46 protein-coding genes are annotated in these 44,788 nt (G+C 45.7%); 40 read left to right on the top strand and 6 right to left on the bottom strand.

Annotated elements, in window-relative coordinates; all coding sequences use genetic code 11:
* Positions 1-125: 125 nt before the first annotated feature.
* From F0251_RS22290 to F0251_RS22275, 4 genes are all read right to left on the bottom strand, one after another.
* A complete protein-coding gene (locus F0251_RS22290; RefSeq protein ID WP_061033306.1) occupies positions 126-677 on the bottom strand; it encodes a porin family protein in 552 nt (183 codons plus the stop codon).
* A gap of 128 nt (positions 678-805) precedes the next feature.
* Positions 806-1,735, bottom strand: coding sequence for a LysR family transcriptional regulator (locus F0251_RS22285; RefSeq protein ID WP_061033305.1), 930 nt, complete (start codon positions 1,733-1,735; stop codon positions 806-808).
* 99 nt (positions 1,736-1,834) lie between these two features.
* Positions 1,835-2,578 (bottom strand): copper homeostasis protein CutC, encoded by a 744-nt coding sequence (locus tag F0251_RS22280; RefSeq protein WP_061033304.1) that lies wholly within the window; start codon positions 2,576-2,578, stop codon positions 1,835-1,837.
* Between the two features lie 315 nt (positions 2,579-2,893).
* Complete coding sequence (locus tag F0251_RS22275; protein ID WP_004740353.1) at positions 2,894-3,502, bottom strand: peroxiredoxin C; 609 nt, start codon at positions 3,500-3,502, stop codon at positions 2,894-2,896.
* 210 nt (positions 3,503-3,712) lie between these two features.
* Between F0251_RS22275 and F0251_RS22270 the strand changes: the two genes are divergently transcribed.
* Entirely contained in the window at positions 3,713-4,618 is a 906-nt protein-coding gene (locus F0251_RS22270) for a hydrogen peroxide-inducible genes activator (protein WP_017632986.1), read from the top strand.
* Between the two features lie 79 nt (positions 4,619-4,697).
* Here F0251_RS22270 and F0251_RS22265 read toward each other — a convergent pair whose 3' ends face one another.
* Complete coding sequence (locus F0251_RS22265; protein ID WP_004740350.1) at positions 4,698-5,144, bottom strand: CBS domain-containing protein; 447 nt, start codon at positions 5,142-5,144, stop codon at positions 4,698-4,700.
* Between the two features lie 258 nt (positions 5,145-5,402).
* Here F0251_RS22265 and queA point away from each other — a divergent pair, with 258 nt between their 5' ends.
* The 5 genes from queA to secF all read left to right on the top strand — a co-directional run bounded on the left by queA (position 5,403) and on the right by secF (position 11,053).
* Positions 5,403-6,455, top strand: coding sequence for a tRNA preQ1(34) S-adenosylmethionine ribosyltransferase-isomerase QueA (gene queA / locus F0251_RS22260; RefSeq protein WP_105059076.1), 1,053 nt, complete (start codon positions 5,403-5,405; stop codon positions 6,453-6,455).
* A 181-nt stretch (positions 6,456-6,636) separates the two neighbouring features.
* Complete coding sequence (gene tgt, locus F0251_RS22255) at positions 6,637-7,773, top strand: tRNA guanosine(34) transglycosylase Tgt (RefSeq protein ID WP_004740348.1); 1,137 nt, start codon at positions 6,637-6,639, stop codon at positions 7,771-7,773.
* Between the two features lie 111 nt (positions 7,774-7,884).
* Complete coding sequence (gene yajC / locus F0251_RS22250) at positions 7,885-8,214, top strand: preprotein translocase subunit YajC (protein WP_008224112.1); 330 nt, start codon at positions 7,885-7,887, stop codon at positions 8,212-8,214.
* A gap of 20 nt (positions 8,215-8,234) precedes the next feature.
* Complete coding sequence (secD, locus tag F0251_RS22245; RefSeq protein ID WP_004740346.1) at positions 8,235-10,091, top strand: protein translocase subunit SecD; 1,857 nt, start codon at positions 8,235-8,237, stop codon at positions 10,089-10,091.
* A 14-nt stretch (positions 10,092-10,105) separates the two neighbouring features.
* On the top strand, positions 10,106-11,053 hold the full coding sequence (gene secF / locus F0251_RS22240) for a protein translocase subunit SecF (protein ID WP_008222741.1): 948 nt from the start codon (positions 10,106-10,108) through the stop codon (positions 11,051-11,053).
* A gap of 292 nt (positions 11,054-11,345) precedes the next feature.
* Here secF and suhB read toward each other — a convergent pair whose 3' ends face one another.
* Entirely contained in the window at positions 11,346-12,149 is an 804-nt protein-coding gene (suhB, locus tag F0251_RS22235; protein WP_171731845.1) for an inositol-1-monophosphatase, read from the bottom strand.
* Positions 12,150-12,330: 181 nt separating this feature from the next.
* Between suhB and trmJ the strand changes: the two genes are divergently transcribed.
* From trmJ to ureG, 34 genes are all read left to right on the top strand, one after another.
* Positions 12,331-13,059, top strand: a complete 729-nt coding sequence (gene trmJ, locus F0251_RS22230) for a tRNA (cytosine(32)/uridine(32)-2'-O)-methyltransferase TrmJ (RefSeq protein WP_061033301.1) — start codon at positions 12,331-12,333, stop codon at positions 13,057-13,059.
* A gap of 117 nt (positions 13,060-13,176) precedes the next feature.
* Complete coding sequence (iscR, locus tag F0251_RS22225; RefSeq protein ID WP_032498688.1) at positions 13,177-13,698, top strand: Fe-S cluster assembly transcriptional regulator IscR; 522 nt, start codon at positions 13,177-13,179, stop codon at positions 13,696-13,698.
* Positions 13,699-13,725: 27 nt separating this feature from the next.
* Positions 13,726-14,940 carry an IscS subfamily cysteine desulfurase gene (locus F0251_RS22220; RefSeq protein WP_008222744.1) on the top strand — a complete coding sequence of 405 codons (1,215 nt, stop codon included), beginning with the start codon at positions 13,726-13,728 and terminating at the stop codon, positions 14,938-14,940.
* A 33-nt stretch (positions 14,941-14,973) separates the two neighbouring features.
* Positions 14,974-15,351, top strand: coding sequence for a Fe-S cluster assembly scaffold IscU (gene iscU / locus F0251_RS22215; protein WP_004740340.1), 378 nt, complete (start codon positions 14,974-14,976; stop codon positions 15,349-15,351).
* A gap of 98 nt (positions 15,352-15,449) precedes the next feature.
* On the top strand, positions 15,450-15,773 hold the full coding sequence (gene iscA, locus F0251_RS22210) for an iron-sulfur cluster assembly protein IscA (RefSeq protein WP_105059077.1): 324 nt from the start codon (positions 15,450-15,452) through the stop codon (positions 15,771-15,773).
* A gap of 83 nt (positions 15,774-15,856) precedes the next feature.
* The gene (hscB, locus tag F0251_RS22205) at positions 15,857-16,372 is read left to right on the top strand and encodes a co-chaperone HscB (protein ID WP_008222752.1); all 516 of its coding nucleotides are present in this window, start codon (positions 15,857-15,859) and stop codon (positions 16,370-16,372) included.
* 22 nt (positions 16,373-16,394) lie between these two features.
* Entirely contained in the window at positions 16,395-18,245 is a 1,851-nt protein-coding gene (gene hscA / locus F0251_RS22200) for a Fe-S protein assembly chaperone HscA (protein WP_171731844.1), read from the top strand.
* A gap of 20 nt (positions 18,246-18,265) precedes the next feature.
* Entirely contained in the window at positions 18,266-18,604 is a 339-nt protein-coding gene (gene fdx, locus F0251_RS22195; RefSeq protein WP_004740336.1) for an ISC system 2Fe-2S type ferredoxin, read from the top strand.
* A 117-nt stretch (positions 18,605-18,721) separates the two neighbouring features.
* A complete protein-coding gene (gene iscX / locus F0251_RS22190) occupies positions 18,722-18,922 on the top strand; it encodes a Fe-S cluster assembly protein IscX (RefSeq protein ID WP_004740335.1) in 201 nt (66 codons plus the stop codon).
* A 206-nt stretch (positions 18,923-19,128) separates the two neighbouring features.
* Positions 19,129-20,424 carry an aminopeptidase PepB gene (gene pepB, locus F0251_RS22185; RefSeq protein WP_061033298.1) on the top strand — a complete coding sequence of 432 codons (1,296 nt, stop codon included), beginning with the start codon at positions 19,129-19,131 and terminating at the stop codon, positions 20,422-20,424.
* 103 nt (positions 20,425-20,527) lie between these two features.
* Positions 20,528-20,962 (top strand): nucleoside-diphosphate kinase, encoded by a 435-nt coding sequence (gene ndk / locus F0251_RS22180; RefSeq protein ID WP_008222758.1) that lies wholly within the window; start codon positions 20,528-20,530, stop codon positions 20,960-20,962.
* 441 nt (positions 20,963-21,403) lie between these two features.
* A complete protein-coding gene (locus F0251_RS22175; RefSeq protein ID WP_008222760.1) occupies positions 21,404-22,546 on the top strand; it encodes a bifunctional tRNA (adenosine(37)-C2)-methyltransferase TrmG/ribosomal RNA large subunit methyltransferase RlmN in 1,143 nt (380 codons plus the stop codon).
* 439 nt (positions 22,547-22,985) lie between these two features.
* Positions 22,986-23,939: a cytoskeleton protein RodZ gene (gene rodZ, locus F0251_RS22170; protein WP_019822115.1), complete on the top strand. Its 954-nt coding sequence runs from the start codon at positions 22,986-22,988 to the stop codon at positions 23,937-23,939.
* Between the two features lie 7 nt (positions 23,940-23,946).
* Positions 23,947-25,068, top strand: coding sequence for a flavodoxin-dependent (E)-4-hydroxy-3-methylbut-2-enyl-diphosphate synthase (ispG, locus tag F0251_RS22165; RefSeq protein WP_004740329.1), 1,122 nt, complete (start codon positions 23,947-23,949; stop codon positions 25,066-25,068).
* 70 nt (positions 25,069-25,138) lie between these two features.
* On the top strand, positions 25,139-26,407 hold the full coding sequence (hisS, locus tag F0251_RS22160; RefSeq protein ID WP_061033297.1) for a histidine--tRNA ligase: 1,269 nt from the start codon (positions 25,139-25,141) through the stop codon (positions 26,405-26,407).
* Positions 26,408-26,486: 79 nt separating this feature from the next.
* On the top strand, positions 26,487-27,101 hold the full coding sequence (locus tag F0251_RS22155) for a YfgM family protein (protein WP_171731843.1): 615 nt from the start codon (positions 26,487-26,489) through the stop codon (positions 27,099-27,101).
* A gap of 10 nt (positions 27,102-27,111) precedes the next feature.
* Entirely contained in the window at positions 27,112-28,272 is a 1,161-nt protein-coding gene (gene bamB, locus F0251_RS22150; protein WP_061033296.1) for an outer membrane protein assembly factor BamB, read from the top strand.
* A 158-nt stretch (positions 28,273-28,430) separates the two neighbouring features.
* Positions 28,431-29,912: a ribosome biogenesis GTPase Der gene (gene der, locus F0251_RS22145; RefSeq protein WP_004740325.1), complete on the top strand. Its 1,482-nt coding sequence runs from the start codon at positions 28,431-28,433 to the stop codon at positions 29,910-29,912.
* 132 nt (positions 29,913-30,044) lie between these two features.
* The gene (locus tag F0251_RS22140; protein WP_105059079.1) at positions 30,045-30,944 is read left to right on the top strand and encodes a metal-dependent hydrolase; all 900 of its coding nucleotides are present in this window, start codon (positions 30,045-30,047) and stop codon (positions 30,942-30,944) included.
* A gap of 289 nt (positions 30,945-31,233) precedes the next feature.
* A complete protein-coding gene (locus F0251_RS22135) occupies positions 31,234-32,235 on the top strand; it encodes a sensor domain-containing diguanylate cyclase (RefSeq protein WP_171731842.1) in 1,002 nt (333 codons plus the stop codon).
* 36 nt (positions 32,236-32,271) lie between these two features.
* Positions 32,272-32,499, top strand: a complete 228-nt coding sequence (locus F0251_RS22130) for a zinc ribbon domain-containing protein (protein ID WP_171731841.1) — start codon at positions 32,272-32,274, stop codon at positions 32,497-32,499.
* A 295-nt stretch (positions 32,500-32,794) separates the two neighbouring features.
* On the top strand, positions 32,795-34,081 hold the full coding sequence (gene urtA, locus F0251_RS22125) for an urea ABC transporter substrate-binding protein (RefSeq protein WP_105059082.1): 1,287 nt from the start codon (positions 32,795-32,797) through the stop codon (positions 34,079-34,081).
* A gap of 160 nt (positions 34,082-34,241) precedes the next feature.
* Positions 34,242-35,870, top strand: coding sequence for an urea ABC transporter permease subunit UrtB (gene urtB, locus F0251_RS22120; RefSeq protein ID WP_105059083.1), 1,629 nt, complete (start codon positions 34,242-34,244; stop codon positions 35,868-35,870).
* 10 nt (positions 35,871-35,880) lie between these two features.
* Positions 35,881-37,053: an urea ABC transporter permease subunit UrtC gene (urtC, locus tag F0251_RS22115; protein WP_105059084.1), complete on the top strand. Its 1,173-nt coding sequence runs from the start codon at positions 35,881-35,883 to the stop codon at positions 37,051-37,053.
* Positions 37,050-37,892, top strand: coding sequence for an urea ABC transporter ATP-binding protein UrtD (gene urtD / locus F0251_RS22110; protein WP_171731840.1), 843 nt, complete (start codon positions 37,050-37,052; stop codon positions 37,890-37,892). The genes urtC and urtD overlap by 4 nt, the downstream gene beginning before the upstream one ends.
* Position 37,893: 1 nt before the next feature.
* Positions 37,894-38,589 (top strand): urea ABC transporter ATP-binding subunit UrtE, encoded by a 696-nt coding sequence (gene urtE, locus F0251_RS22105; protein WP_008222775.1) that lies wholly within the window; start codon positions 37,894-37,896, stop codon positions 38,587-38,589.
* On the top strand, positions 38,586-39,533 hold the full coding sequence (locus F0251_RS22100) for an urease accessory protein UreD (protein WP_171731839.1): 948 nt from the start codon (positions 38,586-38,588) through the stop codon (positions 39,531-39,533). Before urtE ends, F0251_RS22100 begins: the two co-directional genes overlap by 4 nt.
* Before the next feature lie 133 nt (positions 39,534-39,666).
* A complete protein-coding gene (gene ureA, locus F0251_RS22095) occupies positions 39,667-39,969 on the top strand; it encodes an urease subunit gamma (protein ID WP_004735119.1) in 303 nt (100 codons plus the stop codon).
* An 11-nt stretch (positions 39,970-39,980) separates the two neighbouring features.
* On the top strand, positions 39,981-40,316 hold the full coding sequence (locus F0251_RS22090) for an urease subunit beta (RefSeq protein WP_116870064.1): 336 nt from the start codon (positions 39,981-39,983) through the stop codon (positions 40,314-40,316).
* Positions 40,317-40,357: 41 nt separating this feature from the next.
* On the top strand, positions 40,358-42,061 hold the full coding sequence (gene ureC, locus F0251_RS22085) for an urease subunit alpha (RefSeq protein ID WP_171731838.1): 1,704 nt from the start codon (positions 40,358-40,360) through the stop codon (positions 42,059-42,061).
* An 88-nt stretch (positions 42,062-42,149) separates the two neighbouring features.
* Positions 42,150-42,602 (top strand): urease accessory protein UreE, encoded by a 453-nt coding sequence (gene ureE / locus F0251_RS22080; protein ID WP_061033284.1) that lies wholly within the window; start codon positions 42,150-42,152, stop codon positions 42,600-42,602.
* Between the two features lie 66 nt (positions 42,603-42,668).
* Positions 42,669-43,253 carry a HupE/UreJ family protein gene (locus F0251_RS22075; protein WP_171731837.1) on the top strand — a complete coding sequence of 195 codons (585 nt, stop codon included), beginning with the start codon at positions 42,669-42,671 and terminating at the stop codon, positions 43,251-43,253.
* Between the two features lie 21 nt (positions 43,254-43,274).
* Complete coding sequence (locus tag F0251_RS22070) at positions 43,275-43,955, top strand: urease accessory protein UreF (protein WP_171731836.1); 681 nt, start codon at positions 43,275-43,277, stop codon at positions 43,953-43,955.
* A gap of 38 nt (positions 43,956-43,993) precedes the next feature.
* On the top strand, positions 43,994-44,632 hold the full coding sequence (ureG, locus tag F0251_RS22065) for an urease accessory protein UreG (protein ID WP_152468218.1): 639 nt from the start codon (positions 43,994-43,996) through the stop codon (positions 44,630-44,632).
* The last annotated feature ends 156 nt before the right edge of the window (positions 44,633-44,788 follow it).

The raw sequence follows: 44,788 nt of genomic DNA, 5'->3' as shown, positions 1-44,788 counted from the left end.
GCCATCTAAATATTGCTTAGCAATGATACATTTTAGCTCTCGGCTATATTTGGACATAAAAAGACCCCCAATAATTGGTGTCCAACTATTGGGGGTCAGTTCAGAGACGCTGGCTTTTTTATTGATTAGAAGCGGTAGCCGACAGTCCATGAGAATGTGTCGTAATCTACGTCATCGTAAGTCGCGAATTCAAAGCGCATATCAGTGTATAGGTGTTGTCCGAATTCAGCTCGGCCACCTAGGCCAACAACTAAGCTGGTATCGTTATATGATTCAGTCCACTTTCTATCTAAATAGCTAATAGAGTTATCTTCGCTTTGACGAGCTAGGCCTAGAACACCATAAGGTTTTAAAGAAAAACCATCTAAATCAAACTTATAACCTATGTCAGCATCAACTTGGAACTTGTAACCATCGATTTCAGCTTTGAAACCTTCAACGCTTTCATCGTCACTGTTAGTTGCGTAAGAAACGTTGATACCTACGATACGGTTAAATTCATAACCATATTCAAGCTTGATACCGTTACCCCAATCAACAGTATCGTCTGTTAGCCAGTCGGAAACTTGAGTTTTGCTGTAACCGAGACCAACACGGTGTTGGCTGTCAAAGTTGTTTGCAAAAACTGGAACAGAAAGTAGTGAAGCTGAAATTAGGGTAGTAAGTGCAATTTTCATATTAGTCTCTATTTAGGGTTAACTTAACTGCACGATCCTTCGTAGTTCAGTATCCGTTTTAATAGGGCTAATATTAAACAGTGTTTTATTTTTAGGCTAAGTAGTATTTTGTATAATTGTAATAAGTATTACTTATTAACATGTTCATTTAGTGCTTGCTGAACAACATCGCAGAGCCACATATGAAGAGGGTTATTACGATTCTTTATATGTATATGACTATACACTCCCACCGTTTTTAGTTCGCTCGCGATGTCTACATCAATGGCTCTCAGGTTGGGATAGTTGTGGATAGGAAAGAGGGTGGAATGTGGCATGTACATATCAGAATTAAGCAGAACATCTATAAGAGCTAATACCATTTCAGAACGGAATCCAACGCGATGAGGAATCGAGTGGGTTTCTAATATTCGTGAAGCTTGACTAAAGTTATCGTTCCAACCTGGTGATATTAGTGATGCAATCTCATAGCCTGCCAAATCTTGTGGGGTGACAATTGATTTTCTTATTGGATGATCTTTTCTTACAAATAGCTGCCCATCAATATCAATGAGCTTTTGAATATGAATTTCTTTTGAAACATCAGAGAGTTGATAAGCAACGCCTAAAAAGATTTTTTCTTTTTGTATGTCTTCAGCTGAGGATGTCGTCCAGCTCGTTAGCTCTAGCTCGCAGTTAGGTGCCTGTTGCTTGATGATTTTGTAAAGAGCCCCCGACAAACATGAAAGTACGACAGGGGAAAGCGCGATTTTTATTGAGTAGTCGATTTCTTTGGGGTCAAAGGTATTTGAAGAGTTAATCGCCGTTTTCAAACCATCTAAATGAGGTGTGATTTCATTTGCTAGCTGTTCGCTAAATGCTGTGGCTTGCAAACCTCCGTGGACTTTAACAAATAAGTCATCCGAAAAGTGATGACGCAGCTTCTGCAAAGCTTGACTAACAGCAGGCTGTGAAACAAAGAGTCGCTCCGCAGCCTTTCTGGTGTTTTTTTCTTGATAAACAATCAGGAATGTTCGTAACAGGTTTAAATCAAGAGAGCTGAATAAGTCTTTGGCCATATCTATCCATGAAAAATTTCTGCACTATTAAATCTAATATACGTCAGTCAGTTAGATTAGTCAGCGAGCTTCTCTAGATTTGTGTTAGCGACTGTTACCCTAAGCGATGAGAGAGGCTCTTACATCGGATATCTTACTCGCATCTGTCACGGGGATCTGATAATCATCAATATCATCACTGCCCATTTGAGCACTTGAGTTGTTTTCCATTAGGCTTGCTCTTGTCGATTTTCCAGAAAGATGAAGTGCAGGCACTTGAGTGGTGCTTTGAATCGTTTTGGCATTCGTTGCGTTGACGCCAGCCCCTGCCATTATATCGATTCTGCCATTGGCTTGTTTTACCATTGCTGACAACACATTGATGCCTTGCTCAGCATTAACAGCAAGCCCTGATGTCAGGATTCTTTCGCATCCAAGAGTGATGACCTGCTCTAATGCTGCTTGGAAGTCAGCGCTTTGATCGATGGCTCTATGAAAGGTAATCCCAAGCTTTAACGAGTGCGCTTTTTCAGCCAGTTGCTGCATTTTTGGCATATCAATACTTCCGTTTGGTGCTAACACACCAAGTACGACCCCATCCAATCCTGCACTTGCACAAGCTTCAATATCTTCAAGCATACAGATCATATCGTCATCATCGAATATGAAGTCACCCTGCCTTGGGCGTATCATCGCGTAGACCGGAACGGACGAAATTCTTGCCGCTTGCTTCATCATTCCGAAGCTCGGGGTTAACCCACCAAGTGCCAGTGAAGAGCAGAGCTCAATACGATTAGCTCCGCCTGCTAGGGCATTGTGTAGAGATTCTAGGTTATCGATACAAACTTCAATTTCGATGTTCATGATATTTTACTCGTTCAAATTGAGACTGTGGAAATCATAGCAATCTTGAGACGATTCTGAATAGGTAGCGATAGAGGAAAATAGAGGTAAAGTTTCGCTTTGCGGTTACCCCTATTCATAGTGGAGATGAGCAAGCAATAAACCATTGTTGAAGCAATAGATGCAAAAAGCCCGAAGCGTTAACTTCGGGCTTTGAATAAGACTTTACTTCTTAACTGATTGGCGATGCGCTTTGCGCTGTAGCTTATGCTTTATTTCTCTTTATAGAGAGTCATCCAACCATTCACCCGTGTTGAGTCGGGCTTAAGAATGTAATTACTTGCTTAGGTCGTCAGCGTGCTCAGATAGGAATGCTGCAACACCTTTTGGAGATGCGTCCATACCTGATTTACCTTCTTCCCATTGTGCAGGACAAACTTCACCGTTCTTCTCGTGGAAGTTTAGTGCGTCTACCATGCGTAGCATTTCGTCGATGTTACGACCTAGTGGAAGATCGTTAACTACTTGGTGACGTACAAGACCGTCAGCGTCGATTAGGAAAGAACCACGGAAAGCAACGCCTGCTTCTGGGTGCTCAACATCGTATGCTTTACAGATTTCGTGCTTAACGTCAGCAACTAGTGGGTATTTAACTTGACCGATACCGCCGTCAGCGATAGCAGTGTTACGCCATGCGTTGTGAGAGAATTGAGAATCGATAGAAACACCGATTACTTCAACGCCTTTAGCTTGGAAATCTTCTAGACGGTTGTCGAAAGCGATTAGCTCTGAAGGACAAACGAAAGTGAAGTCTAGTGGGTAGAAGAAAACAACCGCTTTCTTACCTTTAGTGAATTCTGCGAAGTTGAAGTTATCAACGATCTCACCGTTACCTAGAACAGCTGCTGCAGTAAAGTCAGGGGCTTGACGACCTACTAGTACCATTTTGGAATCTCCTAAAAAATTAGTTGGCCCAACACATCTTTGTTTGGGCTCCGTTTCTACGCGACAAACTATAGTACAATCGGTACTATAGAAAAAAGCGAATTAAATAGATTAAGTTCATCGAAAAAAGCGATAAGCTTATTCTTTGTCCTTTTCTTAGGTCTTAGGACCTTCGTGTAACTTATCCTACTCATATTACAAAGTAATTTCATGAATAAATGGCCAAGTCTTAAGCAACTTCACTATCTTGTTACTCTTCACGAAACACGCCACTTTAGCGACGCCGCTGATCGCTGTTTCGTCAGCCAATCAACTCTTAGTAAAGGTATCCAAAACCTAGAAGAGCTGATCGGTTGCCCTCTGTATGAGAAAAAAGATAAGAAGAGCCCACTTGTTTTTACTCAAGCGGGAGAGCTGGTGGTGAAGCACGGTCGAGAGTTATTGGCGAAAGGGCAAGATTTGGTTGAACTCGGAAACCTATGTAACGGCGATGCGATGCAAGGTCAGCTGCGAGTAGGGTGCATTCCTACCATTGCGCCATTTCTTTTGTGCGATTTGGTACAAGAAGCCAACCAGCGCTTTCCTCAGCTAAACTTACTGCTACGTGAAGACACGACAACGAACTTACTCGCGGCACTGCGCCATGGTGAGTTAGATGTATTGATTCTGGCTCTGCCTGTTGATATCGACAACATGGAGAGCAAAGTGGTTGGGCAAGATCCTTTTAGAATGGTGATCAGTCGTAATCAAGCGGATGGAATCCGTGTCCCTATTAAATATGACGACCTGCCAGACGAATCGGTATTCTTGTTGGAAAATGAACACTGCTTAACCGAACACGCAGTGTCAGCGTGTAAGTTAACTGATAAAGAGAAGATCAACCCATTCACAGCAACGAGTCTTCACACCTTGGTGCAGATGGTCGCGAACGGTTTAGGTACTACCTTTATCCCGCAGATGGCTATCGATCACGGTTTATTGGAAAACCAGAATCTCGTTGTGATCGATCCTCCAGGTCAGCAAGCCTACCGCGACATCGGCCTTGTGTGGCGACCAAGCTCATCACGTCGTGAAACCTTCCACCAATTAGCCGATGTGGTATCTGAGTTACTGTAAGAGATATCATTGGTCAGCGTATTTAATTTATATCTTTGAGCGGCTATTAAAGCCGCTCTTTGTTTTGCATACTCAACGGTTAATCCACTTCAGCTTCTTCTGGCTCTACTTCTTCTTGTAGTTCAAGCAAGTTGATCGCGATGGTGACGAAGTCACTGTCGGTGATGATGCCAACCAATTCGCCATGGCTGACCACTGGTAAGCAGCCCACTTTGTGTTTTTGCATGTAAATAGCAGACTCTTTTAACCCAGCTCGAGGCTCTACTGACATAACGTTTTTGTGCATAATGTCGTTGAGAGGAGTAGATAGAGTAAAAGATTGAGCTGGCGGAATGTTTTGTAGGCTTGATTCTTGGGCGGCGAGAACGTCTCGTTGGGTAACTACGCCCAATAGTTTTCTATCGGCATCGACGACTGGTATGTGGCGGATATCAAGCGCTTCCATGGTGTGCTTAGCATCGGCCAGTGAGTGTGAGCGCAATAAAGTATGAGGGTTGCGAGTCATCATATCTTCAACCTTGATCATACGAACCTCCTTATTATTTATTTGTTGTTATCACTATAGTTTTTTATCCAAAAAATAACTGAGAGCTGGCGCATTTTTGGGTGAGTTTTACACAACTATTTCATTTCACTGGAGAGCGGATTAAGTCGCATAATTTTACGCCTCTTTACAATAATCCATTGCTGTAAACCTTGCTATTGCAGCTCGTGTGCCTATACTAGCCCACTGCGAAATTTTTAGTCGCGTCTACTCATTCATCAACCAAACAAGACCAGAAAAATGCAAGTTTCAGATTTTCACTTTGACCTACCAGATGAACTCATTGCTCGCTACCCTCAAGAAGAGCGTACAGCAAGCCGTCTGCTTAAATTAGATGGCAATAACGGCAACCTAACTGATGGTTCGTTCAAGGACGTTTTAGACTTGGTTGAACCAGGCGATCTGGTTGTTTTCAATAACACGCGCGTTATCCCTGCTCGTGTATTTGGTCGCAAAGCTTCAGGCGGTAAGCTTGAGGTGTTGGTTGAGCGTATGCTGGATGAGAAAAGCATTCTGGCTCATGTTCGTTGTTCTAAATCACCAAAGCCAGGCACTAAGCTGTTCCTTGGTGAGAATGATGAGTACGAAGCAGAAATGGTCGCACGTCATGATGCGTTATTTGAAATCCATTTCACATCTGATCAAAGCGTTCTAGAGATTCTGAACAGTGTTGGTCACATGCCACTGCCTCCTTATATTGATCGTCCAGATGAAGACGCAGATAAAGAGCGTTACCAGACGGTCTATAATGAAAAGCCAGGTGCAGTAGCTGCACCCACAGCTGGTCTTCACTTTGACGACAAGCTAATGGCAGATATGAAAGCGAAAGGCGTTGAGTTTGCTTATGTAACACTGCACGTTGGTGCGGGCACATTCCAGCCAGTAAAAGTAGACAACATCAACGATCACCACATGCATGCAGAGTACGTTGAAGTACCGCAAGAAGTAGTGGATGCGGTTGCTGCGACCAAAGCACGCGGCGGGCGCATCATCGCAGTGGGTACAACATCGGTTCGTTCTCTAGAGAGCGCAGCACAAGATGCTCTGAAAAACGGTACTGAATTAGTGCCGTTCTTTGGTGATACAGAAATCTTTATCTTCCCTGGTTACAAATACCAGTTGGTGGATTGTCTTATCACTAACTTCCACCTACCTGAATCGACTCTGATCATGTTGGTGAGTGCGTTTGCAGGTTACGACAACGTGATGGCTGCATACGATCATGCAGTGAAGAGCGAATACCGCTTCTTCAGCTATGGTGATGCTATGTTCATCAACAAGAAAACCAGCTAATTTAAGCTGGTTATAAGCGATATAAATAAGAATTTACGGGTGCTAGCAGTAAGCTAGGAGTCGGGCAGGGTCTCTGTCTAATCTCTCGCAAGGAATACGCGACCGCTCCTCATAGAGTATTAAGGCTAACTTAAGCTCTGAATTAACAGTCAGATTGTTTCTCTGGCATATTGGAGGCTTCGTGAAATTAAAATACGAACTTAAAAAAACTAACGCTGGTGCACGTCGTGGTCAACTTCAGTTTGAACGCGGTACCGTTGAAACACCAGCATTCATGCCTGTAGGTACTTACGGTACTGTAAAAGGTATGACTCCTGAAGAAGTAAAAGACACAGGTGCTGAAATCCTACTAGGTAACACGTTCCACCTATGGCTACGTCCTGGTCAAGAAATCATGAAAATGCACGGTGACTTGCACGATTTCATGAACTGGCAAGGTCCTATCCTGACCGATTCAGGCGGCTTCCAAGTATTCAGCTTAGGTGCGATGCGTAAAATCACTGAAGAGGGTGTTCACTTCCGTAACCCTGTAAACGGTGACAAGATCTTCATGGACGCTGAAAAGTCGATGGAAATCCAAAAAGACCTAGGTTCAGACATCGTAATGATCTTCGATGAGTGTACGCCTTACCCTGCGACACACAAAGAAGCGAAAGACTCAATGGAGATGTCTCTTCGTTGGGCTGAGCGTTCTCGTAACCACTTCGACAAACTTGAAAACCCGAACTCACTATTCGGTATCGTTCAAGGTGGTGTGTACGAAGACCTACGTGATGTATCGGTTAAAGGCCTAACTGAAATTGGTTTCGACGGTTACGCAGTTGGCGGCCTAGCAGTAGGCGAACCAAAAGAAGACATGCACCGCATTCTTGAGCACACATGTCCTCAACTGCCTGAAGATAAGCCACGTTACCTAATGGGCGTAGGCAAACCTGAAGACCTAGTTGAAGGTGTTCGTCGTGGTATCGACATGTTTGACTGTGTAATGCCAACGCGAAATGCACGAAACGGCCACCTGTTTGTGACTGAAGGTGTGATCAAGATCCGTAATGCGAAGCATAAAACCGATACAACACCACTAGATTCAGAGTGTGACTGTTACACTTGTAAGAACTACAGCAAGTCGTACTTACACCACTTGGATCGTTGTAACGAAATCCTAGGTGCTCGACTGAACACGATTCATAACCTGCGTTTCTACCAACGAGTAATGTCTGACATTCGTCAGTCTATCGATGAAGACCGCTTTGAAGAGTTTGTTGCAGAGTTCTACGCAAGAATGGGGCGTGAAGTGCCACCACTAGGTAAAGAATCTTAGTATTTCTTTTTTGCGAGCCCTGTCTCTCTTCGGAGGGATGGGGCTTGAAAATAAAGGGATACGACCCAATTAGACAAACAATTACGAAAATATAAATAGAGGATGTTTTAAATGTTTATTTCTCAAGCTCACGCAGCAGCAGAAGGTGCACCAGCAGGCGGCGGTTTCGAAATGCTTATCATGCTAGGTATGTTCGCTGTGATCTTCTACTTCATGATCTACCGTCCACAAGCTAAGCGCGTTAAAGAGCACAAGAACCTAATGGCTTCTATGGGCAAAGGCGACGAAGTTCTAACTAGCGGTGGTCTGATCGGTAAAATCACTAAGATTGCAGAAGACAGCGACTATGTTGCTATCGAACTGAACGCAAACAACGAAGTAGTTATCAAGAAAGACTTCGTTACAGCAGTGCTACCAAAAGGTACTCTGAAATCTCTATAAACAGCTAGAGGATCCTCGCTGTGCTAAACCGTTATCCGTTATGGAAGTACCTGATGGTGGTGTTTACCATTGCCATCGCTGCGTTGTACGCACTTCCGAATATATACGGTGAAGATCCGGCAGTTCAAGTTACAGGGGCGCGTGGCGCCTCTGTAGATATGTCTACGCTGGATGCTGTCACCAATGCTCTTGAAGCAGAAAACCTTTCAACTAAATCCGTTGCTCTAGAAAACGGTTCCATTCTTGTTCGCTTTAACGACACAGACTCTCAAATTAGTGCCCGTGATGTTATCACTGAAGCATTAGACGAAGACGTTATCGTTGCATTAAACCTAGCGGCTTCAACACCGGATTGGCTTGAATCTATTGGTGCTGCACCAATGAAGCTTGGTCTTGACCTACGTGGTGGTGTTCACTTCTTAATGGAAGTGGATATGGACGCTGCAATGGAAAAGCTAGTTGGCCAACAAGAAGAAGCATTCCGTAGTGAACTTCGTGAAGAGAAGATCCGTTACCGTGCTATTCGTCCATCGGGTAAAGATGCGGTAGAAGTGATCTTACGTAATGAAGAGCAGCTTGCTGAAGCGAAATCGCTACTGCAATCTAAGCACCAAGATATGACATTCGTAGACTCTGACTCGAATGGTCGTTTTTCTTTGATTGCTAACTTCACTGAAGCTCGTCTTCAAGAAATCCGTAATTACGCGGTAGAGCAAAACATTACCATTCTACGTAATCGTGTGAACGAACTTGGTGTTGCTGAGCCTTTGGTTCAACGTCAAGGTGCTAGCCGTATCGTAGTAGAATTGCCAGGTGTTCAAGACACGGCTCGTGCTAAAGAAATCCTTGGTGCGACAGCAACGCTTGAATTCCGTGAAGTTGATAGCAGTGCTGACTTAGCCGCTGCAGCTTCTGGTCGTGCCCCAGCTGGTAGCGAAATTAAGCAAGACCGTGATGGTCGCCCTGTGGTACTTAAGAAGCGCGTTATCCTAGGTGGTTCTAGCATTACAGATGCAAGCTCAAGTGTTGATGAATATGGTCGTCCTCAAGTTAACATCTCGCTAGACAGCGAAGGTGGTAGCAAGATGTCTGCGTTCTCTCGTCAAAATATCGGTAAGCTAATGGCGACGGTATTTGCAGAGTACAAAGACAGCGGTCGTAAGACACCTGAAGGCAAAGTGATTCTTACTAAGCATGAAGAAGTGATCAACCAAGCGACGATTCAATCAGCGCTTGGCCGTAACTTCCGTATTACTGGTATCGACTCTACAGCTGAAGCTCATAACTTGGCACTTCTACTTCGTGCAGGTGCTCTGATTGCGCCTATCTCGATTGTTGAAGAACGTACGATTGGTCCATCTATGGGACAACAAAACATCGATATGGGTATCATGGCGATGGTTTGGGGTATGGCTGCAGTAATGCTATTTACGCTGCTTTACTACCGTAGCTTTGGTCTTATCGCGAACGTTGCGCTAATGGCGAACTTGGTACTGATTATTGGTGTGATGTCGATGATCCCAGGTGCAACCATGACGCTACCAGGTATTGCCGGTATCGTATTAACGGTCGGTATGGCGGTCGATGCGAACGTACTGATCTTTGAGCGTATACGTGAAGAACTTCGAGAGGGACGCAGTCCACAGCAAGCAATTCACCAAGGTTACGCGAACGCATTCAGCACAATCGCCGATGCGAACATCACAACTCTATTAACTGCAATCATTCTATTTGCGGTTGGTACTGGTGCGATTAAAGGCTTCGCGGTAACGCTGTCTATCGGTATCCTGACTTCTATGTTTACAGCTATTGTCGGCACACGTTGTATCGTGAACCTGATGTATGGCGGCAAACGCGTTAAGAAACTGTCGATCTAAGGCTAGGAATTAATATGTTTCAGATTCTAAAAGCAGACAAAATGATCGACTTTATGCGTTGGTCAAAGGTTGCCTTTGTTCTTTCTATCTTGATGATTGGTACGGCTATCTTCACCCTAACAACGAAATCGTTGAACTGGGGTCTAGACTTTACAGGCGGTACTCTGATTGAAGTTGGCTTTGAACAACCAGCACACCTTCCTGATATCCGTAGTGCACTTGAAGCTGAAGGCTTTGGTGATGCAACGGTACAGAACTTCGGTTCAGCTCGTGATGTAATGGTTCGTCTACGTCCTCGTGACGGCGTTGCAGGCGAGACGCTTGGTAACCAAATCCTTTCAGCTATCGAGAAAGGCACAGGTGAACAAGTTGAAATGCGTCGTATCGAGTTCGTTGGTCCTAACGTAGGTGATGAGCTAACAGAAGCGGGTGGCCTTGCTATCTTGGTTTCTCTTATCTGTATTTTGATCTACGTATCAGTGCGATTCGAGTGGCGTTTGGCGGCAGGTGCGGTACTTGCACTGGCGCACGACGTTATCATCACGCTGGGTGTATTCTCTCTGATGCAAATTGAGGTTGACCTTACCATCGTAGCAGCCTTGCTAACGGTAGTCGGTTACTCCCTCAACGATACCATTGTTGTATTCGACCGTATTCGTGAGAACTTCCGTAAGATGCGTAAAGGCGAAGCACCTGAAGTGCTGAACAGCTCAATCACACAAACGTTGAGCCGTACATTGATCACTTCTGGTACAACCTTGTTCGTAGTTATCGCACTGTTTGTTCAGGGCGGCGCAATGATTCACGGTTTCGCAACCGCACTTCTACTGGGTATTACGGTTGGTACTTACTCTTCTATCTACGTTGCATCTGCACTAGCTATGAAGTTGGGTATTACGCGTGAACACCTAATGCCACCACAAGTGGAAAAAGAAGGTGAAGAGTTTGACGAAATGCCATAAGCCTTGGCTTAATACGTTTCGCTAAACAGAAAAACCGCTAGGCAACTAGCGGTTTTTTTATGCCTGTATTTTGTAGTGAAACTCAAGAAAAATTACGGTCGAGGTGAGTTGCACTTAATGTCATAAGCGCTATTCTTCTCGCATCTCGCATCTCGCATCTCGCATCTCGCATCTCGCATCTCGCATCTCGCATCTCGCATCCCTGAATCACAGATACAAAAAAGCCCCGCGTGTGCGAGGCTTTGAATTTTTAGCTCTCTATTGAATAGAGACTATAAGCATAAGGCCTGAATTACTTCAGCATACCTTCGTTTGCGTTCTCACGAACGTGCTTAAGAATAGACTTAACACCACGTGCGCTTGAAGCAACAACGTTACCAGACTTCATGTAGTCAGTACCGCCAGCGAAATCAGTCAGGATTGCGCCTGCTTCACGTGCGATTAGATCACCTGCAGCCATATCCCATGGTTTTAGGTCTAGCTCTAGGTAACCGTCAACACGGCCAGCCGCTAGGTAACATAGGTCAAGTGCTGGAGAACCAGTACGACGGAAATCAGAACAGTCGATGAATAGACCAGAGATGATCTTCATGAAAGACTCAGAGTGTTGCTTAGCTTTGAATGGGAAACCAGTTGCTAGAACAGTACCTTGAAGGTCTTTAAGCTGAGTAACACGCATACGAGCGTTGTTTAGTTGAGCACCAGCGCCACGTTGAGCTGTGAATAGCTCGTTTAGCATTGGGTCGTAAACACAAGCAACTTCTGTACGACCGTTCATGCGAACAGCGATAGATACAGAGAAGTGAGGGAAACCTTTTACAAAGTTGTTGGTGCCATCTAGTGGGTCAACGATCCATTGTACGTCAGAGTCTTTACCTTCGATTAGGCCTTTCTCTTCAGAAATAATGCTGTGCTCTGGGTAAGATGCTTTGATTGTCTCAATGATCATGTACTCAGCTTCTTGAGCAATGTTAGTAACGTAATCGTTGTTACCTTTTAGAGACGTTTCGATCTTATCAGTTGTTTCTAGAGATTTAGCAATATGGTTGCCAGCTTTACGCGCAGCGCGTATCGCAATGTTTAGCATTGGATGCATATGGTTTTTCCCACAAGATGTTAAAGAACAATTTAAAGCGGCGGCGAGTATACCAAAGTTTTACCAAAAGGGAAGTGGTTATTTTTTGAACTCTTAGATTCACATTACGCGAAGGGTCTGACCATTTTACTTTGCTATGTGTTAATATCTCGCGATTATTTTTAAAGTGGTGTCATATAGCATGTTAGACAATGTAAAAGTCGTTCTGGTTGGTACGTCTCATTCGGGAAATATCGGATCAGCAGCTCGCGCAATGAAAGTGATGGGTTTAAGTCAGTTAGTTCTTGTAGACCCTCAGTGTGAAGTTGACGAGCAGACCTTAGCACTGGCTGCTGGTGCTGGTGACATCGCTGAAAATGCGGTTATTGTTTCTACATTAGACGAAGCCGTAAAAGACTGCGGTTTGGTTGTCGGTTCAAGTGCTCGTTCACGTACCCTTGAATGGCCAATGCTTGAGCCTCGTGAGTGTGGTGAAAAGTTTGCCGTTGAAGGTCAAAAGCACCCTGTAGCATTAGTCTTCGGTCGCGAGCGCACAGGCCTAACGAATGAAGAACTACAAAAGTGTCATTACCACGTATGTATTCCTGCAAACCCTGAATACAGCTCGCTAAACCTAGCGATGGCTGTACAGACGCTGAGCTACGAAGTTCGTGTTGCTCATCTTGATATGGTGGCTAGCCAATACAAGCCTCAGCCACAAGATGAGTACCCTCGTCACGAAGAACTAGAAATGTTCTACGAACACCTTGAAAAAGTCATCATCGATACCCAATTTATCTCTAAGGATAAGCCTGGTCAGGTGATGAATAAGTTACGTCGCCTGTTTAGTCGTGCGCGTCCAGAACTTCAAGAGATCAACACGCTTCGTGGTATTTTGACCTCTATCGAGAAGAGCAAAAATAGCCAGTAAAAGCCATGCTCACTGTAAGGATGAATACCTGACTAAAATAGTCAGGTAAAATACTTGACCAATTTAGTCAGGTATGGGAAGATTCCAACCACATAAACAATGTGGATACGGTGTGATATGAAACTTACATCTAAAGGAAGATATGCGGTAACGGCTATGCTAGATGTAGCACTGCATTCGCAAAAAAGCCCAGTTCCTCTGGCTGACATCTCAGAGCGACAAGGCATCTCGTTATCTTACTTAGAGCAACTTTTTTCTAAGTTACGTAAAGCTGGCTTAGTTGCTAGTGTTCGTGGCCCAGGTGGTGGTTACCGTCTTGGCGCTGAAGCGGGCGACATCGCTGTTGGAACTGTGATTGCAGCAGTTGACGAATCAGTAGATGCAACTAAGTGTCACGGTCGAGCAGATTGCCAAGGTGGTAGTCGTTGTTTAACTCACACCCTTTGGCGTGATTTAAGCTCCCGAATCAGCAGCTTCTTAAACGACATTACGCTCGGTGAGCTGATGAAAGATAACGAAGTTTTAGAGATTTCTGATCGCCAAGATATTGATCTTGCGGTTAACAATAGTTTTGCACATAAAAATACGAGCACTACAACGATTAGTGCAGCACCTCACGGTGTTAATGCCCGCTCATAGCGGTCAGTTTTTACATTGGAGTAGAAAATGAAACTGCCTATTTACTTTGACTATTCAGCTACATGCCCAGTCGATCCACGAGTTGCTGAGAAAATGGTTCAGTGCATGACGATGGACGGTAACTTCGGTAACCCTGCATCTCGTTCACACCGTTACGGCTGGCAGGCAGAAGAAGCAGTAGATAATGCTCGTGAGCAAATTGCTGACCTACTAAATGCAGACCCACGTGAAATTGTTTTCACTTCTGGTGCTACAGAGTCAGATAACCTTGCTATTAAAGGTGCAGCGCACTTTTACGAGAAGAAAGGTAAGCACGTAATCACGTGCAAAACAGAACACAAAGCGGTTCTTGATCCATGTCGTCAACTAGAGCGTGAAGGCTTCGAGGTAACTTACCTAGAGCCAGAAGCAAACGGCATCATCGATCTAGACAAGCTACAAGCTGCAATGCGTGAAGACACAGTTCTTGTTTCTATCATGCACGTAAACAACGAAATCGGCGTTATCCAAGATATCAATGCAATCGGCGAACTATGTCGTTCTCGCAAGATCATCTTCCACGTTGATGCAGCTCAGTCTGCGGGTAAAATCCCACTAGACGTAAAAGAGACTAAAGTTGATCTAATCTCACTTTCAGCTCACAAGATGTATGGTCCTAAAGGTATCGGTGCACTTTACGTTCGTCGTAAGCCTCGTATTCGTCTTGAAGCGCAAATGCACGGTGGCGGTCATGAGCGTGGTTTCCGCTCTGGTACGCTTGCTACTCACCAAATCGTGGGTATGGGCGAAGCGTGTGCTGTTGCTAAGCAAGACATGCAGAAAGATTACGATCACGCACTAGCACTTCGTGAGCGCCTACTGAAAGGTGTTCAGGATCTAGAAGCGGTAACAGTAAACGGTGACTTAGACCAACGTGTACCACACAACCTAAACGTGAGCTTTGCTTTCGTTGAAGGTGAATCTCTGCTTATGTCTCTAAAAGACCTAGCAGTATCATCGGGTTCTGCATGTACATCAGCAAGCTTAGAGCCATCGTACGTTCTACGTGCTCTTGGTCTAAACGATGAACTGGCACACAGCTCAGTACGTTTCTCATTCGGCCGTTTCACAACGGAAGAAGAAATCGACTACGCGATTGCACAAATCCGTGTAGCGGTAAACAAATTACGCGACATGTCTCCTCTATGGGATATGTATAAAGAAGGGATTGATTTGAACACTGTTGAGTGGGCACATCACTAATCTCACGGAAATAGAGGATTCGAGGTAACTATCATGGCATATAGCGAAAAAGTAATTGATCACTACGAAAACCCACGTAACGTAGGTTCGTTTGATAAAGAAGACCCAAGTGTAGGTAGCGGTATGGTTGGCGCACCAGCTTGTGGTGACGTAATGAAACTGCAAATCAAGGTAACACCAGAAGGTATTATCGAAGACGCGAAATTCAAGACTTACGGTTGCGGTAGCGCAATCGCTTCTAGCTCACTAGTCACTGAGTGGGTTAAAGGTAAAAGCATTGATGAAGCGGCTGCTATCAAAAACTCTGAAATCGCAGAAGAGCTTGAGTTGCCACCTGTGAAAGTTCACTGTTCAATTCTTGCTGAAGATGCAATCAAAGCAGCAGTTGCGGATTACAAAAAGAAGCGTTAATCGTTTCTATAAGTAATCACCAATAATAAGCAATATTTGGGAGCATCCTTTGTGCTCCCCCTGAGTTCTCAATTTTATATAAAACACAAGGTTGTAGTATGGCCATCACCATGACAGATACGGCGGCAAGCCGAGTTCAAGCTTTCCTAGATAACCGAGGTAAAGGTATCGGGTTGCGCTTAGCGGTTAAAACCACTGGCTGTTCGGGTATGGCGTATGTACTAGAATTCGTTGACGAGCTTAACGAAGAAGACCAAGTGTTCGAGCATTCAGGTGTGAAGGTCATCATTGATCCAAAGAGCTTAGTTTACCTAGACGGTACGGAGCTTGATTACGTAAAAGAAGGCCTAAACGAAGGTTTTGAATTCAACAACCCTAACGCGAAAGGCGAATGTGGTTGTGGTGAGAGCTTCAACGTATAAACGCTTCAATCGTAGAACGTTTATAGTGAGCGAAGAATAAAATTAGGCTCTGATTCAGAGCCTAAACTTAGGACCACCGTTACATGAATCATTTCGAATTATTTGGGCTACCACTTCAGTTCCAGCTGGATGGTAGCCTTCTTTCTTCTCAGTTTAGAGATCTGCAACGTCAATTCCATCCTGATAAATTTGCTACAGCTTCTGAGCGAGATCGCTTGCTAGCCGTGCAAAAAGCAGCGCAAATTAACGATGCGTATCAGGTGCTGAAGAATCCAATCAGCCGCGCTGAATACCTGTTAGTACAACATGGTGAGGATATTCGCGGCGAGCAGCAAACCATGCAAGACCCAATGTTCCTTATGGAGCAAATGGAACTGCGTGAAGAGCTTGAAGACATCGCCGACAGTTCTGACCCGGAAGATGCATTGTTTGCATTTGAAGGAAAGGTTAGCAAAATGTATAAACAACAATTAAGCGCTATCCAACAAGAACTCGACAGCCAGGCTTGGTTAGAAGCAGCAGACCGAGTAAGAAAGCTTAAGTTTATTGCAAAATTAAAGAATGAAATCGAGCTAGTTGAAGATCGTTTGATCGGCTAGTTGGTACAACAAGGACACATCCATGGCACTACTTCAGATTGCAGAACCAGGGCAAAGCGCCGCTCCTCACCAGCATAAGCTTGCTGTGGGTATTGATTTAGGTACAACAAATTCATTGGTTGCGTCAGTGCGCAGTGGTGAGGCGAGCACGCTCGTTGATCAAGATGGTCGTAGCATTCTGCCTTCCGTTGTTCACTATCAGTCAGACTCACATACGACTGGTGATGAAGCACGTGCAAATGCACAGACTGATCCTAAAAATACCATTATCTCAGTTAAGCGATTGATTGGTCGCTCACTGGCTGATATTCAGCAACGATACCCATCTCTGCCATATCAGTTTGAAGAAAGTGATAATGGTCTGCCTGTGATCCGTACAGAGCAAGGCAACAAGAACCCGATTCAAGTATCTGCAGATATTCTGAAAGCGCTAGGTCAACGAGCTGAGTCTACATTAGGCGGTGAGCTATCTGGTGCGGTGATTACCGTTCCTGCGTATTTCGATGATGCACAACGTGCTGGTACTAAAGACGCGGCGCAGCTGGCTGGTCTTCATGTATTACGTCTTCTAAATGAACCAACGGCGGCAGCGATTGCTTACGGTCTGGATTCAGGCAAAGAAGGGGTGATCGCGGTTTACGACTTAGGCGGCGGTACGTTTGATATCTCTATTTTACGCTTGTCTAAAGGTGTCTTTGAAGTTCTAGCTACTGGCGGTGACTCTGCACTAGGCGGTGATGATTTTGACCACCTTGTTGCTGATCATTTCAAAGAGCAAATGGGATTATCAGAGCTAACTGCTGAACAAAACCGTGCGCTTCTCGATGCAGCAACGGAAGCTAAAATTGGTTTGTCTGAATCAGAAAGTGTTGATGTGGAAGTTCTAGGTTGGTCTGGTTCATTAACTCGTGAAGAGTTTGAAGAGATCATCAAGCCTCTAGTTAAGAAAACACTACTTTCATGTCGTCGTGCTCTAAAAGATGCAGAAGTTGATGCGGATGAAGTGCTAGAAGTAGTCATGGTTGGTGGTTCAACTCGTACATTACTAGTACGTGAAATGGTAGGTGACTTCTTTGGTCGTACGCCATTAACCAGCATTAATCCTGATGAAGTAGTTGCGATTGGTGCGTCAATTCAAGCGGATATTCTAGTAGGTAACAAACCTGATTCAGAAATGTTGCTACTGGACGTAATCCCACTTTCACTAGGTATCGAAACCATGGGTGGCCTAGTAGAAAAGATTATTCCGCGTAACACCACGATCCCAGTAGCTCGCGCACAAGAATTTACTACGTTCAAAGACGGTCAAACTGCAATGACAGTACACACCGTTCAAGGCGAACGTGAAATGGTTGACGATTGTCGCTCATTGGCTCGTTTTGCTCTGAAGGGCATTCCACCTATGGCTGCTGGTGCAGCGCATATTCGTGTGACTTACCAAGTGGATGCTGATGGCCTGTTGTCTGTAACTGCTATGGAAAAGAGCACGGGTGTTCAAGCTGAAATCCAAGTGAAGCCTTCTTACGGCCTGAGCGATGATGAAGTTGCTAACATGCTGAAAGACTCTATGACGTTTGCGAAAGAAGACATGCAAGCGCGTGCTCTTGCGGAACAACGCGTAGAAGCGGATCGCGTTATTGAAGGCCTGATCGCTGCAATGCAAGTTGACGGTGACGAACTGCTTAACGAGCAAGAGAAACAACAGCTGCTACAAGCCATTGAAACGCTGATTGAAGTGCGCAACGGCGACAGTGCTGATGCCATTGAACAAGAAATTAAGAATACCGACAAAGCGAGCCAAGACTTTGCTTCACGTCGTATGGATAAATCAATTCGTGCTGCACTGTCAGGTCAGTCAGTCGATAATATTTAATAGTTAGAGAATAGATAAACATGCCAAAGATTATTGTTTTACCTCACGAAGATCTATGTCCAGAAGGCGCTGTTTTAGAAGCAAAAACTGGTGAAACGGTTCTTGATGTAGCGTTGAAGGCCGGTATTGGTATTGAGCACGCATGTGAAAAATCGTGTGCATGTACAACATGTCACGTTGTGATCCGTGAAGGTTTCGATTCTTTAGAAGAGAGTGATGACCTAGAAGACGATATGCTTGATAAAGCATGGGGCTTAGAAATGGAATCTCGCCTAGGTTGCCAAGCGAAAGTCGCTGATGAAGACCTTGTTGTTGAGATTCCAAAGTACACCTTGAACCTAGCATCTGAAGATCACTAAGAATTACTCTACAGTCATGGTGGTTTCGCCATGACTGAGATAACGATTTAGCAAAACTGGCCTAGAATATAGATCATAAAAGTGACTAAGTGTCTCTGATAAATATAAGGAAGTGTTATGAGCTTGAAGTGGATTGATTCTCGCGATATCGCAATTGAGCTATGTGATTTGTACCCTGATACTGATCCTAAAACGGTACGTTTTACCGACCTACATCAGTGGGTATTAGACCTTGAAGAGTTTGATGACGAGCCTAATCACTCGAACGAAAAGATCTTAGAGGCTATTATTTTGTGCTGGATGGATGAGATGGATTAATCATCACATTGATGATTTGGCTATGGAGTGAAATCAACCCCATATAAAACGCAGCCAAGTTAACAATTCTTACTAAAAAAAGCGGACCTTATGGTCCGTTTTTTTATCAAAATGACATTTTACTTCTACATAATGCTAACATCAGTGCGCTAATAAAAAATAATCAGGATCACTCAAGCAAGGTGGTTCTCAGACAAGGAGAAATCATGTCTACACAGATGTCAGTATTTTTAAGTCAAGAAGCTGCCCAGCCTCAGTGGGGAGCAAAAGCTATTTTATCGTTCTCGGAAGTAGGAGCGACAATTCACATTGGTGAAGGCCACGATCTTGGTGCTATTCAACGCGCAGGTCGCACACTTGACGGACAAGGTATTTCATTCGTTTCGCTAAGTGGTGAAGGCTGGGACCTAGAAAGCGTATGGGCTTTCAATCAAGGTTACCGTGGACCAAAGAAAAAGAATGCATTGGAGTGGGATGCACTGCCAGAAGCTGACCAAGCAGAGCTAGAAGCGCGTATCCGTGCGACAGATTGGACGCGTGACATTATCAATAAAACGGCTGAAGAAGTTGCACCTCGCCAATTGGCGACAATGGCAGCTGAATACATTAAGTCAGTCGCACCTGAAGGCACAGTTAAAGCGAAAATCGTTAAAGACAAAGACCTACTAACAGAAGGTTGGGAAGGCATCTACGCGGTAGGCCGCGGCTCTGAGCGTACTTCAGCAATGCTGCAACTGGACTTCAACCCAACAGGCGACGAAAACGCGCCTGTATTTGCCTGTCTAGTTGGTAAAGGTATTACTTTCGACTCAGGCGGTTACAGCATTAAGCCAGGTCAGTTCATGACTGCAATGAAAGCGGACATGGGTGGCGCAGCGACTATCACTGGTGGTTTAGGTCTTGCGATTGAGCGTGGCCTGAACAAGCGCATCAAGCTTATCCTATGTTGTGCAGAGAACATGATCTCTGGCCGTGCATTGAAGCTTGGCGATATCATCACGTACAAGAACGGTAAGACGGTTGAGATCATGAACACCGACGCAGAAGGTCGTTTAGTTCTAGCTGATGGCCTGATGTACGCAAGTGAGCAAAATCCAGAGCTTATCATCGACTGTGCAACGCTAACGGGCGCTGCTAAAAACGCACTGGGTAACGACTACCACGCACTAATGAGCTTCGATGACGAGCTGGCTCACCAAGCACTAACGGCGGCTAACCAAGAGAAAGAAGGCCTGTGGCCACTGCCTCTTGCGGACTTCCACCGTGGTATGCTGCCTTCAAACTTTGCTGACCTTTCGAACATCAGCACGGGTGATTACACTCCTGGTGCAAGCACTGCTGCTGCGTTCCTGTCTTACTTCGTAGATGACTACAAAAAAGGCTGGATGCACATGGATTGCGCGGGTACTTACCGTAAATCTCCAAGTGATAAGTGGGCGGCAGGTGCAACAGGCATGGGTGTTCGCACACTGGCTCGCATTCTTATCGACCAAGCAAAATAATAATAACGATGAGCGGTTCGATACCGCTCATTGATTAACTTAGATCGAATGATCTTAGTAATTTCAGTATTTAATAACAAAAAAATGAAGTGAAGGAATCCCTATGGCTCTAGAAAGAACGTTCTCAATTGTTAAGCCGGATGCAGTTAAGCGTAACCTTGTTGGTGAAATCTACCACCGCATCGAAAAAGCAGGCCTAGAAATCATCGCTGCTAAGATGGTTCGTCTGACTGAAGAGCAAGCGAGCGGCTTCTACGCGGAACACGAAGGCAAAGAATTCTTTGGTCCACTAAAAGAGTTCATGACTTCTGGTCCTATCATGGTTCAAGTACTTGAAGGCGAAAACGCAATTGCTCGTTACCGTGAACTTATGGGCAAAACAAACCCAGAAGAAGCGGCATGCGGTACGATCCGCGCTGATTACGCAATCAGCATGCGTTACAACTCAGTACACGGTAGCGACAGCCCAGAGTCTGCAGCTCGTGAAATCGAGTTCTTCTTCCCTGAATCTGAGATTTGCCCACGTCCAGCTCAATAAGCGACACAGCAAATGATTCTAAAGGCTTCACTTCGGTGAGGCCTTTTTTGTATGTGGATTTTACGTTAGAGATAGTTTACCTAGTCGTCATTCCCGATAGTGACGCAGGAGTGCAGTTGGGAATCTTAGTTGTGGTTGGAGATTCCAGATATCTCGTCCCTCGATTCTGGAATGACGAGGTTTTAAAAACTGGTGACCTGATGACTATGAATGGAAAGTGACTGAGTAAGTATTTACGTCATTCCCGATAGCGACGAAGGAGCGTAGTCGAGAATCTTGTTCTTATTTCCAGAATTGTAAGTAATGAAAGGTGGCTGTGTAAATTTTAATCACTTAAGTTTGAATGTCTTAGTAAACACAGGGTTTTACAGCCCTTGTTGAACATGCGTAAAGGCTGTACAATTCGCGCCCTTAATTATTGTTCCGTCATTGAGAGGCATCATGACCACAGCTAAAGTCAATCTACTCGATTTTGATCGTAAAGGTCTTCGTAAATTTTTCACAGAAGAATTGAATGAGAAAGCTTTTCGCGCAGATCAAGTGATGAAGTGGATGTATCACTTCGGTGTCGATGACTTCGAAAACATGAACAACATCAACAAAAAGTTGCGTGAAAAACTTCAACGCCGCTGTGAAATTGTTGCACCTGTTGTTTCTGAAGCTCAACACTCTTCAGACGGCACAATTAAATGGGCGATGAGCGTTGGCGACCAAGACGTTGAGACGGTATACATCCCAGACGGTGACCGTGCAACGCTGTGTGTATCTTCACAGGTGGGTTGTGCACTAGAGTGTAAATTCTGCTCGACAGCTCAACAAGGCTTTAACCGCAACCTAAAAGTTTCTGAGATCGTGGGTCAAATCTGGCGTGCTGCCCGTGAAATCGGTCTAGAGAAAGAGACAGGTCGTCGTCCAATTACTAACGTTGTAATGATGGGTATGGGCGAGCCGCTACTAAACATGAAAAACCTAATGCCATCATTAGAGATCATGCTTGATGACCTAGGTTTTGCACTGTCTAAGCGTCGCGTAACAGTATCTACTTCAGGTGTTGTATCTGGCCTTGACCAAATGACAGATAACATCGACGTAGCACTAGCTATTTCTCTACACGCGCCAAACGATGAACTTCGTAGCCAAATCATGCCGATCAACGACCGTTGGGATATCCAAGATTTCCTAGCATCTGTTCGTCGCTACATTGCTTCTTCAAATGCCAACCGCGGTAAAGTAACGGTAGAGTACGTTCTATTGGATCATGTAAATGATGATATGGACCACGCTCGTGAACTTGCAGAGCTAATGAAAGATACGCCATGTAAGATCAACCTGATTCCATTTAACCCTTACCCAGGTTCACCATACAAGAAGCCAAGCAACTCTCGTATTGACCGCTTCCAAAAAACGCTAATGGAATACGACTACACAGTAACGGTTCGTAAAACGCGTGGTGACGATATTGATGCAGCATGTGGCCAGTTGGTTGGTGATGTTATCGATAGAACTAAGCGTACTAAAATGCTTAAAGCGGCATCAGAAGCTAACTTGGTTGCCGGCGGTGTGATTGAAGTAAAAGCGGTATAAAACGCGATTTGAATCTAAACAAGCCAGAAGTATTACTTCTGGCTTGTTGCGTTTTTGGGACTTCGTTTTCTATTTTTTGGACTTCTTGCCCACGCTTTCTTACATTTTTCGTCAATTTTTGGACAAAAGCATGAGCTGACGGTAAATTTTGTTGAAAGTATTTTTGCCTTGTAATGGCATTAGCTTATGATTAACTAATCTTAAATTAATTTAAGTGCTCGCTTGTTACTGATCATCAATATGTCTATTTAGGTTGGCTACTTGATAAACTAGCTTCCTGAGAACGTCACTAATAATAAAATGTATGTCGTTCGTCTTTAAGGGTTGATGAGTTGGGTAACAGGACAAATTCCACATAAGTGGGTTGCTAGAATGAGCTTAAACGACAATAAAAAACGCTCTCGTCGACCTGCGATAATATTTTAGAAGTTCACTCTCTATGAACACAGAACACGACACACAAACGCAAGAACCAATCGCTCCAGCTCTAGAAGCGGGGACGCTACTGAAAAATCAACGAGAAGCTCTTGGTTTAACACAAAAGCAGATCTCGGATCGCCTAAAACTACGCATCTCTTTAATTCAACAGATTGAAGAAAACCAATTTGAGTCAGACCAAGTCGCAACCTTTATGCGTGGTTACATCCGTTCATACGCGAAATACGTCAATCTTGATGAAAAAGTGGTACTGAACGCGCTTCGCCACTCTGGTGATGCTCAACATGAAGATCAAGAAATGCTGAGCTTTTCTCGTAAGACGAAAACAGAAAAGCACAACAGCCGTATTATGCTGCTGACTTGGGGTATCTTTGCAGTTATCGTCGGTATCTCTTCACTGTGGTGGTGGCAGAATCAACAACAAGACACCCTATCTCAATCTCTGGCTAACACTGAAAGTTCAGAAGAGCTTGCGGTGGAAGAGTCACTGGACCCGGAGTTCGCCTCTTTAGATGTGATTGAAGCTGAGCAAAACGACGCTGCTGCTTCTGTGATAGAAGATACTGAAGGCCTTGCTGCAATCAGTGATGCGGCAAATACTTCAGCTGCACTTGACGTGACCGATGAACAACCAGCAGTCGACGCAGAATCAGCTGTTGAATTAGAAACCGTTGAAGCAACAACTGCTCCTGAAACAACGCCAACACCTGAAGTGGCAACCAAAGCGCTAACGATGCAGTTTACTGCAGACTGTTGGATTCAAGTTAAAGATGCGACCGGCAAAACCTTGTCAACGGGCATCAAAAAAGCGGGTCAGTCACTAAATCTATCAGGAACTGCGCCATATAAAGTGATTCTAGGTGCGCCAGAAGGCGTATCAATGACATTTGCAAGTGAACCTGTCGACCTTTCTGGGTATACTTCAGGCAAAGTAGCCAGAATAACCTTACCTTAGAGTTAATATGCAACACGAATCTCCTATTATTCGTCGCAAATCAACCCGTATTTATGTGGGTGATGTGCCGATCGGTGATGGTGCACCTATTGCTGTGCAATCCATGACCAACACAAGAACAACAGACGTAGCCGCAACCGTTGCTCAGATCCGAGCTTTGGAAAATGTAGGCGCTGATATCGTTCGCGTATCTGTACCGACTATGGATGCCGCTGAAGCATTTAAGCAAATCAAGCAGCAGGTTTCTGTTCCTTTGGTCGCTGACATTCACTTTGACTACCGTATCGCGCTGAAAGTGGCTGAGTACGGTGTAGACTGTCTGCGTATCAACCCAGGTAACATCGGTAACGAGAGCCGTATTCGCTCAGTTGTTGATTGTGCTCGTGATATGAATATTCCGATTCGTATTGGTGTTAACGGTGGTTCTCTTGAAAAAGAGATCCAAGAGAAATACACAGAGCCAACAGCAGAAGCGCTTGTTGAATCAGCAATGCGTCACGTCGATATCTTAGACCGTCTCAACTTTGACCAATTTAAAGTGAGCGTTAAAGCATCTGACGTATTCCTAGCTGTAGGTTCATACCGTTTACTGGCAAAACAGATTGACCAACCGCTTCACCTTGGTATTACCGAAGCTGGTGGTGCACGTGCTGGTGCGGTTAAGTCTTCTGTTGGCTTAGGTATGCTTCTTTCTGAAGGTATTGGCGATACGCTACGTATCTCGCTAGCTGCGGATCCTGTTGAAGAGATCAAGGTTGGCTTCGATATTCTTAAATCTTTGCGTATTCGCTCGCGTGGTATCAACTTCATCGCGTGTCCAAGCTGTTCTCGTCAAGAGTTCGATGTTATTAACACCGTAAACGCGCTTGAAGAGCGTCTAGAAGACGTGATTACCCCAATGGATGTCTCTATCATCGGTTGTGTGGTGAATGGCCCTGGTGAAGCAGAAGTATCTCATTTAGGTCTAGCGGGTAGTGCTCGTAAGAGTGCCTTCTACGAAGATGGTAAGCGTCAGAAAGAGCGCTTTGACAACAACGACCTTGTTGATCAGCTTGAAGCTAAGATTCGAGCAAAAGCATCAGTGCTTGATAAAGCAAATCGCATTGATGTAGAAAACCTAGAAGATTAATAAAACGCGATGAGGTGTGGTTGTCTATTCGCATCAACACCTGGTCGTGAGAAATTACGGAATAAATATTGTGGCTAAAAATATCCAAGCAATCCGAGGCATGAACGACTGCCTACCGACTCAATCACCACTGTGGCAGAAAGTAGAAAACGCAGTGAAGAACGTGGTGAGTGCACACGGTTACAACGAAGTGCGTATGCCTATCGTTGAAGAAACAAACCTATTTAGCCGCGCAGTGGGTGAAGAGACAGACGTTGTTTCAAAAGAGATGTACACCTTTGATGACCGTAACGGCGATAGCCTAACGCTACGTCCAGAAGGCACAGCGGGTTGTGTACGTTCATGCATCCAAAACAGCCTTATCAACCGTGATGAACAGCGCCTATGGTACATGGGTCCAATGTTCCGTCACGAGCGTCCTCAAAAAGGTCGCTACCGTCAATTCCACCAATGTGGTGTGGAAGTGTTTGGTCTAGACGGTCCAGACGTTGACGCAGAACTTATCATGATGACTGCGCGTCTATGGCGTGAGCTAGGCATCGACAAGCACGTTCGTCTAGAGTTGAACTCAATCGGTTCTACTGAAGATCGCGCGAACTACCGTACAGCACTTGTTGCTTTCCTTGAACAGCACATTGATGTGCTAGACGAAGATTGCAAACGTCGCATGCACACAAACCCACTTCGTGTACTAGATACTAAGAACCCAGACGTTCAAGCTATCTTAGGTGACGCACCTCGACTTTCTGAATACTTAGGTGAAGAGTCGAAGCAACATTTTGCTGGTTTGTGTGAACTTCTTGATGCAGTTGGTATCGAATACCAAGTTAACGAGCGTCTAGTACGTGGTTTGGACTACTACAACCGCACAGTATTTGAGTGGATCACTGAAAGCCTAGGTGCTCAAGGTACCGTATGTGGCGGTGGTCGTTACGACGGTCTTGTTGAGCAACTTGGCGGTAAAGCAACACCAGCTGTTGGTTTCGCAATGGGCCTAGAGCGTCTAGTCCTAATGATGGAAACGCTAGAGCTTACAGAAGTTCGTCGCAGTGTTGATGTTTACATGGTTGCGGCTGGTGAAGGCACAATGATCGCGGGCATGCAATTAGCGAATCAATTACGTGATACCGTTGAAGGTGTACGTGTAATGAGCCACTTCGGTGGTGGTAGCTTCAAGAAGCAATTCAAACGTGCAGACAAAGTAGGTGCGGTTGTTGCACTGGTACTTGGCGAAAACGAAGTTGCTGATAATACAGTTGTGCTAAAAGATTTGGTTGGCGGCGAGCAAGAAACCGTGTCTCAAACGGAAGTTGCAGCAAAAGTAGCTGCGCTAATCTAATTAGCCTTAGAGCAAACGCTCATAACGAATACTAACGTCAGCACTATGCTGGCGTTTAAAGAATTAAAGAGGACAGGAAGTGGAACTTTACGATAGCGAAGAGCAGCAGGTTGAAGCCATTAAAGATTGGTGGAAAGAGAACGGTAAAGCCGTAATCTTCGGTGCGGTTATTGGTTTAGGTGGTCTATTCGGTTGGCGCTACTACCAAGACTCTGTAGTTGAGGCGCGTGAAGCTGCTTCAGAAAGCTACACGACAGTGATCTCTGCTTTAGATGCAAAAGGCGTTGATGCTCAATCTGATATTCAAGCTTTTATCGATGCAAACAAAGATGCTGAATACTCAGTACTTGCAGCGATGCAGCTAGCAAAAATACAAGTACAAGCGGGTGAATTATCTGCAGCACTTGAACAGCTGGAGTGGGCAAAAGCGGCAACTAAGGATGCGGCACTTTCGCCACTACTGACTTACCGTGTTGCTCGTATTAAAGCTGAGCAAGGTGAATTCGATGCTGCGCTGTCTGATCTTGCTGCAGTAACGGACGAATCTTGGAAAGGCCGCGTGGCTGAACTACGTGGTGATATCTCACTTCGTAAAGGCGACACAGACGCAGCATACAGTGCTTACACAGAAGCACAGCAAGCTGTTGATGCGAGCCAAACGCTTCAAATCAAACTTGACGACCTAGCTAAATAAGGCGCTTTGAATGAAGAAGATGTTTCCAAAAGCGGCGTTGTGTGCGATTGCTCTTGGCCTATTAGCTGGCTGTGCGGGTGAAGAAGACACCGTAATCATGGCGCCAGTACCAACGGTAAACAGCGAGTTCACTCCTAAACAGGAATGGTCGACTTCGGTTGGTGATGGTGTTGGTCACTACTTTTCAAAACTGACGCCTGAGCTGGCTTACGACAAAGTGTTTGTTGCAAGCCGTGAAGGTCTGGTTAAAGCGCTGGATCCTGAAACGGGTAAAGAGCTGTGGAAAACAGACCTTGAGAAAGATGTACTGGCTCGTCTGTCTGGTGGCTTAACGGCAGCTTACGGCAAAGTGTTTGTTGGTTCTGAAAATGGCGAAGTAATCGCATTGGATGAATCGACAGGTGAAGAGCTGTGGCGTGTATCAGTAAACGGTGAGGTGCTTGCATCTCCTGCTACTGACAGCAATATGGTATTGGTTCACACTAGCCGTGGCATGATGCTCGCGTTAGACCAAGAGACTGGTGAACAGAAGTGGACAATTAGCACTGAAGTTCCAAGCCTAACACTACGTGGTGACAGTGCACCTGTTGCGGTTTCTGGTGGTGTATTCTGGGGTACGGCAAATGGTCGTCTAGCCGCTGCTATCGTTGACCGTGGTCAGCTGATTTGGCAACAGCCAGTTGGTACACCAAAGGGTGCAACGGAAATCGATCGCTTGGTTGACGTTGATGCCTCTCCAATCGTTCTTGGTGGTACTTTGTACACTGTTGGTATCAATGGTCAGTTGATTGCCATCGACCTGCGCTCTGGTAAGCCTGTTTGGAAGCGTAACTACTCGTCAGCGATTGATTTAGCAAGCGACGGTAGCCGTTTGTTCCTAGTAACTGATAAGGATCACGTGGCTGCAGTTGATGCACGTAGTGGTACAGAGCTGTGGAGCACCCCATTGCTAGAAAACCGCTTACTGACAGCACCTGCTATCATTAACGGATACGTTGTGGTGGGTGATACAGAAGGTTATCTACACTGGTTAGATCGCTCAACAGGTGAGTTTGTTGCTCAGCAGTTGGTTGATGACAGCGGCTTTGCTGTAGCGCCAATTGAACTGCCTGAAGGCTACTTAGTGACGACTCGCAACGGCGATGTAAAGAAACTGACGATTAGCCAATAAAAGCGTGATATAATTCACAGTCGGCTCCTGGTTGGTAACAGCCAGGAGCCGTTTTGTTGTTAAAAATTAATAAACCATGTGGTTATAGGTAAGAGTTTAAACTTGCGAACAAGTGCTTACCTATAACTACATTAAGAGAAGAAATTGTAGAGGTTGTTATGGTACCTGTTGTTGCTCTAGTAGGGCGTCCGAACGTAGGTAAATCTACGTTGTTTAACCGATTGACTCGAACTCGTGATGCATTGGTTGCGGATTTCCCTGGCTTAACGCGTGACCGTAAATATGGCCATGCTCAACTTGGTGAGCATGAGTTTATTGTTATCGACACTGGTGGTATCGACGGTACCGAAGAAGGTGTTGAAACTAAAATGGCAGAGCAGTCATTAGCAGCGATCGACGAAGCTGATGTTGTGCTGTTCATGGTAGATGGCCGTGCTGGTCTAACACCATCTGACGTTGCTATCGCGAAGCACCTTCGTCAACTAGAAAAGCCTTCAATGCTTGTAGTAAACAAGGTTGATGGTATTGACCCTGATGCAGCAAGTGCTGACTTCTGGCAGCTAGGTGTGGAAGACATGTACCAAATCGCTGCAGCGCACGGTCGTGGCGTTACTGCACTGATTGATCTTGCTCTAAACCCATTTGCTGAAGCACTGAAAGCTGAGCAGGGTGAAATTAGCGATCTAACAGAATTTGAAGACGAAGAAGCAGAGCAGGTTGATTTCACTGAAGAAGAAGCGGAACAAGAGTTCAAGCGTCTGCAAGATCAGCCAATCAAGCTTGCTATTATTGGTCGTCCAAACGTAGGTAAGTCAACGCTAACTAACCGTATCCTAGGTGAAGAGCGTGTGGTTGTTTACGATATGCCTGGTACTACTCGTGATTCTATCTACATCCCAATGAGCCGTGATGAGCGTGAATACGTTCTGATCGATACTGCGGGTGTACGTCGTCGTAAAAACATCAACGAAACCGTAGAAAAGTTCTCGGTTGTTAAAACGTTGAAAGCGGTTGAAGATGCGAACGTAGTTTTACTTGTGATTGATGCTCGTGAGAACATCTCAGATCAAGACTTGAGCTTACTAGGCTTTGCATTGAACGCTGGTCGTTCAATCGTGATCGCAGTAAACAAGTGGGATGGCCTAGATAACGACGTGAAAGAGCGCGTTAAGAAAGAGCTAGACCGTCGTTTAGGTTTCGTTGATTTCGCACGTATTCACTTCATCTCGGCACTTCACGGTACTGGTGTTGGTCACTTGTTTGAATCGGTTCAAGAGGCTTACAAGTCAGCGACAACCCGTGTTGGTACGTCTGTCCTAACTCGTATCATGAAGATGGCGACTGATGATCACCAACCACCTATGGTTCGTGGCCGTCGTGTGAAACTGAAATACGCGCACGCGGGTGGTTATAACCCACCAATTATCGTTATCCACGGTAACCAAGTTCGTGACTTGCCAGATTCATACAAGCGATTCCTGATGAATTACTACCGTCGTTCACTAGAAATCATGGGTACGCCAATTCGTATTCAATTCCAGAACAGCGAAAACCCATTTGAAGCTAAGACGAACAAGCTAACTATCTCTCAAGAGCGCAAACGTAAGCGCATGATGAGCATGGTTAAAGGACGTAAATAGTCCTTTTGAATAGATTTGATACCCGAGCCTGTCTCGGGTATTTTTTTAAGCAAAATTTACGTTATCTGATAACCGCCCCTTGCGAGGAATTATCAGTAAGCGACCTAGACTAGATTCCAAAAGAAGAACGACATGACAACGAGCGACTTGATTACACCAGCAGCAATCACACCGACCATCACCCAATTCTGCCACCAGACTTGGCAGCTTGAGGCAAAAGTTCTGTATGTTGAAAGTGATGAGAGCAAAACCTACTTGATCACAGATGTGACTCCTTTTCATCCTGTTAGCCATATTTGGCCAGATCACCCAGCAGATAAAGGCACCGTTAACCTTGGTGGCGTGCAATATACCGTTGATGATTGCTTAGTTGGCGCGATAGAACAATCTACTGGCAAACTTTATGTAGCAGCAGATATTCCTGTTAAGCGAGATACAGAGGGTTGGGTGTTTGTGGTAGTCCACCAGCTACCTGTATCTGCTTCTAAGATAAGTATTAACGAGCAGGTATCGCTGTCGGTTGATAAAGAGTACCAAGCAAGCCTTAGCCGTGGCCATAGCGCTGGACATGTCGCTTTCTTAGCGTTGAATAAGGTCTTAGCTGACAGTTATTGGCGTAAAGATGCAGACCGCAAAGATCCACTGGGTAGCTATGACTTTAACAGCTACGCTCAAGTAACCAGTTTTGTAACGCCAGAGCTGTGTAAAGACACTTATCGCCTGGGTAAAACCTTGAAGAAGCGCGGCCTTAATGTGGCAGACATGCTGGTGAACCTTGAGGTCATTGAAGCTGATGTTAACGAACTGGTATCTGTTTGGTTAGCACAACCAACAGCAGTGACGATGAGGTTAGAGGGCGAGACGTTAACAGACTCTCGTTACTGGGAGTGGCAGCTTGATGAAGATACTCAGGTCACTATTCCTTGTGGTGGCACACACATTGGAAATACCTCAGAGCTTGGTGCACTGTCCGTTAAGCTGACCCAGCTAGATGACCAAAACATTGAAATGCTGACGCATGTAATTCGATGATTTGAGTAATAGATCGAAATGACTTGTGCTGTTTATTCTGTTTTAAGTTGTCACTTTTAATATAATCAACTGTTTAAAATTGAAATGCAGCACATGTAACTTATGCTTTCGGTATGTGGTGATATAAATATTCTTTTTTGGGTAGATCGCTGATCAAAATAGATAAAGCGAAAGATCAACCTATGATCTTCGATTGTGTGTCGTGGTAATTAAGTGTGTTATTATTAATCAATAACAAGCTTGCATAAGAACAGGCTGTACCCGATTAAATAATTGAAAGCTTTAGTGAATGGAACAACAATTTTTATTAGAAGGCCACCGAGCAGTCAATAGGTTGCTTCGGAAGCTTGCCCTTGGGATGGATCGCAAGGACTTAAACCGCAAGATCATAGAGCTCACAGAGCTGCTTTTTGGTCAGCGTATGGCTTCAATTTTACTGCTCAACGCTGAGTCTCAGACTTTGCACCTCGAATATGCTCCGAATTTGCCTGATTTCTATAATCAACAGATAGAGGGCGTTGGTATAGGTGTTGGAATTGGTTCGTGTGGTGAGGCTGCTGCGCTTAAAAAAGCAGTGATGGTCTCAGACATCAATACCCACCCTAACTGGGCACCTTTCTTGGCGTTAACAAACCAGGCTAACCTTCATGCCTGCTGGTCTGTGCCAATTCTTTCTTCAAACGGGAATGTACTTGGTACTTTCGCTATATACAGCCAATATGTTTCCGAACCACATGCATTCGAACTTGAGATTTTGGAGCTGCTCGCTTCTCTATATTCGGTAGCATTAGAAAAGTACGAGCTGGAAAACCAGCTTAACTTTTTCGCGAATCGTGATTCTCTTACCCACTGCTTGAATCGTCGTGCCTTGTTCAATGAAGCTGAAAAGGTCTTGGCCAAGCGCTGTTTTGCACAGAAGGTGATGGCGTGTCTGTTTGTCGATGTCGATAAATTCAAATCAATCAATGACACCTACGGTCATAGCTTTGGCGATGATGTGCTATTGGCGGTTGCTAGAGTGCTTGATGATTCTACGACAGCGTGTGCCAAGATAGGCCGTTATGGTGGTGATGAATTTGTGGTGTTCTCTTGTTTTGATGATAAAGATAGCGTTGTTAGCTTCTACCACGGTTTAGAGAAAACACTACAACAAGCGCTTTATATTAATGATGTGCAGTTCTCAGTCAGTGTAGGTCTTGCTTGTGAAAAAGATCCACAGGGGTTAGAGCAGTTGATCGCACAAGCTGATAAGAACATGTACCAAATCAAACAAGCTAAATCCAAGCAGTAGTAGATTGTAAAAAGAGTCGTGAATTAGGAAATACTAATGAGTGAAAATATCTGCCCTAAGTGTCAGTCAGAGCTTGGCTGGGACGGACAATACCACTGTGAAAGTTGTCAGGTACATTTTACTAAAGTAGGGTTCTGCCCAGAGTGCAGCAGCCAGTTAGAGAAACTTCAAGCCTGTGGTGCCGCGAGCTATTTTTGTAACGGTGACTGTAACGAGCTTAAATCTAAGTCGAGAGTAAAGTTCGAGTTCCAAGTTGCGGACTAGCTTGAAAGCGATAACAGTAAGTATCGTAACCATAGCTTTCATTAAGAGGCCCAATACCTATGTATTGGGCCTTTTTTGTGCCCATTCTGGGGTTATGTATCATCTTGGGTCATTCTTATTGTCACTGCACCAGTATGAAACATAGTTACATGGTTGCTATGCACGCTATTGGTGTGGTTTGTTTTTAAATCTATTTAATACAATCACTTATGTTTTTAATGGTTACTTATTGAGTTTGGCACTCTTCTTGTAACTCTGTAATTGAATAACAAAAATACAATTATGGAGTACTATCATGAACAAGGTGTTCAATTTATCGCTAGCTGCACTGTGTACAACACTTTCATTTTCTTCTGCATCAGTGTTTGCGGCTGACGAGACCATAAAGGTCGGCGTTCTACATTCACTATCTGGCACCATGGCGATCAGTGAAACCACACTGAAAGATACCGTGTTAATGCTCATCGAAGAGCAGAACAAAAAGGGCGGCTTGCTAGGTAAAAAGCTTGAGCCTGTAGTCGTTGACCCTGCATCAAACTGGCCGCTATTTGCTGAGAAAGCGCGTGAGCTGATCGAAAAAGAGAAAGTGGATGTGGTGTTCGGTGGTTGGACATCGGTATCACGTAAATCCATGCTGCCTGTCTTTGAAGAGCTCAACAGCATCCTTTTCTACCCAGTACAGTATGAAGGTGAAGAGTCGTCGAAAAACGTTTTCTACACTGGCGCAGCGCCAAACCAACAAGCAATTCCTGCTGTGGATTACTTGATGGAAGAGCTGGAAGTTGAGCGTTGGGTTCTAGCAGGCACGGATTACGTTTACCCACGCACCACCAACAAGATCCTTGAAGCCTACCTAAAAGATAAAGGTGTCGCAGAAGAAGACATCATGATCAACTACACGCCATTTGGTCACTCTGATTGGCAGTCTATTGTTTCAGATATCAAGAAGTTCGGTGAAGCGGGCAAGAAAACCGCTGTGGTTTCTACTGTGAACGGCGATGCGAACGTCCCATTCTATAAAGAACTGGGCGCACAAGGCATTTCATCTGAAGACATCCCAGTTATTGCATTCTCTGTTGGTGAAGAAGAACTGTCAGGTATGGATACCGAACCACTGGTTGGCCACCTTGCGGCTTGGAACTACTTCATGAGTGTTGATACTGAAGCCAATGAAGAGTTCGTTGAAACGTGGCAGTCATTCATCAAGAGTGAAAAGCGTGTCACCAACGACCCAATGGAAGCGCACTATGTTGGCTTCAATATGTGGGCGCAAGCGGTAACCAACGCGGGCACAACCGATCCTGAATCTGTGCAAGATGCCTTGATTGGCGTGTCTGTTCCTAACCTTTCGGGCGGCTACTCAACCATGCTGCCAAACCACCACATCACTAAACCAGTCCTGATCGGTGAAATCCAAGATGATGGTCAATTCGATATCGTTTGGGAAACCACAGGTCTCGTTGCGGGTGACGCTTGGTCGAGTTACCTGCCTGAATCAGCGAAGCTGTTCTCTAGCTGGTCTAAGCCATTCTCATGTGGTGCGTTTAACGTCGAAACCAAGAAGTGTTCTGGCGGTAACTAGAGCGTTAATTTAGGAGCATTGAGCCTCCTTGTTTGCGAAGAAAGCATCTGTGTAAGAGGTGTAGCAAACGGAAGGCTCATCGTTTCAACTAACAATAATTCTCCAAATGTCCACTGAGCAAAAATAACAATATCTAGCTAGGTGGATTAAGGAAGCAGGGATGAAAAACGTATTGAACGTACTTAAGGCGCTATTGCTTATGGCAGTCAGTGCTCAGTTGGCTTTTGCTGGAATAACGGATGAAGCTAGCTTTACCAAGGCGCTAGTTGGTAAGAAAACATCGGATAAAGAATTAGCTATTGATTGGGTGATTGAGACGCAAACGGAAGATGTGTCGAAACCTATTCTGGATGGTTGGTTAAACGGAAACCTTTACTATTTTAGTGACAAACAGAGCGAGCAATACAAACAGCTCTACCTCATTCAAAGCATCAAAACAGCGACGTCAGCTCAGTCTGTATGGGATGATTCAACGCTGAATATCGAGAATGCGAGACAGTTTAAAAAGGTTCGCGTGAATAACAAACTTCGTGGGATCTTACGTGGTGAAATTGCCTCGATTGGCTTAAACAGTAGCAATCCAGATGTGCGTTATCAGGCGGTCTCTGATCTATTGGGAACCAAAGATGCCGATATCATTAACCGCCTGTCCGAGCTGAGAGCAAATGAGCCCGAGACTAAGGTCGCTGATCTCATGGACCTCTCACTCGCGATTTATACTTCTCTGGATAGTAGTGCTGCTACACAAGCTCGTGTGGCTTCAATTGAACGAGTTAGCGACTTCAAACAATCCGTCGTGCTAAGGACGCTAAACCAACTGCTCAACAGCGAGCAAGATCCAAAAGTATTGGCCGCGGCAGAGCGTGCTCTTGATAGTTATCAACAGAGCCAAGCACTGTACTCGGGCGTTGAGACCGTATTCTTCGGCTTGAGTTTAGGTTCGGTATTAGTGCTGGCAGGTATAGGCTTGGCGATCACCTTTGGCGTGATGGGCGTGATCAACATGGCTCATGGCGAGCTGATCATGATTGGCGCATACACCACCTATGTATTGCAGTTATTGATGCCTAATCACATAGGTTTAGCGCTGATTCTCTCTATTCCGGCAGCGTTTATTGTTTCTGGTTTGGTCGGTATTGCGATTGAGCGAAGTGTGATTCGTCACCTTTACGGACGCCCATTGGAAACCTTACTCGCAACCTTCGGTATCAGCTTGATCTTGCAACAAGCCGTTCGCTCTATTTTCTCTCCATTAAATCGTTCAGTGAGCACACCTGAATGGATGTCTGGCGCACTGCAATTGAACCCAATGTTGTCTCTGACCTACAACCGTTTATATATCATCTTGTTCTGTGGTTTGGTGTTTATGGGCTTGTTGATGGTTCTTAAGAAAACGCCGCTAGGTTTACAGGTTCGTGCGGTTTCTCAAAACCGTGGTATGGCGCGTGCGATGGGTATTCGATCTGAACGAGTTGATGCGATGACCTTCGGTTTAGGTTCTGGCGTTGCCGGTGTTGCGGGTGTGGCACTGTCTCAACTGACGAACGTTGGCCCGAATATGGGGCAGGCGTACATCATCGATTCTTTCATGGTGGTGGTGTTCGGCGGAGTCGGCAACTTGTGGGGAACACTCGTCGCAGGTCTGAGTCTTGGTTTGTTCAATAAGATCTTAGAGCCATGGGCTGGCGCTGTACTCGCCAAGATTTTAGTACTGGTTTTCATCATTCTATTTATTCAAAAACGCCCACGCGGATTGTTCCCGCAGCGTGGTCGTGCGGCTGAAGGTTAAGGACAACATCATGCAGTCTAAATCATTTGTACTTTCGGCGATGCGTGGTGACAAAGGTGGGCAACTAACCATCCTTGCCATTCTTGCAGCCGTGATTCTTATCCCACTGGCTAACACCATGTTGCCAAGTGGGCATCCACTTCATGTTGAGACTTTTACTATCTCACTGATGGGCAAATACCTGAGTTACGCAATGTTGGCGTTGGCACTCGATCTTGTATGGGGCTATCTCGGAATACTGAGCCTAGGCCATGGCGCTTTCTTTGCACTTGGTGGTTATGCGATGGGCATGTACCTGATGCGTCAGATTGGTGACCGTGGGGTTTATGGTGATCCTATCCTGCCTGATTTCATGGTGTTCCTTGATTGGTCTGCGTTGCCGTGGTTTTGGCAGGGCTTTGATCAGTTCTGGTTCGCTTGTCTGATGGTGGTGTTGGTGCCGGGCGCATTGGCTTATTTGTTCGGTTATTTGGCTTTCCGCTCTCGCGTGTCTGGTGTTTATCTTTCGATCATGACTCAAGCATTAACTTACGCCTTGATGCTGGCGTTCTTCCGCAATGAGATGGGCTTTGGTGGCAACAACGGGCTGACGGACTTTAAAGACATCATCGGCCTGAGTTTACAGAGTGATGCGGTCAAGATTGGTCTGTTTGTCGCGACGGGTATCTCGCTCATTCTCAGTTACATCGTCTGTCGCATGGTAGTGACCAGTCGATTGGGGCGTGTGGCACTGGCGATTCGTGATACCGAGTCTCGCACTCGCTTTATGGGTTACGACGTCGATGGCATCAAGCTATGGGTATTTGTACTGTCTGCGGTTATCGCAGGTATTGCGGGTGCTTTATACGTTCCTCAAGTCGGCATCATCAACCCTGGAGAGTTTGCACCGCTTAACTCGATTGAGATTGTGGTTTGGGTTGCCTTGGGCGGTCGCGCCACTCTGTTTGGTGCCATCGTTGGTGCGCTGATCATCAACTACGCCAAGAGCTGGTTTACGGTCGAGTTCCCTGAGGTGTGGCTTTTCGCTCTCGGTGGTCTATTCGTTCTCTCGACCATGTACTTCCCACAGGGTGTGATTGGTTTTGTCAGTGAAAAGTGGCAACAGCTACGCAAAGCATCGAATTCACAAGACGCAGGACAAGAGCAGGATGATCAGCATAAAGCTAAGGAGGTGATCGCATGACTAAATTCAACAACGTGAAGGAATCGGTTCAGGCGTTCACTCGTCGAGATGAAGTCTTCGATTACCTCAAGCCCGATATTCATCCCGCGATCGATACCCGTCATAACGTGCTGCTGTATGTAGAAGGGGTGAATAAGAACTTCGATGGCTTCCAAGCGATTAACGACCTCAATCTCTACATCAAAGAGGGCGAACTGCGCTGCATCATCGGCCCTAATGGCGCAGGTAAAACCACCATGATGGACATCATCACCGGGAAAACTAAGCCAGATACCGGAGAAGTGTGGTTAGGTTCGAACATCAATCTACTTAAGATGAACGAAGCTGAAATTGCTAATGCAGGTGTTGGGCGTAAGTTCCAAAAGCCGACCGTGATTGAGTGTTTAACCGTGTGGCAGAACCTTGAGTTGGCGATGGCGGGCGATCGCTCTGTGTGGGCAACTTTCACCGCCGTGATGTCTGGTGAGCAGAAAGACAAACTCACCTCGGTACTAGAGCTTATTCACCTCAAAGACGAAGCCGCAAACTTGGCGGGCAATCTGTCTCATGGACAAAAACAGTGGTTAGAGATCGGTATGTTGCTGATGCAAAACCCTAAGCTATTGCTGGTGGATGAACCCGTTGCAGGTATGACTCACCAAGAAATGGACCGCACCGCTGAACTTCTTAACTCGCTGGCAGGTAAGCACTCGGTGGTTGTAGTTGAACACGATATGGATTTCGTTCGTTCGATTGCTAGCCACATCACCGTGCTTCATCAAGGTCACGTGTTGGCAGAAGGCACCATGGATCAAGTGCAGGCTCACCCTGAAGTTAAACAAGTTTATCTCGGAGAATAGGATGTTAGAGGTTAAATCAGTTAATCAATATTACGGTGAGAGCCACACGTTATGGGATTTGGATATGCAGATCCCAGAAGGAAAATGCACGGTGTTAATGGGGCGCAACGGTGTCGGTAAAACCACCTTGCTGCAATGCATTATGGGGTTGGTGAAGGTTGAAAGCGGTGACATTTCTTTATCGGGTGAGTCACTTTTGAAAACCGATGCCGAGGACCGCCCACGCCAAGGGATCGGCTATGTACCACAAGGTCGCCAGATCTTCCCAATGCTCACTGTTCAAGAAAATCTAGAGGTCGGTTTACCGATTCGTAAAAAGGGTGACCGCAAGATCCCTGAATTCATCTTCGATATTTTCCCAGTGTTAAAAGAGATGCTACATCGTCGCGGTGGTGATTTATCGGGTGGCCAGCAGCAACAGCTAGCGATTGGGCGTGCGCTGGTGGTTAATCCAAAGCTATTGATCTTGGATGAGCCGACGGAGGGTATTCAACCCAATATTGTGCAAGAGATTGGCGACATCATTCGCATGCTCAACGAGAAAATGGGGCTCACGGTTCTGTTGGTTGAACAGAAGCTGCCGTTTGCAAGAAAGGTCGGTGACCGTTTTTGTATTCTCGACCGTGGACGCCAAGTGGCAGAAGGTGAAATGACAGGGCTCGATGAGTCTTTGATTAAGGAGTACCTAACCGTATGAATTCTCTCTTTTCTCCGAATGAAGTAAGCAAGGCTTCTTTAGTAGAAGCACTGTCTCTGAATGAGACCATCGAACAAGATATTCGTGATGGTTGGCAAGCGAATTTAAACCTCACCTTTGTCGATCGTGGTGATAAAACCGTATTAAAGAATCGTCAGCAGTCTGGTCCGCTTGCGGTGCAACGCCCCCTGTATCCTGATGGGGAAACGTGTCACACCTACTTACTCCATCCCCCCGGCGGAGTGGTAGGTGGTGACACTCTCAATATTAACGTGAATCTTGAGCACGGTGCTCACGCGTTGATTACTACACCTGGTGCGACCAAGTTCTATCGTTCCAACAACAAGTACGCCAAGCAGAAGCAAACCTTACGTGTGGAGAAAGGGGCTCGCTTGGAGTGGATGCCGCAAGAGAACATCTTTTTCCCCAATGCACATGTTCGACTCGATACTGAAATACGCCTAGAAAAGGGTGCACAGTTTTGGGGGTGGGAGATGCACTGTTTTGGACGGCCTGCACAGAATGAGGGATTTGAGCATGGTCACCTCGTCGGGAAAACGGAAATCTATCTTGATAATCAACTGCTTCTTACGGAAGGATTTAACTTTCACGGTGGTAATAAGTTGATGATAAATATGGGGTTACTTGACTATTCTATGATGGGAACCTTTTATCTCACCTCAAATGAGAAGCAAGATTTAGAGTTGGTACAGAGCTTGCTCTTATCTATTACACAGCAAGCTTCACAGCAATCAGACTCATCGAAAATGTCGAGTGACCCCACATTAATATTGGGCGCGACACAAATAGAAGGATTGATTGTGGTGCGAGCTTTGGGCAATTGGAGTGAAGATATTCTCCAGGCCTTTGGTCAGATATGGCAAGCAACTCGCTCTCATTTGTATGGTACGACTCCTGATTTACCAAGGATTTGGGCGACTTAGCGATTAGCCCTATTTGTACCGAGGGTGACTTCCGGCCCTCGGTACATTTTTTCAAGCTTGCTGTGACTGAATCCCACTTACTGCTCATGCGTTTCTGAGCAATAAGAAAACAACACTAACAGCGGGCGGCTAAATGGAATTAACACCAAGAGAAAAAGATAAGCTACTTATCTTCTGCGCAGGAATGCTGGCACAGCAGCGCAAACAAAAAGGCTTAAAACTCAACTATCCAGAATCTATTGCGCTGATCAGCAGTGCCATTCTAGAAGGTGCCCGTGAGGGAAAAACCGTTTCGGAACTGATGGATTTTGGACGCACACTGCTTACCGTCGATGACGTTATGGAGGGAATCCCTTCCATGATCCCAGATGTACAAGTCGAAGCGACTTTCCCCGATGGCACCAAATTGGTGACCGTTCATGAACCTATCGTTTAGGGAGAAGTAGTATGGCTGGTTCCACCAAACAATATTCAGGCTTAGTTCCCGGGCAAGTCGAAACCGCTCCGGGCAACATTACTTTAAATGAAGGCCGAGACACGACGTCGGTTAAGGTGCAAAACATTGGCGACCGTCCTGTGCAAATTGGCTCTCATTACCATTTCTATGAAGCAAACCCTTCTTTGATATTTGACCGAGAAGCCACTAAAGGGTTTCGACTCAATATCCCGGCAGGTACTGCCACCCGTTTTGAACCGGGTCAGTCACGTAGCGTCGAGTTAGTGCGCTACGCCGGTAAGTTAGAGATTTATGGCTTCCAAGGAAAGGTGATGGGCAAGCTCTAAGCGCTCCCATAGAAAGAATTAAAACAACAAAGGATTAGATCATGGCGACGATATCCAAACAGGCTTATGCCGAAATGTTTGGGCCTACAGTCGGTGACCGAGTGCGTCTTGCTGACACCGATTTGTGGCTAGAAGTTGAAAAGGATTACACCGTATATGGTGATGAAGTGAAGTTTGGCGGCGGTAAAGTGATTCGTGATGGACAGGGGCAAAGCCAACGTCCAAGTGCCGAAACACCTGACTTGGTGATCACTAACGCGATTGTGTTGGACTATTGGGGCATAGTAAAAGCCGATGTCGCCATCAAAGATGGACGAGTTCAAGCGTTGGGTAAAGCGGGTAACCCAGACGTTCAGCCGGGCGTCGATATAGTCATTGGCCCGGGCACGGAAATTTTGGCAGGTGAAGGTTCGATCCTGACGGCTGGCGGTATCGATTCACACATTCACTTTATCTGCCCACAACAGATTGAAGAGGCGCTGGCGTCGGGTGTGACGACCATGATAGGTGGTGGTACTGGGCCAAATACAGGCACCAATGCGACGACCTGTACACCTGGTCCGTGGAACATGCACCGTATGTTGGAGTCGCTCGACCAATTCCCAATGAACTTTGGTTTACTCGGGAAAGGCAATGCTAGCCAACCGGAAGCATTGCGTGAACAAGTCGCAGCCGGCGCAGTGGGCTTGAAGTTACATGAAGACTGGGGAACAACACCTGCATCAATTGACACTTGCTTGAGTGTTGCTGACGAGATGGACGTACAAGTTGCGATTCACACAGACACCTTGAATGAGTCAGGCTTTGTTGAATCGACTTTGGGTGCGATCGGTGATCGCGTAATTCACACCTACCACACCGAAGGCGCGGGTGGTGGCCATGCTCCCGATATTATCCGCGCTGCAGGCGAGCCCAACGTTCTGCCTTCTTCTACCAACCCAACACGACCTTACACGGTCAATACAGTTGATGAGCACTTGGATATGTTGATGGTGTGTCACCACCTTTCTCCATCGATTGCTGAAGACGTTGCGTTCGCTGAATCGCGTATCCGCCGTGAAACCATTGCTGCAGAAGACATTCTTCATGATTTAGGTGCCTTTTCGATGATCGCCTCTGACTCGCAAGCAATGGGGCGCGTAGGCGAGGTGGTGACTCGAACTTGGCAAACCGCACACAAGATGAAGGTGCAGCGTGGCAGCCTAAAAGAAGATTCCGACTACAGCGATAACTTCCGTCTTCGTCGCTACGTTGCAAAGTACACCATTAACCCAGCCATCACTCACGGTATGGCGCATGAAATCGGTTCGATTGAAGAAGGCAAACTGGCGGATCTTGTTTTATGGAAACCGGCTTTCTTTGGTGTAAAGCCAAGTGTGATTCTGAAAGGCGGCATGATCGCGATGGCACCGATGGGCGACCCTAATGCCTCTATTCCAACACCTCAGCCCGTTCACTACCGCTCTATGTTTGGTAGCTATGGCAAGGCGTGTCAGAACACATCGATGCTATTTGTTTCCAAAGAAGCCAAAGCACAGAACATCGATAAGCAGTTGGGACTAAAGAGCCTGATTGGTGTAGTCAGCAACTGCCGAAACATCAGTAAGGCTGACATGAAGCTGAACGATTGGATGCCAAAGATTGAAGTCGACTCTCAGACGTATCAAGTACGTGCTGACAGTGAATTGCTGACGTGTGAGCCGGCTGAAGAACTGCCAATGGCACAGCGATATTTTCTATTTTGATAGCTCGGCTGAAGCTCGTATTTTAGCTCTTGGCTGAAGACTCTTATTTTGAACGTTATAAATCTCACAAGGAGATTGAGGTAATAGCATGATTGAACTTACTCAAATTCAAGCGGAGTTGAACACGGCTCCAGATGGCTTTTTAAGCCTACCGATCGATAGCCGCATCAAAAGCCGCCTTAAGGTGACATTGGATGATGGCCGTGATGCAGGGTTGTTTCTACCACGCGGTCATATCTTGCGTGGCGGAGAACAATTAACTAGTGAGTGTGGCTTAACTGTTGAAGTAAAAGCGGCGCCGGAAACCGTGTCGACCGTTTACTGTGAAGACTCGCATCTGTTAACTCGTGTTGCTTATCACCTTGGCAACCGACATGTGCCACTGCAAGTCGAGGCGGGCTGGGTGCGTTATCAACACGACCATGTTTTGGACGAAATGGTTGAAGGTTTGGGCGCGACAGTGACTACTGAAAAGCAACCCTTTGAACCTGAAGGTGGCGCTTATGGTGGTCGCTCTGGCGGTCATCACCACCATCATTAATCGAGTCATTTGAGACACATTAATTTATAAACACAACAACGATAAGAATAACGCAAGGATTACGCGATGAACTTTAAATACGCTACAGGCTTAACTACATTAACAATCGCTTCGCTAACAACACCAACGTTGGCTTTCGCTCACCCAGGGCATGATCACGGTTCTCACTCATTTTTATCTGGCTTAACACACCCAGTAACTGGCGTTGACCATCTTATTATGCTGGTGGCATTTGGTATGTTGATTGGCGCGCTCTCTTATTCAAACAAGGTTAAATCCGCTTTAGTCGGTGGTGGTCTTGTCTCTCTTATGGCGGGCCTATTAGTGGGCAAAGTGTTGGGCTTCTCTGTGGTTGTCGAGCCAGCAATCATCGCCTCTCTATTCGCAGTAAGCTTGTGCTTGTGGCATGTGTTCTCTCCGTCAACCACCAAGGTCAATACTGTGCTAGCGGTTTCAATCGGCTTCCTATTCTTCCACGGTTACGCACACGGAGTTGAAGCAGCATCTGGCCTCGCGCAGTTCGCTGCGGGTATGGGTATCACGGCATTTGGTCTGATTGCCGCAGGCTACTTCGTGGGTAAAGCATTGTATTCCAAGTGGGCTTCAGTGGGTGTTGCTTCGTTGAGTGCGCTGTTTTTGATGGCGGCTTAAATTGCTCAAAAGGAGATAAGCATGCAAGCAACAGCGAATGTCGCGAGCTATCGCCTATTTCAATTGATCAGTCCGTCGCTGCCGATCGGTGGTTTCACCTACTCACAAGGTTTAGAACTAGCGGTCGAAGCTGGGTGGGTGACCGACCGGAGCAGCATGGAGCAGTGGCTAAATACCATCGTCAGCTCCAGTGTTGCGACTTTGGAACTGCCCATCTTAGAGCGCCTTTATCATGCTCTAGAAAAAGGTGAACTCGATGAGATTGAGCATTGGTGCAATTACTTGTACTCAAGCCGTGAAACCAGTGAATTACGAGCAGAAGAAAAGCAGCGTGGGCTGGCGCTAAACACCTTGCTAAAGCGATTAGATATCGATACTTCGGAAGTGGAGTCGATTGATAGCCACCCAAACCAGCTATTAGGAATGTGTATCGCAGCTCAACACTGGAACATTGATTTGGAAAGCCTCAAGCAGGGCTATCTATGGAGCTGGCTTGAAAATATCGTTACTGCAGGCGTCAAGTTGGTGCCTTTAGGGCAGACCGATGGGCAGTTAGCACTGATTAACATCACCAACACCTTTCCTGACGTGATTGAAAAAGCACGCGCGATGGAAGACTGGATGGTGGGCAGCTTCTCGCCATCAATGGCACTAGCGAGCTCGCTGCATGAAACGCAATACACACGACTATTTCGTTCATAACGCAACGAGATAGTAGAAAGAATATAAGGAACAAGACTATGGAAAGTTATAAGCAACCGCTTCGAATTGGTATCGGTGGCCCAGTAGGCTCAGGTAAAACCGCACTGCTTGAGGTGCTGTGTAAAGCAATTCGCGACAAGCTCAATATTGCGGTCGTGACCAATGACATCTACACCCAAGAAGATGCAAAGATCCTCACCCGTGCTGAAGCTTTAGAACCTGACCGTATTATCGGTGTGGAAACTGGCGGTTGCCCGCATACCGCGATTCGTGAAGATGCGTCGATGAACCTCGCAGCCGTTGAGGAGCTGGCTAAGTTGCACAAAAATCTTGATGTGGTGTTTGTTGAGAGTGGTGGTGACAACCTGAGTGCGACATTCAGCCCAGAGCTTGCTGACCTGACCATCTATGTAATTGACGTTGCAGAAGGGGAGAAGATCCCACGTAAAGGCGGCCCGGGTATTACTCGCTCGGATCTGTTGGTGATTAACAAGATTGATTTAGCGCCGTATGTTGGTGCGTCTCTAGAAGTGATGGAGCAAGACACGCAACGTATGCGTCCAACCAAGCCGTTTGTGTTTACCAACCTCAAAGAGAGCAAAGGGTTAGACACCATCATCAACTTTATCGTGACCGAAGGTATGTTAACTCTGAAAGAACCAGAGAAGACAAGCTAGTCATCCACAGCTCCTGATTATTCCCCCCCCCCATAAGAAAAAGCCCTATCAAATGAACTGACCCCCAATAGTTGGACACCAATTATTGGGGGTCTTTTTATGTCCAAATATAGCCGAGAGCTAAAATGTATCATTGCTAAGCAATATTTAGATGGC

Origin of the sequence: Vibrio sp. 070316B (assembly GCF_013114115.1) — a bacterium.
Taxonomy (GTDB): domain Bacteria; phylum Pseudomonadota; class Gammaproteobacteria; order Enterobacterales; family Vibrionaceae; genus Vibrio; species Vibrio chagasii_B.
The sequence above is the reverse complement of the archived record's forward strand: the minus strand, read 5'-3'. Positions and strand labels throughout refer to the sequence as shown.

What these genes read in the sequence shown, in the direction of transcription:
- F0251_RS22290 (WP_061033306.1), bottom strand. Translation starts at nt 677, where the DNA reads ATGAAAATTGCACTTACTACCCTAATTTCAGCTTCACTACTTTCTGTT.
- F0251_RS22285 (WP_061033305.1), bottom strand. Translation starts at nt 1,735, where the DNA reads ATGGCCAAAGACTTATTCAGCTCTCTTGATTTAAACCTGTTACGAACA.
- F0251_RS22280 (WP_061033304.1), bottom strand. Translation starts at nt 2,578, where the DNA reads ATGAACATCGAAATTGAAGTTTGTATCGATAACCTAGAATCTCTACAC.
- F0251_RS22275 (WP_004740353.1), bottom strand. Translation starts at nt 3,502, where the DNA reads ATGGTACTAGTAGGTCGTCAAGCCCCTGACTTTACTGCAGCAGCTGTT.
- F0251_RS22270 (WP_017632986.1), top strand. Translation starts at nt 3,713, where the DNA reads ATGAATAAATGGCCAAGTCTTAAGCAACTTCACTATCTTGTTACTCTT.
- F0251_RS22265 (WP_004740350.1), bottom strand. Translation starts at nt 5,144, where the DNA reads ATGATCAAGGTTGAAGATATGATGACTCGCAACCCTCATACTTTATTG.
- queA (WP_105059076.1), top strand. Translation starts at nt 5,403, where the DNA reads ATGCAAGTTTCAGATTTTCACTTTGACCTACCAGATGAACTCATTGCT.
- yajC (WP_008224112.1), top strand. Translation starts at nt 7,885, where the DNA reads ATGTTTATTTCTCAAGCTCACGCAGCAGCAGAAGGTGCACCAGCAGGC.
- secF (WP_008222741.1), top strand. Translation starts at nt 10,106, where the DNA reads ATGTTTCAGATTCTAAAAGCAGACAAAATGATCGACTTTATGCGTTGG.
- suhB (WP_171731845.1), bottom strand. Translation starts at nt 12,149, where the DNA reads ATGCATCCAATGCTAAACATTGCGATACGCGCTGCGCGTAAAGCTGGC.
- trmJ (WP_061033301.1), top strand. Translation starts at nt 12,331, where the DNA reads ATGTTAGACAATGTAAAAGTCGTTCTGGTTGGTACGTCTCATTCGGGA.
- iscR (WP_032498688.1), top strand. Translation starts at nt 13,177, where the DNA reads ATGAAACTTACATCTAAAGGAAGATATGCGGTAACGGCTATGCTAGAT.
- F0251_RS22220 (WP_008222744.1), top strand. Translation starts at nt 13,726, where the DNA reads ATGAAACTGCCTATTTACTTTGACTATTCAGCTACATGCCCAGTCGAT.
- iscU (WP_004740340.1), top strand. Translation starts at nt 14,974, where the DNA reads ATGGCATATAGCGAAAAAGTAATTGATCACTACGAAAACCCACGTAAC.
- iscA (WP_105059077.1), top strand. Translation starts at nt 15,450, where the DNA reads ATGGCCATCACCATGACAGATACGGCGGCAAGCCGAGTTCAAGCTTTC.
- hscB (WP_008222752.1), top strand. Translation starts at nt 15,857, where the DNA reads ATGAATCATTTCGAATTATTTGGGCTACCACTTCAGTTCCAGCTGGAT.
- hscA (WP_171731844.1), top strand. Translation starts at nt 16,395, where the DNA reads ATGGCACTACTTCAGATTGCAGAACCAGGGCAAAGCGCCGCTCCTCAC.
- fdx (WP_004740336.1), top strand. Translation starts at nt 18,266, where the DNA reads ATGCCAAAGATTATTGTTTTACCTCACGAAGATCTATGTCCAGAAGGC.
- iscX (WP_004740335.1), top strand. Translation starts at nt 18,722, where the DNA reads ATGAGCTTGAAGTGGATTGATTCTCGCGATATCGCAATTGAGCTATGT.
- pepB (WP_061033298.1), top strand. Translation starts at nt 19,129, where the DNA reads ATGTCTACACAGATGTCAGTATTTTTAAGTCAAGAAGCTGCCCAGCCT.
- ndk (WP_008222758.1), top strand. Translation starts at nt 20,528, where the DNA reads ATGGCTCTAGAAAGAACGTTCTCAATTGTTAAGCCGGATGCAGTTAAG.
- F0251_RS22175 (WP_008222760.1), top strand. Translation starts at nt 21,404, where the DNA reads ATGACCACAGCTAAAGTCAATCTACTCGATTTTGATCGTAAAGGTCTT.
- rodZ (WP_019822115.1), top strand. Translation starts at nt 22,986, where the DNA reads ATGAACACAGAACACGACACACAAACGCAAGAACCAATCGCTCCAGCT.
- ispG (WP_004740329.1), top strand. Translation starts at nt 23,947, where the DNA reads ATGCAACACGAATCTCCTATTATTCGTCGCAAATCAACCCGTATTTAT.
- bamB (WP_061033296.1), top strand. Translation starts at nt 27,112, where the DNA reads ATGAAGAAGATGTTTCCAAAAGCGGCGTTGTGTGCGATTGCTCTTGGC.
- der (WP_004740325.1), top strand. Translation starts at nt 28,431, where the DNA reads ATGGTACCTGTTGTTGCTCTAGTAGGGCGTCCGAACGTAGGTAAATCT.
- F0251_RS22140 (WP_105059079.1), top strand. Translation starts at nt 30,045, where the DNA reads ATGACAACGAGCGACTTGATTACACCAGCAGCAATCACACCGACCATC.
- F0251_RS22135 (WP_171731842.1), top strand. Translation starts at nt 31,234, where the DNA reads ATGGAACAACAATTTTTATTAGAAGGCCACCGAGCAGTCAATAGGTTG.
- F0251_RS22130 (WP_171731841.1), top strand. Translation starts at nt 32,272, where the DNA reads ATGAGTGAAAATATCTGCCCTAAGTGTCAGTCAGAGCTTGGCTGGGAC.
- urtA (WP_105059082.1), top strand. Translation starts at nt 32,795, where the DNA reads ATGAACAAGGTGTTCAATTTATCGCTAGCTGCACTGTGTACAACACTT.
- urtB (WP_105059083.1), top strand. Translation starts at nt 34,242, where the DNA reads ATGAAAAACGTATTGAACGTACTTAAGGCGCTATTGCTTATGGCAGTC.
- urtC (WP_105059084.1), top strand. Translation starts at nt 35,881, where the DNA reads ATGCAGTCTAAATCATTTGTACTTTCGGCGATGCGTGGTGACAAAGGT.
- urtD (WP_171731840.1), top strand. Translation starts at nt 37,050, where the DNA reads ATGACTAAATTCAACAACGTGAAGGAATCGGTTCAGGCGTTCACTCGT.
- urtE (WP_008222775.1), top strand. Translation starts at nt 37,894, where the DNA reads ATGTTAGAGGTTAAATCAGTTAATCAATATTACGGTGAGAGCCACACG.
- F0251_RS22100 (WP_171731839.1), top strand. Translation starts at nt 38,586, where the DNA reads ATGAATTCTCTCTTTTCTCCGAATGAAGTAAGCAAGGCTTCTTTAGTA.
- ureA (WP_004735119.1), top strand. Translation starts at nt 39,667, where the DNA reads ATGGAATTAACACCAAGAGAAAAAGATAAGCTACTTATCTTCTGCGCA.
- F0251_RS22090 (WP_116870064.1), top strand. Translation starts at nt 39,981, where the DNA reads ATGGCTGGTTCCACCAAACAATATTCAGGCTTAGTTCCCGGGCAAGTC.
- ureC (WP_171731838.1), top strand. Translation starts at nt 40,358, where the DNA reads ATGGCGACGATATCCAAACAGGCTTATGCCGAAATGTTTGGGCCTACA.
- ureE (WP_061033284.1), top strand. Translation starts at nt 42,150, where the DNA reads ATGATTGAACTTACTCAAATTCAAGCGGAGTTGAACACGGCTCCAGAT.
- F0251_RS22075 (WP_171731837.1), top strand. Translation starts at nt 42,669, where the DNA reads ATGAACTTTAAATACGCTACAGGCTTAACTACATTAACAATCGCTTCG.
- F0251_RS22070 (WP_171731836.1), top strand. Translation starts at nt 43,275, where the DNA reads ATGCAAGCAACAGCGAATGTCGCGAGCTATCGCCTATTTCAATTGATC.
- ureG (WP_152468218.1), top strand. Translation starts at nt 43,994, where the DNA reads ATGGAAAGTTATAAGCAACCGCTTCGAATTGGTATCGGTGGCCCAGTA.